We start from the raw sequence: 57671 nt of genomic DNA, 5'->3' as shown, positions 1-57671 counted from the left end.
ATCATTTTTTTCTCTTCTTTAGATAAATTCTCTTTTAACTTCATGCGAAAAAGTCCTCCTCTTCGATTTCTTTCGCGCTGCCTTCAACCGCAGAAGACGCCGCAGGTTTTCTTTTTAGAATGTCGCGAAATTCTACATCCCGTTGGGCACTCACGACACAAATTACTGTCCCGATGACCGCTACCGCAACGGCTGGTAATTGTAGGTACGCGGTTAAAACAAAGCCTAAAATGTAAAAGACGGCTAATTTATTATCCCATAACAGTTTCATTAACATAGCAAACCCAACGGCAGGTAAAAGTCCGCCAGCTGCGCTTAAGCCGTTCATCAAATTTTGTGGAATACTTTCAACAAACAGATTTACTGGCCCGCTTCCTGCTAAAATTCCGATAAATGAAATCGAAGCGATGATTAAATAATAAATAATCCACGTTCCGTAATGCAGTGTCACAACCATTTTTTGGTTGCCTTCACGTGCTGCTTTGTCAAGAGAAGGAGCAAAGATATTCATAAAGACATTTTTTAAAAACATCACCACGAAAGCGGCTAACATCCCAATTGGTACGGCTAACGTCATGGCGGCTTTTTGTTCGACATTTGAAATAATTGCAAACGTTGTGGCTAAAGTAGTCGCAGTTACAGGTTCCGCTGCGATAACACCACCGATATTAACATTTCCTAAGAAAATTGCTTCTAAAGAGGCCCCCATTAAGACCCCTGTTTTCATGTCGCCCATTAAAATTCCTGTGACTAATCCAACGACTAAGGGACGTTCCATCATACTTTGACCAGTTAAATAATTCCCAGCAAAACAGATAAATACAGCTAAGGCTGCCATTGTTGCATGCATAAGCATTGTTCATTTCCTCCTTTTAATTGACGGCTTGTTTTAGACTTAATTTTGAGTTGGTTGGCAGTACTTGGTTATAGCTTTCCACGTGAGTCAAACTGGCTAATTCTTTGGCAGCTTCTAACTCTTCAGGGTTTAATTGGACACTCGGGAAAACCATTGTTTTGGTGGCTGGATCTGATTTATCAAAGCGGCCAGCGTTGGCAACATTCACACTTTCAATATCTGTCACGTTTTTCGCAATTTTAGTAGCATCCGCTACACTGTTCACAATTACAAAAATTCGTTTGTCTTTACCACGAGGATCATTGAAGACATCAATCGCATCATCAACTGAGCGAATTAATAGTTTCATGCCATTAGGGACAGCCATTTTTAACGTCATTTGCATTACTTCGTTTTTGGCTGCTTCATCATTCGCTACAACTAATAAGGGGGCATTCAATTCTTTGGTCCAAACTACGGCTACTTGGCCGTGAATTAATCTGTCGTCTACTCGTACTTGTGTAATCATTTTAATTTCCTCCTAAAAAAAGTTTTCTTCTTCATTTGATGGGTTTAATTCAACGAATTGAATTTGTGCTTCAGCAATTGCTGCTTGAATATCTTCTTTGGTTAGCTTTTCGCCTTCTTTTAAGAAAATCAGAGATAAGGCAATGGCTAAGTTGGCATTGGAAATGATAAAAACATTGTCTGGTTTTGTCGTCATGACTTCTTGAACAATTTTTTGATTGACACTACCACCATATAAATCTGTTAAAATAATAGCTTGTTCTTCTGCGCCAAGGGACTGAAGAAACGTTTGAATAATTGGCGTGTAGTCCTCAGGAGTCACATAGGCATTGATGACCGCCAGCTCTTTTCCTTTGTCTGCGAGAATATCCAAGGAACTTTGGAAGCCTTTCGCTAAGTTTCCGTGACTAGCAATTAAAAATTTTCTTTTCATTCTTTTCACCTCACTTTTATATAAAGCAAGTTCTGTGCCAAAAAAAGAGAACTCTAAATCCTTGATTTGAAAGGAGTTTAACGTTCTTGAAACTGTTTAAACAGTTTTAAATCAAAATAAACACGTTAATCGTTGGCTAGTTTGTTGTTGAAAAATAACTAAGCAAGACTGTGAAATTTAATCAAAATAACCCCCGTTTTTATCGAGAAGTGTTACAATAATACTCATGAATATTTATACATTAAGGAGAGTTACGAATGACTGATGCTCTTGTGATACAAGATTTACGCAAAGTGTACGCTTCAGGTGTTGAAGCGTTGCGGGGGATTGATTTAACAGTCGAAGAAGGCGATTTTTATGCTCTTTTGGGACCGAATGGCGCAGGAAAATCAACGACGATTGGGATTGTGACCTCGTTAGTTAATAAGACTTCGGGGAAAGTCAAAATTTTTGGGTATGATTTAGATACGGAGATGGTGCGGGCGAAGCAACAGATTGGGTTAGTGCCGCAGGAGTTTAACTTCAATCCGTTTGAAACGGTCCAACAGATTGTGGTCAATCAAGCGGGCTATTATGGGGTGTCTCGTAAAGAAGCCATGAAACGGAGTGAAAAATATTTAAAACAATCCAACTTATGGGAAAAACGGAACGAGCGGGCGCGAATGCTTTCTGGCGGAATGAAACGTCGGTTAATGATTGCTCGCGCGCTGATGCATGAGCCGAAGTTATTGATTTTAGATGAACCAACTGCAGGTGTCGATATTGAATTGCGCCGTGAAATGTGGGCCTTTTTACAAGAGTTAAATGCGCAGGGAACCACGATTATTTTGACGACCCATTACTTAGAAGAAGCTGAGATGTTGTGTCGCAACATTGGGATTATTCAGTCTGGTGAATTGATTGAAAACACCAGCATGAAGCACTTGTTAGCAAAATTACAATTCGAAACGTTTATTTTTGATTTAGCACCTTATACGCAGGCGCCAGTTATTGAAGGCTATCAAAGCGTATTTGAGGACGAGTTAACGTTAGCGGTGGAAGTAGAACGAAACCAAGGAGTCAATCACTTGTTTGAACAGCTAAGTCAACAAGGAATCAAAGTATTGTCAATGCGGAATAAGTCCAACCGTTTGGAAGAGCTCTTCTTGAAGATTACCGAGGATACGTACCATAGGGAGGATCAACATGTTTAGTCTGTATTTTACTGCTTTAAAAAGTTTAGCTGTGAAGGAAACCAACCGTTATTTACGGATTTGGGTCCAAACACTGGTACCGCCAGTGATTACGACGTCCTTATATTTTGTGATTTTTGGGAAAATGATTGGCGGGCGAATTGGCGACATGGGCGGTTTTTCTTATATGGAATTTATCGTGCCAGGTTTAATTATGATGTCAGCCATTACAAGCTCGTACGCCAATGTTTCATCTTCCTTTTTCTCACAAAAATTCCAGAAAAATATCGAAGAAATTCTCGTGGCGCCAGTTCCAACTCATGTGATTATTTGGGGATTTGTGATTGGTGGCGTTGGTCGTAGTATTTTGGTCGGTGCGTTAGTCACCATCATTTCTCTATTTTTTGTCCCATTGCACGTTGTTTCTTGGCTGATGGTCATCATGACTTTATTGATGACAGCGATTCTTTTTTCTTTAGCTGGTTTGTTAAATGGTATTTTTGCGCAATCCTATGATGATGTATCGATTGTGCCGACCTTTGTGTTACAGCCTTTAACTTATTTGGGTGGGGTTTTCTATGCCATTTCCATGTTGCCGCCATTTTGGCAAGCTGTCTCAAAAGTTAATCCGATTGTTTACATGATTTCTGGGTTCCGCTACGGTTTCCTAGGGGTTCAAGATGTGCCAATTGGTATTTCTATGACCATTTTAATCTTATTTATTGTCGTTTTATATGGCATTTGTTGGTACCTTGTAGAAACAGGGCGTGGTTTACGTAGTTAAGCCGTAAAAAGATTAAACTGTCTGAATCACTCATTCTAGCGAGCAGATTCAGACAGTTTTCTTGTTTCTAAGTATGCTTTTTTGATTCTTCGTGCATTTCCCTGTATAATAGCAATGTTTCGCACCAGAATATGTCGACAATTGTCGTTGAAAATAAAGAAAAAATCAGAAACGGAGTATATGAAGATGAGCAAGAATTTTTGGGCAACATTGCCAAAGCCCTTTTTTGTTTTAGCACCGATGGAAGATGTCACTGATGTGGTCTTTCGTCATGTCGTGAAAGAAGCTGCAGCACCAGATGTGTTTTTTACAGAGTTTACTAATTCAGATAGTTATTGTCATCCTGAAGGGAAAGACAGTGTGCGCGGGCGCCTCGTTTTTACAGAAGATGAACAGCCGATGGTGGCACATATTTGGGGAGATAAACCGGAATTTTTCCGTGAAATGAGTATCGGCGTAGCGGAGATGGGCTTTCAAGGATTAGATATAAATATGGGCTGTCCTGTGCCCAACGTGGCTGAGCGTGGAAAAGGCAGCGGGCTAATTTTGCGCCCAGAAGTCGCGGCTGAATTGATTGACGCCGCCAAAGCAGGTGGCTTACCTGTTAGTGTCAAAACACGCATTGGGTTTACTGAAATGGCGGAAATGGAGGCGTGGATCACGCATTTATTAGAGCAAGACATTGCGAATCTATCCATTCATTTGCGAACACGAAAAGAGATGAGTAAAGTGGATGCCCATTGGGAGGTCATTCCGCAAATTATGGCTATTCGGGACCGTGTCGCACCGCAAACGACAATTACGATTAATGGGGATATTCCCGATCGTCAAAAGGGCCTAGAATTAGCAGAACAATATGGTGTAGATGGCATCATGATTGGTCGGGGGATTTTTAAAAATCCTTATGCCTTTGAAAAAGAACCCAAAACACATACGCCACAAGAATTGCTGGGCTTGCTACGTTTACAATTGGATTTTCAAGACAAATATGCGGAATTGGTGCCTCGCTCCATCGTTGGGTTGCATCGCTTCTTCAAAATTTATGTCAAAGGCTTTCCAGGTGCCAGTGATTTAAGAGCACAATTAATGAATACAAAATCAACGGATGAAGTGCGCCAGTTGTTAGCGACGTTTGAAGTAGAACATGGTGTGCTTGACTAAATAAAAAAAGAGAGGAGGCAGCATTTTAGCTAATGCTATCTCCTCTCTTTTGAATGCTTAATGCGCAATCATTTCTTGGGCAATTTCTTGTTTGCTTAAGTCGCTTGGATAATACGTTGGCCAGTTGTCCATTTCATTGAACAGACTTTCTTGGCTATCGCCGCCGAAGAAGATGTGGAAATGAGCGGCTTTCGTTGGTGCGATGTTGTGGTCGCTAAATTGGACGTATTTAAACCGCCCAGCATTGGCATCGTCTGTTTCAAAAAGGAAACGGACGCCACGGTTGCCTTTTGCATAGTTTAAAATTTTATAACCGGCTGCTTTATAGGTGAATTTTTGTGGTTTGCCATCGACCAGAAACTCGATGGTGGAATCAGTGATGTTGATGTGGTCGACATCGGTTTGATAGCCGGCATCATAGTAGGTTTTGTATTCGGCTGGTGTTTTATCTTTTTTCAGTTTCGCTTTGTAATCGAAGACTTGGTCTAATGTGCCATCTTTTAATAAAGGATAGACGGATTGCCAATTTCCAGCGTAATCTGTCAGTGTTCTCTCAGCCACCTCACTGTCTTTGAAATAGCCGTTAGCCACGGTTTTTTCTGTTTTTTCAGAGGTTTCTGGCTGAACCTCTTTCCCAGCTGTATCTGTTGTTTTTTTCAAAGCAGTTAAGTTTTCTTTCATTACAGAAAGATAATCTTCGCCATTGTCCATTTGTTTTTGTGTCAAACTTTCTAGCGGGTTTAGGACTTCCAATTGAACATTCGCTTCGTCAGCTAACGTTTTAGCAATTTTATCGTTGGCATTTTTTTCAAAATAAATATAGCGAATTTGGTTGTCTGTGACATATTTTTTCAACTCTGCCAAGCGCCCTGCTGTTGGCTCTTGTTCAGGTGTTAAACCAGCTATTGGCACTTGTTTTAAGCCGTAATCTAAGGCAAGATAACCAAATGCAGCATGTTGGGTAACAAAACTTTTTTGCTTAGCGTCTTTCAAAGCTGTTTGGAACTCTTTGTCTAATGCTGTTAATTTTGTTAAGTATTTTTCTGCGTTTGTTTCAAATGTTTTGGCTTTTTTAGGGTAAAGTTTGACTAATTGTTCTTTGATGTTTGTGACTTCTTGGATGGCACGATGGGGCGAAACCCAAGTATGCGGATCTAATTCATGGTGGTGGCCTTCTTCGCCATGTTCGTGGTCATGGTCGTGTCCGTCTTCGTCACTGCCAGGAAGTAAGACCATGTTTTCGGTACCTTTAATGACGTTCGGGGCTCCTTTTTTCCAGCCTTTAGCAGCTTTGGGTACCCAAGATTCCATATTTTCATTGTGGTAAACGAAAACATCCGCATCATGGATGGTAGCCATATCTTTGGCGGATGGTTCATAATCGTGTGGTTCAGAACCAGCAGGGATTAACAATTTGACGTCTCCTTCATCGCCTACAATATTTTTAGTGAAATCGTACATAGGATAAAAAGTCGTGACAATGGATAGTTTTTCTTTACCGTCAGCGGTTTTATCAGAGGTGTTTGTTTTGCCGCAAGCGCCGAAAAGGATTAGCGATAAGGCGGCTAACAGGGGAAGAGTAAATTTTTTCATAGGTGTGCTCCTTTAGTGAATTACGCAATTTTCTTTTGTTTATTGCGCTTATGTTCTTTAATGATTTTAAGTGCGCGTTTTCGTGTTTTGATGTTGGGACTTTTCAGTCGACGATAAGCGCTAGATAAGTCAGTTTTTTCCATTATATATAGGACCTCCATTTCGTAAAAAATAATTTACGGAGTAGCTATTTTGTTGAGGGTTTGAAAGGTTTCTTGAATTTTTTTTGTCTCTAATTCTTTGCCAATCAGAACAATTGTCGTTTCTTGAGGGGGTTGATTCGTCATTTGAAAGGCCACTTGCTGGTTGACGCCTTGCATGGCAATGGCCAAGTCATGCTCCTGTAAGGCGAGAATCCCTTTGAAACGGTATAACTTTTCCTGATGTGTATACATTAACCAATCAAGCCAACGAGTGAAAAGAGGTTCGTTGAGGGCTGAGGACGCCGTTAACGTAAGGGAGTGAAAGGTATGGTGATGATGCTCGTGGGCGTGCTCATGCGGGGAATGAGTCATTTCGTGTTCTGTAAGTGTTGCCGTAAACTTATTTAATTGAAAAAAGTCACTAGCCAAAAGAGGCTCGTTGGCTTGAAAGGATAAAATATCAGCAAAAGGATTAATGGTACGAAGGGTTTCTTGGAACGTTGGTAGCTGAGTGCTGTCTGCTGGTTCCTTGACAGAAAAAAAGAGGCGATCTGCTAAGGCCAGTTGTTTGATGGCTTCGGCTTCTTGAAGTTGCTGTTGCCAATGATGCCCATCAACGACCGTTAAGAGACTGTCTATATAGAAATGATTTTTGATGTGCGGGGTCGTTAAAATTGTTTGAATGATTGGTTGCGGATCAGCAATGCCCGTTGTTTCTAAAATGACTTGGGCAACGGTTTGTTGTTCTTCTTGGTACACTTCTAAGATTGCTGATAAAGAGGCAAGAAGATCTCCTCGTAAGCTGCAACACATGCAACCGTTATTTAATTGAATAATTCGTTCCGTGGTTTGTAAAAGTAATGCGTGGTCAACGCCTGTTTGACCAAATTCATTTTCAATAATAATAATTTCTTCTTTAGGAAACGGTGACTGCGCAAGCGCATGGTTAATTAAGGTTGTTTTTCCTGCGCCTAAAAAGCCAGAAACAATGGTGATTGGAATGCCCATCAAGTTTTCCTCCTGTTATTTGACTTCAGTGAAAAGTGCGCGGCGCCGTAGTTTTGGTGAATATTTTTTCAGCTGTAATTTTTCTGGTGTATTTCGTTTGTTTTTACTTGTTAAGTAAAGGCGCTCGCCAGTTTCAGCGCAAGCTAACGTAATGGTTTGGCGCATAGTACCGTCCTCCAATTTGATTTTTTTAATTGCGTATAAAAGATAAAGGGGGCTGCGAGGTCAGCCCAAATGCGACTGTCCTCGCTAGTTGTCTTTATCGAAATAATGAGTTACCAGCTTGCTTTTTTGACGCCAGGAATCAAGCCTTGGTGAGCCAATTCACGGAAACGAATCCGAGACATGCCAAATTTACGCATGTAGCCACGTGGGCGCCCATCTGTTTGATCGCGGAGTTTTAAGCGACTTGGATGAGCATCTTTTGGCAATTTGCTAAGACCTTCATAATCGCCAGCTTCTTTTAAGGCTTGGCGAATAGGCGCATATTTTGCAATCATTGCTTGTTGTTTTTTTGCTTTAGCAATTTTTGATTTTTTAGCCATAAGGCACTTCCTTTCTTTTTGGATTTATAAAATCTAAATCGTAATGGTTACGATTTGAACGGAAGTATATTATCAGGTGTTACGTTGTTTGTCAAGTGAGAATTTCGTTTTTTTTAGGACTTGCTAAGTTGAGAAGTTAGAAATGTTTGTTTTAGCGCTGTTTTGTAGTATCTTTTAAGAAAGAGTAAAAAGGAGTGAAGATGGCAATGGTAGAACGTTTGACGATTATTCGTGGTGTGGAAAAATTTGAATTACAAACGAAAACAGCGCGCTGGGTGTTAGCAAAAGAAGAGGGATATTCGCCGGTTCAAATGCTCGTTTCGGCAATTGGCGCTTGTGGGGGATACGTGTATCAATCCGTTTTGGAAAATTCGCACATTCCCTTTGAGTTTGAAAAAATAGAAGTCACGTATTCAAGAGAAGTAGAGAGACGCGCACAACCATTAAAACAGGTGACGATTCTCTTTTATGTGACTGTTCCAGAAGCCTTTCAAGAACGGGCGACACGGTGTTTGAAGCTTGTCTCCCCAAACTGTCCAGTGATTCAATCATTGGCTGAAAGAATTACTGTCGAAGAAACAGTTGTATTTAAAAAGTAAACCATTAGAGACATTATCGTTACGAGCGCTTTTCCCTTTTTGGATGCCTCGTTTCTGAGAATGTCTTTTTTTAGAGGAGCGTAGGGAAATAGCTGTAGAAACAGGAAATTTTTAATTCATTTGTACAAAATAATACAGACAAAAAACAGATAGTGTTTTTTTCACAAATAAAAAGGTTGCTTTTTTTTCTGTTTTAGTAGATGATGTAAGTAGTTACATCTCTGATATAACGCTGTTTTTCGAAACGTGTGTTATTTTTTAATTCGTAATAGTTTTTTTAAATCGTTTCACAGAATTACTTTAATTGTTATACAGTTTTTTTAGTTGTTATAGTTTGTTTGTCGGCCTTTAGGAGGTAATCATGATTGAGTTAGTGAATGTGTCGAAAGTCTATCAAGAGACACACGCGTTAAAAAATATTCACTTTTCTGTCCAACCAGGAGAAATCGTTGGGATTGTTGGGAAAAGTGGCTCTGGCAAGTCCACGTTGTTACGTTTGTTGAATTTAATGGAACAACCGAGTGAAGGGGAGATTCGTATTGATGGCAGAAATGTTCAAACCTTCTCTAAAAAAGAAGTTCGCCAGCAGCAACAACAAATGGGGATGGTGTTTCAGCATTACAATTTGTTAGAAAATTTGAAAATTTATGATAATGTTGCGTTGCCTTTGAAACTTTTAAAAGAGAAACAGCCTGAAAAAATTGAGCGTTTATTAACGTTTGTTGATATGGCCCATAAGGCAGAAGCGTATCCTGCTCAGCTTTCTGGTGGGGAAAAACAGCGTGTCTCTATTGCTCGAGCGTTGAGCCGTAATCCAAAATGGTTATTATGTGACGAGGCAACGAGTTCCTTAGATGAAGAAAATACAGAAAGTGTCGTTCGACTATTACATAAGACGCATCAGGAATTCCGACCGACTATTTTCTTTGTTAGTCACGAATTAGAAACCGTGAAGCGCTTATGTAATCGTATCTTAGTGATGGAAAAAGGTCAGTTAATTGGCGAATTTCTGAATAATCCTCAGCAATATGAGGAAGAACCGCTTTCCTATTTAGAAAAAGTGGAAAGGAGTTTGCGTCCATGACTTTTTCAGAAACCTTTGCCGAATATTGGCCATCTATGCTGATTGGTTTAAAAGAAACAGGGATTATGATGTCGATTTCGATGGCTATCTGTTTGCTTGTCGGCTTACCTTTAGGCTTAGGACTATTTTTGGCTAATCCGAAAGTCAAAGGGCATCAACCTTGGCTGTACTGGGTTTTAAATTTCATTGTAACTGTTATTCGCTCGTTTCCTTATTTATTATTTGTGATTGCGTTGATTCCAGTTACTCGTTCTGTTTTAGGAAAGGCGTTTGGCCCAATTCCTTCATCTGTGCCATTGAGTATTGTTGCGATCGCGATTTTTGCTCGCTTGGTTGAACAAGTGCTGTTGGATGTTCCAGAAGAAATTTATTTTTTAGCTAATTCGTTAGGTACCTCGAAAGTCCAATACATTTGGCACTTTTTATTGGTGGAAGCACGTAGCGGATTAGTCCTTGCTTACACAACCACGACAGTGAGTATGGTTTCATATTCCACGGTGATGGGTGTTGTTGGTGGCGGCGGGATTGGCGATTTTGCAGTTCGTGTCGGGTATCAACGGTATGAATACGGTATTATGTATGTTGCCATTGTGATTATGATTGCACTGGTCTTCATTTTACAAATGCTTGGGAACTTCATTGCCCAAAAACTAGACAAAAGAAAGTAGGAGGACAAAAGAATGAAGAAGTTTTATTTAGCAACATTCGCTGTTATTGCAACAGTTATTTTAGCTGCCTGTGGGGGAAATAAACAAGCAGACCAGAAAGAAGACAAGGAGATTACCGTTGCCGTGCAATTGGAATCTTCAAAAGATATCTTGGAGATTGCCAAGAAAGAAGCTGAGAAAAAAGGGTACAAAATTAACATTATGGAAGTGAGCGACAATGTTGCCTACAACGATGCCGTGCAACATGACGAAGCGGATGCTAATTTTGCGCAACATCAACCCTTCATGGAAATGTTTAACAAAGAGAAAAAAGCTGATTTAGTGGCTGTGCAACCGATTTATTATTTTGCTGGTGGTTTCTATTCAAAAGAATACCAAGATGCGAAAGATTTACCTGAAAATGCCAAAGTGGGGATTCCTAGCGATCCAACCAATGAAGGTCGTGCTTTAGCAATTTTAAATGCAAACGGCGTGATTAAATTAAAAGAAGGTGTCGGCTTTAACGGCACGGTGGCAGATGTCGTGGAAAATCCTAAAAACATCACTTTTGAAAGCATTGATTTACTGAATTTAGCTAAAGCCTATGATGAAAAAGACATCGCTATGGTGTTCTGCTACCCAGCCTACTTAGAACCTGCTGGTTTAACAACGAAAGATGCGATCTTGTTAGAAGATAAAGAAGCAAGTAAACATTACGCATTGCAAGTTGTGACACGCAAAGGCGAAAAAGATAGCGAAAAAATCAAGGTTTTAAAAGAAGCGATGACAACAAAAGAAGTTGCTGAATACATCAAGAAAAATTCTAAAGGCGCCAATATTCCTGCGTTTTAATGAATAGAAAAAATGAAGCCTCTTTTTTGAGAAGCTTCATTTTTTTCTTTTCTTTGATTTATAGTATAGTTAATAGGAAGGAGGTGCCGGTGTGGTCGAATTATTTATTTTAATGATGGAACGGGTGGGCTTAATTATTTTACTGGCCTTTCTTTTAGTGAATGTGCCTTATTTTAAGCGTGTTTTATTAAGTCGTGAAAAAATGTCTTCAAAAGTTCAGTTGATTTTGATTTTTGGTTTATTTGCTATTATTTCTAATTTTACAGGTATCGAAATCGCTAAGAATCAGATTGTTCCCAATAATTTACTAACCTATTTAAGCAGCAATGCTTCCATTGCGAATACGCGTACGTTAGTAATTGGCGTTTCTGGATTAGTGGGTGGTCCGATTGTCGGCAGTGCGGTTGGTTTAATTGCTGGCTTTCATCGGGTTATTCAAGGCGGGGGGCATAGTTTCTTTTATGTGCCTGCTTCTTTAATTGTTGGCTTAATTGCCGGTTTTTTAGGGAGCCGCATGGCAAAGCAAACTGTTTTTCCGTCTGCCGGCTTTTCTGCCATTGTCGGAGCGTGCATGGAAATGATTCAGATGATTTTTATTTTCTTTTTCAGCGGTGATCTATCGGATGGGGCCACGTTGGTTCGTTTTATTGCGCTGCCGATGATTTTGTTAAATAGCGTAGGAACGTTCATTTTTATGTCGATTCTAACGACGACATTGAAACAAGAAGAGCAGGCCAAAGCGGTTCAGACGCACGATGTTTTGGAATTAGCAGCGGAAACACTGCCATATTTTCGAGAAGGCCTCAATAAAAATTCCAGCAAAAAAGTTGCGGAGATTATTAAGCATTATACAAAAGTCAGTGCGATTAGCATGACAAACAGTCATCAAATTTTAGCTCATGTTGGCGCAGGAAGCGATCATCATATTCCAGAGCTAGAAGTCATTACGGAGCTTTCTCGGGAAGTGTTACGGACGGGCCGAATGACCATCGCGCATGCCAAAGAAGAAGTTGGTTGTTCGGACCCTAATTGTCCGTTGCAAGCGGCGATTGTGATTCCATTATTTTCCCATCAGCAAATTGTTGGCACCTTAAAAATGTACTTTACAGATCCAGCGCAGTTAACGCATGTCGAGGAGCAGTTAGCAGAAGGTCTTGGGACAATCTTTTCTTCACAAATTGAATTAGGGGAAGCGGAAGTACAATCAAAATTACTTAAAGAAGCTGAAATTAAATCCTTGCAAGCGCAAGTGAACCCGCATTTCTTCTTTAATGCCATCAATACTATTTCCGCATTAATGCGGAAAGACAGTGAAAAAGCGCGGAAACTATTGCTCCAATTAAGCAAATACTTTCGAGGCAACTTGCAGGGAGCCGTGCAAACGACGATCCCAGTTTCACAAGAACTAGAACAAGTAAAAGCCTATTTGTCATTAGAACAAGCACGGTTTCCGAATCGTTATCAAGTAACATTTGACGTAGAAGAAGCGGTTGCTTCAGAAAAAGTACCGCCGTATGCGATTCAGGTGTTAGTGGAAAATACCATCAAGCATGCATTTGGCAGCCGTAAAGAGAACAATCAAGTCCGGGTAGTGGTCAAAGCAAAACAACACAAATTACATGTGGATGTGTATGACAATGGGCAAGGGATTCCTGAAGAACGCCGCTTGCTATTAGGAAAGACAACAGTGACTTCGGAAAAAGGCACCGGCACGGCACTGGAAAACTTGTCCCGCAGAATGGCGAACCTTTATGGATCAGAAGGTTGTTTTTTAATTGAAAATTTAGAGACAGGCGGGAGCCATGTTCATTTAGAAATCCCGATGGAACAGGAGGAATTAGATGCACGTATTAATCGTTGATGATGAGCCCTTAGCACGAGAAGAATTGAGCTATCTTGTTTCCCAACATCCGCAAGTGACGAGCGTTGCAGAAGCGGATTCTGTGGCGGAGGCAATGGAAGAGATGATGGATCAAAAGCCAGATTTGTTATTTTTAGATATTCATTTGACCGATGAAAGCGGGTTTGATTTAGCGGAAAAATTAACCCATCTTAAAAAAGCGCCCTACTTGGTCTTTGCAACCGCCTATGATCAATATGCGTTAAAGGCCTTTCAAGTGAATGCAAAAGATTATATTTTGAAACCTTTTGAAGAAGAAAAAATAACACAAGTCATTGAAAAAGCATCGAAAGAAATGGCTCAAGCTGTCCCAGAAAACACTGCCGAAAAAGGACCAAAATCTGAAGCAATACCTATTCAAGGGGAAGACCGCATTTATCTTGTGGCGCCAGAAGATATTTACCTCGTTTCTGTCGAAGAACGGCAACTGAGCATTTTTGTAGATCAACAGGTCTACAAGATGACAGGGACCCTCAACAGTATCGAACAGAAATTACCTGCCACGCTCTTTATTAAAACGCATCGAAGTTTCATCTTGAATCGAACAAAAATTCAAGAAATTCAGCCGTGGTTTAATAACACGTTGCAAGTAATTTTAACCAACGGCTCAAAAGTACCTGTTAGCCGTTCATATGTCAAAGAATTTAAAGAAAAACTTGGCTTAAGTTAAAAAATCACCACTTGAAATGTCGAATGCATTTCAAGTGGTGATTTTTGCATTTGGTGAAGAAATTCTGGCATTTCATGAAAAAAAGCCCTTAAAAAAAACGTTTTCTTTATATACTTAACCCATAGAAAACAGACAAAAGGGAGCGAAGAAGAATGGAAAAGAAAGTATATTCATTTTTACAACAAGCAGCAGTTTTTGCCATTATTATGTTAATCGCCAACGGCTTGGCGTTCATTTCCCCAATACCAATGCCTGCTTCAGTAATTGGCATGGTGTTATTGTTCATTGGTTTATGTACAAAAGTTGTTAAATTGGAGCAAGTGGAAGGGCTAGGTAATAGCTTATCAACGGTTATTACATTTTTATTTGTTCCTTCAGGGATTTCCTTAGTTAATTCTTTAGGGATTATGCAACAATTTGGCGTTCAAATTGTTTTTGTTATTTTAGTAGCGACACTAGCGTTACTAGCAACAACTGGTTGGACGGGCGCCTTTTTATTGCATATGAAAGATGCTCGAAAAGAAAAAGAACCCGCAGCAACGAAGAAAGCGAAAGGAGAGGTTCGCGCATGAATCCGTATGTTGGCATTATTATTTCATTAGCTGTATTTGGCATAGGTACTTGGTTGTTTAAAAAAAGCAAAGGTTTCTTCTTATTTACGCCATTATTCGTTGCGATGATTTTAGGCGTTGTCGTTTTAAAAGTAACAGGAATTAGTTACGAGCAATACAATGAAGGTGGCAAATATATCAGCTTCTTTCTAGAGCCTGCGACAGTAGCGTTTGCGATTCCTTTATATAAAAAGAGAGACGTGTTGAAAAAATATTGGTTAGAAATTTTAACGGCGTTAACAATTGGTTCTTTTGGTTCGCTAGTGGCTGTTTATTTTGCAGGAAAAGTGATTGGCATGGATAATCATTTAGTGGCCTCAATCTTACCACAAGCAGCTACAACAGCGATTGCCGTACCTATTTCTCAAACTGTTGGCGGCATTGCTTCCATTACGGCGTTTACCGTAATCTTCAATGGTGTACTAACCTATGCCTTGGGTCGAATTGCATTGAAATGGTTTAAGATTAACAATCCAATCGCCAAAGGTTTAGCTTTAGGTGCGGCCGGACATGCCCTAGGTGTGGCAGTTGGCATAGAAATGGGTGAAACAGAGGCTGCTATGGCTAGTATTTCTGTCGTAGTGGTTGGTGTAGTTACTGTTTTAGTAGTTCCTTTCTTTGCAACGGTCATTGGTCTATAAAAAAGTGGGATTCCTCACTCTTTTATGAGTAGCTAATTTCTATCAGCTAGCAGTCTCTGCTTATTCTGTTCCCGCCGTTTATCAATTTTTAAGCCTGGGACAAAAATCCAAAGTGATTTTTGTCCCAGGCTCTTTTATGTTGTTTACACGATTTTTTGAGTATAGATAGGGCGCATGGAAGGATTGACCAGTCTTTTTATAGAATGGTTGCTCCTAAAGTTTGTTTAAAGTGGCGTAATGCCCATTCGTGTCCTTGTTCATCAAAACTAGCAACGGCGCGTTCAGGAATCATTAATTGATAGCCTAAATTATAGGCATCAACAGCCGTATGCAACACGCAAATATCTGTACAAACACCAGTTAAACAAAGCTCTGTAATTCCTCGTTCTCGTAACCGAATGTCCAAATCCGTGCCACTAAAAGCAGAATAGTGCCGTTTGTCCATCCAATAAACGGTTGCCTCATTTTTGTGAGCTTGATAAAAATCATCTAGCGAGCCAAACAGATTACGCCCGTCAGTTCCTAAGACATTGTGGGGCGGGAAAAGTTTATTTTCAGGATGATAGCGATCTAGAGGGTCATGCCCATCAATGGCAAAAACCACAAAATCGCCATTGTCAAAATAGTGCTTTGTTTGTTGAACAAGGGCCGTTTCAATGGCTTGTCCAGCGGCACCAGTGGTTAGTTTTCCGTCTGTGGCGACAAAATCATTCGTATAATCAATGGAAATCAGAGCTTTCATTTGGCAACCTCCTAAAGGTTAAAGTCATTTTGTTCATTTTACAGCTTTTAAGAGGGCATTTCAAATGATAAAAGTACATCAAATTCTAAAAAAGCTGTTTCAAAATAAACGCTTTGGCTAAAAAACATGCTATAATTTTGCTACAAATTAAAGCAGGTGAATAGAGTGAAAAGAAAAATCGTACGTTTTATCCTTTGGTTGTTAGGAATCATTGTGGTTATTTGCTTAGGTGTGTTTCTCGCCTTTCAATTATCCCCTAAGCCAGGCGCTTGGGTCATCAACCAGTTATTCGCAGGCGAAGTTGAAATAAAAGATTCAGCTTCCTATGATAAAGCATTACCCAATGTCCAATTGCAAGAAAATCAAACATACCCTTCTTCAAGAAAAAAGAATACCTTTGATTTGTATTATCCCCAAACGTCAAAACAAGCGGTACCAGTCGTTTTATGGGTCCATGGTGGTGGCTATGTGGGAGGAGATAAGTCTGGGATGAAAGAGTTTGCGACACGTTTAGTGGCTGATTCCTCAGTTGCCTTTATTTCAATGAATTATGAATTAGCACCAGATGCACCTTATCCAAGCCAGCTCCAGCAGGTCAATGAACTTGTTCAATTTTTATTAGAAAAGAAACAAGCGTATCCCATGTTAGATTTATCTAAGCTTTTTATTGGCGGGGACAGTGCGGGTGCACAGATTGCTCTACAATATGCAACAGTTCAAACCAATGCCAACTATGCCAAAGAACTAGGGATGACTGCAGCATTGCCGGCTAGCCATTTAAAAGGCACGCTCTCGTATTGTGGTCCGGTGGATTTGAAACAAATGGCCAACCAACAAAGTGATAATCGTTTTATGAAATTTTTCGTTAAAACAGTGGCTTGGTCCTTGCTCGGCACTAAAGACTGGCAGACGAGCGCGGAACTGCAAGAAGTGAGTTTAGTGGATAAAGTCACCAAAGAATTTCCCCCGACGTATCTAACAGATGGCAATAGTTTTTCATTCCAAGAGCAAGGACTAGCCTTGGTTCAGCGGTTAAAAACTTTAAATGTTCCAGTTTCAGCTCTCTTTTTCAAAGATAAGAAAGCAACGATCACCCATGAATATCAATTCGACTATCAAACAAAAGAAGCTAAACAATGTTACCAAGAAACAGTCCAGTTTGTGAATAAGTATAAATAAACAGAGGCCTTAGAAATATTTCTAAGGCCTCTGTTTATTTATTTTTGTCATTTTTTTAGCTGGGAAATATGTATAAATTAAACAAAAATGTTTATTTAATGATGTTTACATGAGAGAAAATCCGTGCTATACTACGAACTCGTTTGTTAATTTTAATGTTAAAAACAACGTTTTTGTTATTTTTGTGAACAAATTAACATTTTATCTTACAAAAAACAGCAAAAAATTCGTTTAGTTAACAAAAAGAAAATTAAAAAATAAATTTTTTTTTTGAAATTAAGAAAATATCTTTAAAAAAATCAGAAGAAAACTTCGTATACTTGAGCCATAGGTTGGTTGTGGAAAGTTTACTTCGAGGGAGGAGTGATGAAGTTAATGAAAAAGAAAATCGCTGTTTTATTGGCAACTTGTTTACTTGTACAACCATTTTTATCTGTTTCAGCGTGGGCGATTGAAGGGGAGCAACAAACAGAACGTACGCAGACACAGCCAAAAACAGCAGAAACCAGTACAAGTGAAGCAACAAAAGAAAGCAGCGCACATTCTATAGAACAGTCATCAATGACGGAATCTAGTGCTATCACAGAAAAAGTAACCACCTCTTCCACAGAAACAAAACCAAGCGAAGAGCAGAAGCAAATCACCTTGACCTTTGAAACAACGGATCAAGCTTTGTTTCTAAATGATACCAAAAGTTATCAAGTGGTAAAAGAAAAAAATCAGCCACTTCGGACAGAAGAATTACCAAAATGGGCGAATAGTGAGGAAAATACGACTTTCGTTGGCTGGTCTTACCAAGGAAAAACATATACAAATGAAGAACTTCTTCAATTAGAGTTTTCAGAAGATACACAACTTACAGCTGTCTTTAAACAGAAACGGACACGCATGGCCAGAGCTGTTTCAGTTGATCAGTCCATTGCGGACACAATTGCTCCTGCGGATAAAACAAAAGTGATTGTTGTGCCAAGTCCAGCAGGAGATGGAGCAGCGTACAAAGAATATGCATCGACAGAGGCTGGTTTGAAAGAAGCCTTGTTTGATTTGTATCAACAGGGGAACAATGGCGATTTCACTCTTTATATAGGAACTAATATTACAACGGGTACGGCAACCACCGCTAAAGTGATTCCTGACACCGTTACGGCAAGTAATATGACCTTTTACGCCTTGCAAGGCAAGGTCAATCATTTAGTGATTACTGGAAACAGTGCGGATCCGATTAGTATGGATACAACTTTACCTACAGGTTCCAAAACATTGGCACTAGGAATTGTTCACTTCGGTACAGATATTACTTTAAGAAATATTTCTTATACAGGATCACAAATGTATTTAAACGGTCATAGTTTGTCATTGAATGGTGGTTCTATCGGGAATGGTTTCTCTGTGTTTGGCGGAACGGATTCAGGCGATGTTACAGGAAATCCTGTGATTACAGTAAATAGTACTGGTTCAGGTACGTGGTATTTTTATGGCGGAAATAATAATGGTGGAACTTTAAAAGGAAACCCAACGTTGCTCATTAATAACACGGTCTCCGGAATCAATACGCTATCAGGCGGTGCAAATCTAGGTACAGTCGATGGGAATGTAACCGTTTCTGTTAAACGAATCAATGGTGCTCTTTCTAATTATTATGGTGCAGGAATTGGTACAGCAGCAAACCCAATTTCTGTGACCGGGAGTGTTTCCAATGAGTTAGACATTGCAGTAGAAGCAAATAGTTCTTTTAGGATGTCCACTTACTATGGTGGCGCACTTTATGGAAACATTAATGGTACTATTAAAAATTCATTATCTGGATATGGCGGTTGGAGTTCAAGAGGGCCGTATGTTGGTGGTTCAGGTCGTGGGAATATTGGAACAAATCGTGGAACAAATGCAATTTCCACAACCCTCGATGCAAGTAATTATACAACCTATGGACCAAGTATTATTGGAGCCAATCGTTATAACGGCACAATAACAGGAAATATTGAAAATACGGTTATTGGTGGAACAACAGATGCTCAAGGCGGTATAGGTAATTTTGATGGTGGTAGTGGAACGGAAGCTGATCGATTATCAAAAGCAGCACTAGGAGCTTCCAATGAAGGCACCTATGATGCTTATACATCAGAGCAACGAGCAAAATTAGCTTTTGATAGTGCAACTTATAAAATTTTAGGAAATATTCACTCACATCTTGTTAAAGGTTCATTTGGTAATGCGGATCTGTGGCGAACAACCGCAGCTGGTGTAGGTGGTTACGTAGAAGGTAAGGCAACTATAGAAGTTGGAACACAAACAGGCGATGGCACAGCTGGCGGCGATGGCTTGGTTTATAAAGGAAGTCGTCCAACTGACACGAATTATTCTTCTAGTAGAAATAATTTAGCGAATGCGAAAGATTTTGATATTGCTGGCGGTGGTCTTGTCATTGGCCGAGATGCTTGGACTATCTACATTCGCGGTGAGTCAAATACAGTAATTAATAATGCTGTAGCTCGACGAACATACGGTGGTTTATTTTCTGGCGTTGTTGAAGGGAACACCTCTAATACATTGAATGGAGGTATTGTCGATACCTTAGAAGGAAGTGGTTATGAAGGCGGTCGAGTTTATGGAAATGCCCAAGCAACTGTGAGGAATGGTCAAGTTGACTGGTTCTTATCTGGTGGTGGCTGGAATGATAAAAAAATTGTCGGGAATGTTGGAGTAACCGTTTATGATGGTGTCATTAATGCCTCAATGGGAGCATCTTATGGTGCTTCAAGTGATCATACTGTTACTGGAAATTCTAATAACATTGTTTACGGTGGCGACTTTTCTGGTACTCCTCGTGAAGGAACGAATGGTTTTTCTGGCGGAATAACAAATGTTGGCTCTTTGTTAGGAAACGCAAATTTGACCATTGATTTAAGAAACTACAATCGCGAGTTTAAATTGCCTTCGGGAACGTTTATTTCAGGAGGTGTTCCTTATAACGGAACAACTAATTTAGGAACAGATGCTTCTAATACAATCACGCTAAATATCTATACAAAACCAGGTTCAGATGTTTTGAATGGTGCAGCGATATACGGAGATGGCGCGCGGACGTCCTCATATACAAAAAGTGGCAAAATTATTATGAATATTCAAGCAACAGGTTCAAGTATTGGTAACTTATATGCAACAAATTATGGTAATGCCCCTACGACAGGGCTGTTACGTGATGTCGAGATAAATTTACAAGGTGCCAAAACAATCAATGGATTATCTGGTGGAAATGCAACAGATAGTTTCACCAATACCATTGTTTCTAAAAATGCTCAGAAAGTTGTCATTAACATTGGCGAGAACGTTGACGGCACCAATAACTATCAAACAGAACCACTAAATGCGACAGGCTTAGGCGTTGTCAACTTTACGGAATTAAATGTCACCAATGGCATTAAATTAATGGCTAATGGTGGGAACATCAAAAATGGCGTTTCTGCTACTGCCGCGAATCATAGTACGACTTACAATGAATTCGGATCAATTCATCTATCTAAAAATGCAGGAATTGGGATTACCAACACGGCCAATTTAATTTCAGCTAGCAAACTAACGGTTCAGGATCATGCAACATTAGAAACAATTCCTGGTACAGGTAAGGTAAACATTGCGGATTTTGAAGCTGTCGATCCAACAAAAGATGAACTTTTATGGATTAAACCAACGACAGATACAACTGCTTTGGTGGATAGCACAGGGACTTGGTTTGGAAATGTCAAAGCCTATCAGGTCTTGACGATTAATCCAACGGTCAATAATGCTACAAAACTTATGCCAACAACGTTTCATGGGATTGAAAAAGCGACTGGAAAAACATTTATTGGCGATAACGATGTGACAAAGGGCGCCAATGGCTATGGGATAGCAATTCCTGGTTCCATCATCGATTACGAAGTGGAAACGCCTGGAATTGTGGCAGGTGCAGGTACTATTTCTCATGATGTAAAAGAGGTCAAAGCCGGCAATGCGCCGTTAACCTTACAAGCGTGGGGCACCGAAGTAGCTGGACAAAAAGTTCAAAAAGGACGTTTGATGATTCCGACCTCAAGTGCTTTAACACCAACCCTAAGCTTCCTTCCTGACGAAGTAACAGGTTCTTGGTTGCACCAAGGAACGGTTAAATCTAGTGAAGTTGGGAGCGCGATAGAGCAAATTCCAGAGCAGAAAGATACCACCCCGCTTTCATGGAAAGCGACGAATATGAACTACAGTTATCAGGTGAAAGTTCAATTTTCAAATAAAGTGGAACTTTCGGGGCAATCGGTGATTGTCACAGAAGATGAGGCAGCGCAACTAACGACTGTCGATAAAGTAATAGAAATGCTTGGCGCAAAAGGTCGGCCGTTTTTCAAAACCTCATTAAAAGAGACGGATTTACCACAAATTCAAGCGCCGTTAGCAGAAAAAACTGTATCGCGGAAACATGATATTCAATTAGAAGCAGGGACGTCAGGGGATAATTTGCAAAACAAAACGGTTCATTTAGTTGTTGTGAAAAATGAAAGTGTCCTTGCCAAAGATCGTTCGTTTGCCTTGTATGCGACAAGTGCGCATTTGAAGTTAAAAGAAGCAAATGGCTTAACGAATTCAGACGAGTTGGCACAATGGACACAAGCAACGGTGATTTTCGCAGATGGTCGGGCCAATCAAACGCCAAGTCTTGATGCCGCAACCTTCCAAGCCATTCAACAAGCGAAACCAGAAGAATTAGCCAAAACGGTGCCAGCCAATTATCAATTTACAGAAGCTGGTGAAACGTTAAATAAAAAAGTCAATGTGTCTATTTCAGGTGAATTAACGTTAGAAAAAGTACCTAAAACAATTGATTTTGGCAAACAAAAAATTTCTGCCAAGCCAGAAGTTTACTGGCCAACTCTTTCAGATGATTTAGTCGTTCAAGACACACGCGGGACAGAAAGTACGCCTTGGAAACTGAATGTTCAGGTAACGAATCCCTTAACGAACGGCACAGATCAATTGGAAGATTTGTCATTGGTTACAGACAAAGGAGAATTTTTACTCAATAAAGGAGATACGGTTGTTACAGAAAATGAAGGCTCCGGTTCAGGTAGTTATACAATTAACCAAGGTTGGGGTGCGGCAAACCAACGGGGACTTAAACTATCTGTGCCAGTCGAGAAACAAAAAGTCGGTGAATTTAAAGGGACATTGTCATGGTCATTAGTCATGGCACCATAACAAGGAGGAGAGAAGTGAGATGAAAAAATACCTTTTGCTTAGTTGTTTTTTAGGTCTTTTCAGCTTCTGTCATTCAGACACTGCGTTTGGGGAAGCAGCTTATGAAAATAGTGGTGTTGTCTCCTTTTATGGAACGTATGAATATCCCACAGAAGAGTCGACAACAGCGACTAGTAATTCTTCCACAACGACCGAACCCACCAAGCCAGCTGACGGAGGCGCTTCATCCGTCCTTTCTTCTGGCGTATATGGGTCGCGACAAGGAAGATTACCAGCGACAGGTACCACCAATCAAGCACCATTTATTTATTTGGGAATCAGCCTTATCACTATAGGCATATTATTTATTAAAAGGAGAAGAGAAGATGAAAAAAACAGTATTAGCAGTAGTAGGGATTGTAGGATTTAGCGGTGTCCTAGCGACACAACAAGCATTTGCGGAAGACATTAACGTGAACTATACAAGTAATGGCGCCATTACATTTGAACCAGATACAGATCCAACGAAGCCAGTTAACCCAACCAATCCAGATGAAAAAGTTGAACCAGAAGATCCAACTGACCCAACTGGACCAAAACCAGGGACTGCAGGCCCCTTATCAATTGACTATGCTTCAAGCTTTCAATTTGGCGCCCAAAAAATCACTTCCGATACGAAAGATTATTACGCACAAATTCAAACATTTAAAGATGGAACAACAGGTCCCAACTATGTTCAGGTAACGGATAAACGTGGGACACAAGAAGGCTGGACGTTAAGCGCTGTACAAAATGGGCAATTCAAAACAGCCCAAAATGAAGAATTAGTTGGGGCCGCTTTATCGATTGCCAATGCAGGTGTGACATCGATTGTTGATGCTGCATACGCGCCAACACCAACAGCAGCACATACCTTTGTTCCTGGAACAGAAGTAGAATTAGTCAAAGCAGAAGATGGCAAAGGAATGGGGACTTGGGTCTATCGTTTTGGGAAAGATGCGACAGAAGGTGCTACTGCCGTGAAATTAAATGTCCCAGGTAAAGCGATTAAATTAGCAAAAGAATATCGTACGACCTTAACATGGACATTGAAATCTGTACCAACGAATGTTGGAGGCTAAGTAAATGAAAAAAACAGTCGTCTACTCCTTGTTATTCGGAACAATGTTGCTTGGCGCCACTGTTCCTGCTGAAGCGGCGACGGTCGTTTTTGATAGCGAACAGTCGATTGTTTTTACCCCAAGCACAGATGGGACGGATCCAGTAAATCCAGAAAATCCCGATCCAGAAAAACCAGTTCGACCAGTCGATCCAACGAATCCTGATGGACCTAATCCAGGCACACCTGGGCCACTTTCCATCGATTATGCCTCAAGTTTGGATTTTGGGAGTAATGAGATATCGAATAAGGATCAAACGTATTTTGCCAGAGCGCAAACCTATAAAAATCCAGATGGTTCAGCAAGTGAATTGGCAACTGCTAATTATGTACAAGTAAGTGATTTACGGGGAACCAATGCTGGCTGGGTTTTAAAAGTGAAACAAAATGGTCAATTTCGTAATGCAGAAACATTACACAAAGAATTAACAGGCGCCACCGTCGCCTTTACTGAGCCCAGTGTTCGCTCAAATGCGACGGACGTATTGCCGCCAACTGCTACCGCAAACATTCAATTAGATGCTGCGGGCGCAGAAACTGTTGTCATGCAAGCCCCAGAAAAGACCGGCGCCGGAACGTGGATCACGCTGTGGGGGCAAGCAGAAAAAGTGACCGAAAAAAATCAACAAGGACAGCAAGTAAATGCCACAATCACACGGGCAATCTCACTAACTGTTCCTGGGAAAACCCCTAAGGATGCAGTACAATATAAAACAACATTGACTTGGCTACTTTCAGATGTACCAGTAAATAATGGAGGGAAATAAATGAAAAAGACAAAAGTAATGACATTGATGGCAACCACAACTTTAGGCGCATTGGCACTTGTACCAATGAGTGCATTAGCGGTCGACGGTGGTGAATACCAAACAAACGGAGCGATTCAATTTGCACCAAATACGAACCCAACGAATCCAGTTGATCCGACGAATCCAGATCCGGATAAACCAATTACGCCAGTTGATCCAACTGATCCGACAGGACCTAAGCCAGGGACAGCAGGTCCGTTATCCATTGACTATGCATCTAGTTTATCTTTTGGGGAACAAACGATTACCTCAAAAAATATGACCTACTATGCAGAAACACAAAAATACAAAGATAACGCTGGTGCCGACCAAGAAGGCCCAAACTTTGTTCAAGTCTCAGATAATCGTGGGACTGAGACAGGTTGGACGCTAAAAGTAAAACAAAATGGTCAATTCAAAACTGAAGCCAACCAAGAACTAACAGCGGCCAAAGTAACTTTAAGCAACGGACGCGTGGTCTCAGCTTCACAATCTGCAAAACCAACGACAGCGCCAGCTACGATTGAATTAAACCCAACTGGGGCTGAATCAGTGGTCATGGCTGCTGGCGATAAAGAAGGTGCGGGTACGTACTTAATGAGCTGGGGCGATAGTGTAGATGCCGCTAAAACAAGTATTTCATTAGAAGTACCTGGTTCAACCACAAAATATGCGAAAAAATACACGACAACTTTTACTTGGACTTTGACAGATACACCTGCTAACGCAGGAAACTAAGAACGACAGCATACACGCAAGATCGGGATATAAGTCAAAAATTTTTGGCTTATCTTTCGGTCTTTTGGTGCTTATAATACAACAAAGAATGAAAGACATAGGAGAATGAATATGAACAGATGGAAAGTATATACAACGGTAATCGCTTGTATGTTATTTGGCTGGATTGGCGTGGAGGCGCACGCTTCTGAATTTAATTTTGCGGTCACACCAACAATTCCCGAAAATCAAGTGGATAAATCAAAAACCTACTTTGACTTAAAAATGGCGCCTGGTGCCAAACAAACCGTAGAAATTCAGTTACGCAATGATACAGATGAAGACATTACCATTGAAAATACGGTGAACTCAGCGACAACAAATTTAAATGGCGTAGTAGAATATGGCCAAAACGGGATCAAACCTGACAAAACTTTACGCTTTAACTTAAAAGATTATGTGGAAGCACCGAAAGAAATCATCTTGCCGAAGCATTCCCAAAAGACCTTACCTTTAACCATCACGATGCCTAAAGATTCTTTTGATGGCGTGATGGCTGGCGGCATAACACTCAAAGAGAAAAAGAAAGAAACCACGACTTCTGCGGATCAATCAAAAGGGTTAGCTATTAATAATGAATACTCCTATGTTGTGGCTATTATTCTTCAGCAAAATGAGACAAAGGTTCAACCAGATTTAAAATTACTAGGGGTTAAACCAGGCCAAGTCAACGCGCGAAACGTCATCAATGTTTCTTTACAAAACCCACAAGCGGCCTACTTAAACCAATTACATTTAATCAACACTGTTTCAAAAGGAGGCGAAACGCTTTACCAATCCGATACTGAGGATATGCAAGTGGCGCCAAACTCTAACTTTAGTTACCCAATTTCTTTAAAAGGGGAACGATTAACGCCAGGAAAATATGTCTTGAAATCAACGGCCTATGGTGTAAAAGATGAAAAGGGTACCTATCAAGTCAAAGGTGCCAATGGTGAAGAACGGTACCTGTACAAATGGGAATTTACAAAAGAATTTACTATTTCTGGGGACGTCGCTAAAGAATTAAATGAAAAAGACGTAACTATTAAAGGAACCAATTGGTGGTTGTATCTACTGATTGCATTAATCATTCTAGCGCTGCTCTTATTGATTTTCTTCTTGTATCGTAAAAAGAAAAAAGAGGAAGAACAACAATCTGAGTAATAAAAAGGGCTATCTATTGACAAAAAGGGTTTTCCTTGTAAAAGTAAAGGTACTTTTACAAGGAATTGCTTCCCATAAAGTAGAGGTAGAGAGAGTGAGAAGCCATGAGAAAAAAGTATCTTTTTTTATTTAGTTCTTTGCTAATTTTTACGGCTGTCGAAATAGAACCAATTCAAACATTGGCGACACCTATTTATAATCCCTTAGAACCAACGGAAGAAATTCAACCAAAACCAGAATCAATCACCCCTCAGGAAAAGTCAGAACCGGAACAACCTGCGCCAACCCCTCAGGAAGATCAAAAAACTACGGTTCCTTCTGAAGAAAAAAAGCCTTCACCCAAGAAAAAAGACAAACCTGTGGAGAAACCGGCAATGTCAAAAGAAAAAAAGAAACAAACAAAAGAAACAACGGCTCATCCCCTACAAGTGAATAAAGATTTTGTCTTTCCTAACGGACTTGGTGCAGGCGGCGATGAAGAATCTGAAAGCTATTTAGCAGCGGTTGGGTACTTTCTTTCAGGAAATGGATTGTATGGGAAAAAAATGGATGTGAGAGAAGTCTATGATATTGATGATGTTTTTAAATAAAGTGGATAAAAGAAAAATCGCCTTATTTCAGTTACTGGAAAATGCACCGATGTTAACAGAGTCAAAAGAAACCGTAATGCAGGAGTTAGAATTATCTGAATTTATCGTGAACAAAACGGTCGCTGAATTAAATGCCGATTTTATTGAATTTGGTTTATCAGAGGATTTTCAAATTGTGAGCGATGGTATTTTCTTAACTCTTAATGAATCAGGAACGGAAACTTCCGCTACTTTGATTGATTGCTATATTAAAGAGTCGTTACGTTTTGCTATGTTTCAAGATTTCTTTTTTCAGCGTTTTGATTCTGTGAATGAGTTTGCGTTAGAACACTTTGTTAGTCACACATTGGCTTATAAGGAGTTCAAGGAATTAAAGAAAATGCTGGAAAATTATCAAATTACAATTAATAAAGAATTTCACTTGGTGGGAAATGAAACCAATTTACGCGAAGTAACAACACTGGTTTTTTTACAATTATACCAACGTGATTTTTCATTGTACGGTAAAAAAGTTTTAGAGCAGATTCGGAACTTTGAGCTATTTTTTTCTGAGAAGGTTCATCTTAATCAGCGTGCGGGCTATGCACAAGCTAAATGTTTTCATTTTTTGGCGGTTTCTTTAGTACGAACGCAGCAACAGTTTTATGTAGAGAAAAAAGTAGATTCGCAAGTGTTAAAACAATTAGCCGGTGACAATCAGCAGAATGTTTTCAATTGGTTAGAGAGTCTTCAAATCCCAGAACCACAACGAACAAACGAAGGCAATTATTTACTCTTATTTTTAATTGCTGAAGAGTGGCTTCAAGTAGCTTCAGCAGCACTTTGCCAAAGATTTGCAGAAATTCAACAATTGAATCGTGACTTGTTAAGCTATTTAAAAATACAATTTCAGCTTTCCGAGGAAGTCCTGCAAGGTTTTGAACAAAAAGTAACAATCGTTCATTTTAAATTGTTTCATTTTCCAATAGAAGCAAACTATAGTTATCGTAAAATGGATATAACCTACTTTGCAGAAACGTATACAGAGTATTTTTCTGCTAGTCGACAATTTATTCAAGAACAAAAAACGAATCCCGCTGTTTGGGATGCCAGACGGTTTTTATTTTATCGGTATCTGTTGTTAATGGTGGATGCGTTACCATTGAAAAAAGTTTTGGCTCCGATTACATTGTGTGTCGACTTTTCCTTTGGTGAAGCCTATAATCGTATGATACAAAAAAATATTGAAAAAATTACGGAATGGAATATCATTTTCAAAGCACATGTAGATGAAAGTGTACAATTAATTTTATCGGATATTCATTTTGTCGATTGGCCTGAGATTACCCAAATTATTTGGCTAGCGCCACCACGTCCTGTTGATTGGTCGCATTTTATTAAAACGCTGAGTGCACTAAGACCGCACTCGGGAGAAGAGAAAAAGAAATCATCGTAGACTAGACGGTGATTTCTTTTTCTTTTAGAATATAAAAATTAAAAATAATAAAAAAGTTGAAACTTTTTATGCTTGTGATTCGTCTATATAAGTGTACAGGAAAGGAGGTTCCAGAAATCGATGGTTTTCGATGGTTGGAAAAGAAAAAAACAAATTCGCGCGTTAGAAACGCTTGTGGATACCAAATATGAAAAAATGTATCGCATTGCCTTTAACTATACACATTCGAAAGAAGATGCCTTGGATGTGATTCAAGAAAGCTTTGAAAAGGCACTGAAGGCCATCCAAAAAGGACCCGATATTAATGATTTTGACGCGTGGTTCTTTCGAATTCTGCTTTCTGTAGCGACAGATTATTGGCGTAAAAAGAAACGAGAAGCTGTTCATATTGAAAAAGATGAACATGTGTTAGCCCTTTTAAATAATCCCCAACGCAGTTTTTTAGAAATTGAAGAAATTATTAATCAATTAGATAGTCCCAATCGTGAAATTATTCTATTAAAATTTTTTGAAGGATTTACGCTAAAAGAAATCGCCTTGATCCTGGATATTAACGAAAACACGATTAAAACGAAGATGTACCGCAGTTTGAATGAACTCCGAAGTCTATTGAATTAGTAAAAGAAAGGAAGCGAAAAAATAATGGAAGATTTTGTAAAAAGTGTTGTTAAAAACTTTTCAAAAGAATACCGCCAACAACCGTTGCCAACGGATCTACAAGCGGAAGTCAAAGCGCGTTTTCATAAAGAGAAAAAGCGGTACACCTGGCTTCGTTTTAGAAACCGCTCACTGCAAAGTAGTCTAGTAGTGGCTTGTGGCTTTGTCTTATCAGTCAATTTGTTTCCAGGTTTTAGTGAAGCAGCCCGCAACATTCCTGTGTTAGATAAAATTGTTCAATTAGTCACCATCAAAACGTTGACAGCGAAAAAACAGGAAAGTGAAGTAAACATCGATGTCCCTAAAATCCAAACATCCCAAGAATCTTCAGTAGCCGACACGCTCAACAAAAAATACTTGAAAGAAGCCCAAACAGAATTTCAACAAGTCAAAGGGCAATTGTTTGATGGTTCTCGTGTTTCAGTCACTGGAGATTATGAAAAAGTCGTGGACGACCGTCGCTTCCTAGTGGTCAAACGAACCTTCACAGAAATTAAAGGCAGTTCTGCGACGACAACGAAATATGACACCATCGACAAACGAGCCAATGTTGTCGTTTCACTCCCCTTAATTTTTAAAAATGATTTTTACATTGATGTCATTAGTAGTGAAATTAAACAACAAATAGCAGACCAAATGAAGAACGATAGCAATAAAATATACTGGTCCGAAAAAGAGGATGCCCCCAGTGATGTTCAACCCTTCAAAAAAATTAAAAAGGACCAACCTTTCTATATCAATGAAAAACACCAATTAGTGATTGTGTTTCCTCAAGGAGAGATTGCGCCTTACTATATGGGCACCCCTGAATTTGTGATCCCTAATCAAGTCATTGAGAATGAATTGGCAGCGCCTAATTATTTAAAATAAACTCAGTAAAAAACACGCGACAGTTTTAAGAAATGTCGCGTGTTTTTTACTGACCTAACCAAGTCAGTTGCGGTTTTACTGAGAGAAGCGTACACTAGAATTAAGCATAACAAGAAAGGGCGAATGGCAATGGAAAAATCAGAAAAAATTAGTATTTTACAAGATGTGGTTAAAATTAAATCTGTAAATGGAAACGAAGAAGAAGTGGCAATCTATTTACAAAATCTTTTGAAGAAATATGAGATCCCTTCTGAACTTGTTTCTTATGCACCAAATCGTAGTAGTTTGGTTGCTTATTTAGGTGAAAACCGAGAAAAAGTCTTAGGGTTTAGTGGCCACATGGACGTGGTTTCTGAAGGGGACGAAAGTCAATGGACTTTCCCGCCATTTGCGGCCCATATTGAAGGAAATAAATTGTATGGCCGTGGCGCAACGGACATGAAAAGCGGCTTAGTCGCAATGGTTTTAGCAATGATTGAATTAAAAGAAAAGGAAGTTCCATTAAATGGAGCGGTTAAATTTTTAGGTACAGTTGGTGAAGAAGTCGGTGAGCTAGGTGCTGGCCAATTAACTGAAAAAGGCTATGCGGATGATTTAAGTGCCTTAGTCATTGGAGAACCAACCAATTATAACTTGATGTATGCGCACATGGGTTCAATTAACTATTCTGTTGTGTCACACGGAAAAGAAGCCCACAGTTCCATGCCAGAAGAAGGCATTAATGCAATTAATAATTTGAACGAATTTATTACAGAAGCAAACCAACAAATGGCGGAAGTCACAGCAAACTATGAAAATCCTGAATTAGGTCGAACGATTCACAATGTAACCGTCATTAAAGGTGGCACACAAGTGAACAGTATTCCAGGTCAAGCAGCCTTGCAAGGGAATATCCGTTCAATTCCAGAATTCAGCAACGACCAAGTCATTGCATTATTACAAAAAATTGTCGATGAATTGAACAAAAAAGAAAAACATCAGTTAGAATTAACGATTGATTACAATAAAATTCCTGTAAAAGCTGAGAAAGATTCTGCGTTAATTCAAGCCATTCAAGCCCAATTTGATCAACCATTACCATTAGTGACAAGCGCTGGGACCACAGACTTAGCTGAATTTACTAAATCAGACAATACATTTGATTGCGTTGTCTTTGGACCAGGTGTGACCACTACTGCACACCAAGTCGACGAATATGTCGAAATTGATAATTATTTAGATATGATTGACAAGTATCAAGCGATAGCAAAAAGTTATTTAAATTAAAAAAATGTCGCGCCTGAATCATAAAAATCAGGTGCGACATTTTTTATAAGGTTTATTCCACCACAGTCCATTCATTTAAGGTTTTGCCGTTCTCATCAACTAGCTCTAACCAGCTGTTTGTTCCAGCAAAATAGAGAAACAAGCCGACTTCATTAACGCTTTTTAAGACGATATCTTCCGTTGTGACAAAGTCTTTAAATTGGCCCTTGCGTTCATCACGAAGTTTTTCACCAAATCTAGCGGAGAAACCGACAGACCCGTCTTTATTTAAAGGGGCTTCTGGCATCATTGTCGCGCCAGCTTTAATAAGCATTTCATTGCGCTTTTGCCAAAAAACAGTTGCTTTGCTTTGTCGAGTATCAATATAAAAAGGAATTTGGCTGACTTCTTTTGTCCATTTGTGGCGTGCTTTGGCTGGTCTGGCTTTCTTCGGCGCCGGTTTTTTAAACAGAGAGTAGCCAAAACGTTCCAAGATAAAGGTGACTGTTTCTTTATAGTTAGTCACTGTCGCTACCGCACTTTTCGGAATTTTGACTGTCGTTGGGGTTGCTTCCAATGTTAAACCACTTTCTTTCGCATCATCTAGGAAAGCTTGCGCTAAATAGGCAAGTTCTGTGTCCCAAGTCGGTTTCAACAAAATCGAGTGATCAAAAGAAACTTCTTTATATGTAGCTTTTTCTTCAGCAAGTCCTAAAGCAACTAGTTGGTTATCTCTTAGCAAGAAAAGAATCGCTGCCTCTTTTTTTGGTAATTTAGTTGTTTGTTCAATGATTAAGTGGGCCTGATCGGCTAAGTCAATGAGTGTCTTTGTTTTTTTTAGATCAACGGTTAAATGTAAGTCCATGAAGTCTGCTCCTTTATCGTTAGTTTCTTCATTGTATCATGAAACAGCGTCTTCGTCTTTTAACGAGTCAGCAACCTTACAATATTGTTTGAAACAAAAAGAAGCTTTCGTGGTATACTTACTCACATACATAATTTTTAATGAGGAAAGTAGAGGAACAAGAATGAAAACACTTGGCAATATTTTATGGTTCATCTTTGGCGGCTTTTTTGGTGGCTTATCTTGGCTATTCGCAGGCGTGATTTGGTGCATTACAATCATTGGTATTCCGATTGGTTTACAATGTTTCAAATTAGCGGGATTGAGCTTTTGGCCGTTTAAAAAGCGAGTCGTGTATAGTGATAGTGGCGTATCTTTGGTGGTAAATATTATTTGGCTGATTATCAGTGGACTACCATTAGCAATTGGGCATTGTATTAGTGGCTTGTTGCTTTGTCTGACAATCATCGGTATTCCGTTTGGGCAACAATCCTTTAAATTGGCGAAATTAGCGTTAATGCCGTTTGGGGCCCGTGTTGTTTCAACAACTGATTTTTATTTTGAATAGTCAGAGGTTTCTCATTGACAAATAAAACGAAACAGCGTATTCTGTAAATGTAACAAATAACGTTACATTTAGTTTGGAGTGATTAGATATGGCCATGTCAACGAAATTAAGTGTTGCGATTCATATTTTAAGTTTGATTGAAACAGGTCCTCAAGAACAAGTGACTTCTGAATACATTGCTTCGAGCGTGAATACGAATCCAGTCGTTGTTCGACGACTAATGAGCCAGTTAAAAAAAGCCGGCTTGATTCATTCCATGCGTGGAGCCAATAAAAATACCTTATTAAAGAAACCAGAAGAGATCTCACTGTATGAAATTTATACAGCGGTTGAATTGGAACGAGAGATTTTCAATATCCATCAAAATCCTAATCCAAACTGTTCCGTTGGGGCAAATATCCAATCGGTACTAGAAACTGAATTTACTAAAGTGCAAAAAAAAATGGAAGAAGAATTGAAAAGCATCACCTTAGCAGATGTGATTCATGAAATAGAAGTTAAGAGAGATAAGTAATCTCTCTACTTTTAAAGTATTAAATGTAACTATTTTAGTTCTATTTGAAAATGAAAGGATGATTTACATGAAAGTAGCAGTATTAGGAGCAACAGGAAAAGAAGGACAATTACTTTTAGCAGAAGCTAAACGTCGCGGGATGGACGTGACAGCCATCGTTCGTAATGCCTCAAAAATAACAGATGGCACACCGACCATTGAAAAAGATGTTTATCAATTAACAACAGAAGATATTCAAGCGTTTGATGTATTAATTAGTGCCTTAGGATTCCCTGATGTGCAAGATTTCCCAAAATCTACCCAGCATTTGATTGAGATTTTAACCAATCAAAAAACGCGCTTGTTTGTCGTTGGGGGCGCTGGAACCTTGTATGTGGACCCAGAACACACAACTCAATTAAAAGATACACCATCATTTCCAGCAGAAATTCAGCCATTAGCTTCGGCGATGGGCGAAGCTTTAAACTTATTGAAAGAAGCTCAAAACATCCACTGGACCTATATTAGTCCTGCAGCCATGTTTGATGCTGAAGGTCCTGCGACAGGCCATTATGAAGTCGCTGGCGAAGAATTAACAACCAATAGTCAAGGTGACAGCTATATTAGTTACGCAGACTACGCCGTTGCCATGTTAGATGAAGTGGAAAGTAATGCACACCCAAATCAACGAATCAGTGTGTATCAATAAAAGAAAAAAATCATAAATAAAGAAAGAAGTGAGAGATAAAATGTTTTATCTCTCACTTCTTTCTTTATTTACACAAAAATTAATAACATTTAGAACAAGGTGTTAAGCCTCTTGCTTGGGCATCTGCCAACGTAGTTGCCGTATAGGTTCCATTTCCACATTTACGTGCATGGTATTTACTGCCAGTTGGTGTCACAAGAACAGTTGCGCTTGTTTCTGGACCAGCATTTGCAGCAGCCGTCTCGACTTCCGCCGGCGCCTGTGCGGCTTGTTGCGCCTCTGCTTCAGCTTGCGCTTTTGCTGCCGCTTCGGCTTGTTCTTTTTGCGCTTTTTCAGCGGCTAGTTTCTGAGCTTCTGCTTCTTTTCGTTGTTTTTCTTTGTGGGCATCTAATTGAGTTTTAACAACGGCTACCCGTTTTGTTAAAGCTTGATTTGGGGAGTTTAAAGCGTCAATTTGTTTGACCGCTTCATTATAGTAAGCTTCATTGGTTGGTTCTTGTTCAGCTTTTTCAACAGCGGCAGTTGCACTGGCGACTAATTGTTCATTTTTTTCTTTTTCAGCGATAGCGGTTTGAACAGTCGTTAATCGTTGTTGAAATCCTTCTTTGCCAACTGGGGCAGCAGCTACTAATTTTTCAGCTGCTTGATAATCGCTTTTACTTTTAGATTTTTCAGCAGTTGTAACTGCTTCATCAACAGGTACTGCTTCTTTGATTTTTTCAAGGCGATCATTGTATTCCTCGTATTCTTGACTTAATGAAGATACTAAGGTTGCGGCTTCATCATAGTTTTTCTGAGAAGGTTGTTTTTCAGCGTAAGCTAAGGCTTTTTCTGTTTTGACCAATTCTTGCTCAGAATCTGTGATGCTCGCAATAAATTCTTTTGACGGTGTGACTTCGACTGATTTTTCAACTTTGGTATCTTTCTTCTCAGCAACAAAGGTGATTTTTTGCGTTTTTTCATCGGACAGTTTTACTTTGTAAGCAAACGTTTTGTCTTTCGTTTTTACTTCCTTGCCATTGGCCGTTAGTTTGCTGTTGCCGTCGTATTCGCCTTTGATGGTGGCTGAGCCATTTGCATCGGTTTCAACACTCTCTGCATCAAGTGAAAGCGTTGGGGAAGAATCTGTCGTGGCAACCCCACCAATAAATAGAGCGGCACTTGCTAATGCGGCATAGCCATATTGTTTTTTCGGTTGTTTCTTAATTAATGCTTTGATAGTCAGTCCCCCGCTGACAAGTAACCCTAATAGACCCAAAAGTACTAATACTACACTCATTCATTTCTCTCCTTTCGATATAACGTTATTATACAATGTATTGTGAGAAAATGAACATTTTTTTCGTAATAATTAATAAATTTCCTGATAAAAAAATTATTTCCTGGAGCTCAAATTCTTTTGTAAAAATTTTGTTGTGCTAAAATGGAAAGTGAGTTTAACTACGTATGTTATTAGAGAAGGGGAAATCAATGAAAGCAGAAATCATTGCAGTCGGAACAGAGTTATTACTGGGACAAGTAGTGAATACCAACGCAACCTTTTTATCAGAAGAGTTAGCTGCGCTAGGCATCGATGTTTACTATCAGACCGTTGTTGGCGATAACGGCGGACGCTTAGAAACGCTACTAACAGAAGCAGAACAAAGAAGTGATTTAATTGTCCTATGTGGAGGGCTAGGACCTACAGAAGACGATTTAACCAAGCAAGTTGTCGCACAACATCTCCATAAATCATTAGTAGAAGATCAAGAAGGATTGAACCGCTTGCACCAGTTTTTCCAACAGTCTAAGCGGCCAATGACGGAAAATAATCTACGACAAGTGTTAGCCATTGAAGGTGGACAAGTTCTTCAAAACCCGACAGGATTAGCGGTTGGTTCTTTCGTAACAGAAGGCACAACAAGCTATTTGCTCTTACCAGGGCCGCCCAATGAATTAATTCCGATGTTCCAACAAGCGGCACGACCTTTATTGATTGATGCGTTTCCACAAGAAGAACAATTGATTTCAAGAGTCTTGCGTTTTTATGGGATTGGTGAATCACAGCTGGTGACCGAGATTCAATCGTTGATTGCGCACCAAACGAATCCAACCATTGCGCCTTATGCTAAGCCTAATGAAGTGACACTTCGTTTAACAGTTAAAACAAAAGACTTAGTAGCTGGCGAAGAATTATTAACAGCGACGGAAGAAAAGGTTTTAGCTAAAGTGGGAGACTATTTTTATGGGTATGGGGATGACAATAGTTTAGCCAAGGTAACAGTGGATTTGTTATTACAAAACGGACAAACCGTCACGGCTGCTGAGAGCCTCACCGCTGGCCTATTCCAAAGTACACTGGGGGAAATTGCGGGTGCTTCGAAGATTTTTAAGGGAGGCTTCGTGACGTATTCGCAAGAAACAAAAGAGAACTTTTTAGGAATTTCTCATGAACTTTTAGAAGAGCATGGCACGGTAAGTGAAGCGTGTGCCAAAGAAATGGCAGAGAAAGCGCGTCAGTTAGCTAAATCTAACTATGGTTTATCATTTACTGGGGTCGCTGGTGACCCAATCGAAGGTCAACCGACAGGCACTGTTTGGATTGGGCTGGCGGAAGAAGGCCAACCAACCGTTGCAGAATGTTTCCATTTTAACCGTGACCGAAATTATATTAGACAGAGTGCGGTTATGCGAGGGTTAGATCTTTTGCGGCGCCGAATCATTAATAAAAAATAAATATGCGAATGTTTGTTCGGTTTTTTCTTGCTTTTTTGGTACAAAAGAGATATGATAGACCTATTAACAGGAAATGAAAAATAAGTTTATATAAATTAAAGGAGGATTATCCATTGGCAGATGATCGTAAAGTGGCTTTAGATGCCGCACTGAAAAAAATTGAAAAGAACTTTGGGAAAGGTTCTATTATGAAATTAGGCGAAAAAGCTGATCAAAAAATTTCAACTATCCCTAGTGGTTCTTTAGCGTTAGATGTTGCATTGGGCGTAGGTGGGTATCCACGTGGCCGAATTATTGAAGTATATGGTCCTGAGAGTTCAGGTAAAACAACTGTTTCTTTACACGCAATTGCAGAAGTGCAACGAAATGGTGGAACAGCCGCTTTTATCGATGCTGAGCATGCATTGGATCCTCAATATGCGGAGAAACTAGGCGTTAACATCGATGAATTACTTTTATCTCAACCAGATACGGGCGAGCAAGGCTTAGAGATTGCCGATGCCTTAGTTTCAAGTGGTGCGATTGACATCGTTGTTATCGACTCGGTTGCTGCGTTAGTTCCTCGTGCAGAGATTGATGGTGAGATGGGAGCGAGCCATGTCGGCTTACAAGCTCGACTAATGTCTCAAGCACTACGTAAATTATCAGGCTCAATTAATAAGACAAAAACAATTGCTATTTTCATTAACCAAATTCGTGAAAAAGTTGGCGTGATGTTCGGAAATCCTGAAACAACTCCTGGTGGACGTGCATTGAAATTCTACGCAACGGTTCGTCTAGAAGTCCGTCGTGCAGAACAGTTAAAACAAGGAACAGACATCGTCGGTAACCGCACAAAAATTAAAGTCGTTAAAAACAAAGTGGCGCCACCATTTAAAGTGGCAGAAGTTGATATCATGTATGGCCAAGGGATTTCCCAAGAAGGCGAATTACTAGATATGGCTGTGGAAAAAGACCTTATCAGTAAAAGTGGTGCTTGGTATGGCTACAAAGAAGAACGAATTGGCCAAGGCCGTGAAAATGCCAAACAATACATGGCGGATCATCCTGAAATGATGGCAGAAGTGTCTAAATTGGTCCGTGATGCATACGGCATCGGTGACGGTTCAACCATTACAGAAGAAGCAGAAGGTCAAGAAGAATTACCCTTAGATGAATAGATAACGAGTGAATACGACTCGTTAAGAAGAAGGACAACACTTACTGAACAGGACAGGTGTTGTCTTTTTTTGTTTAGAACTAAATTGTTAAATAGACTGTTGTCCATGTCCGAACCCATCCACATCAAGCAGCTTAGTCAAACAGCAGACTATGCGGCGTTTGTTCTAAAATTTAAACAATTCGTGACGGCGGAAACCTAAAAATGTGACGTTGTCTAATATTTGCTGCCCTTTCCAAAAGAAAGGGCTTTTTTAAGTTGACACCTTTCGCGACAAACATTAGAATAAAATTGTGTGTATGCACAAATATGCAAGTAGGCATATTGATAATTGATTTTAGTTTATCAAAAAACTACAAGATATGAATTAACAAAAAGATAGTATGGAGGTGGAAATATGGTTTTAAATATTCTCCTCGCTATCGTCGGTTTGATTGTCGGTCTTGGTTTAGGATTTGTTATTGCAAAGTCACGTCATGATAAAGCAATAAATGGTGCAAAAATTTCAGCGTCGAGTATTCTCGAGAACGCTCGGAAAGAATCAGAAACACTGAAAAAAGAAGCATTGCTAGAAGCTAAGGAAGAGAACCAGAAGTATCGTTCAGAAATTGAAAGTGAGTTGAAAGAAAGCAGATTAGAACTTAAATCTCAAGAAAATCGTTTAATTCAACGGGAACAAACGTTGGATCGTAAAGATGACTCTCTTGAAAAACGTGAAGGCTCACTGGAAGAAAAAGAAGAGAAACTTGGTGCTAGACAGCAATTAATTGATGAGCGAGAAAAAGAAGTAGAAAACTTAATTAATCAGCAACATCAAGAATTAGAACGAATTGCTTCCCTTTCAAAAGAAGAAGCAAAATCGATTATTATGAAGTCAACAGAAGAAGAGTTGAATCATGAACTAACCTTGATGGTCAAGGAGTCAGAACAACGTGCCAAAGAAGAATCTGATCGCAAAGCGAAGAACTTGCTTTCCCTAGCAATTCAACGTTGCGCCGCCGATTCTGTTTCTGAAACAACTGTTTCCGTGGTCACTTTACCAAATGATGAGATGAAAGGTCGCATTATTGGTCGTGAAGGACGTAATATTCGTACATTGGAAACATTAACAGGGATTGACTTAATCATTGATGATACGCCAGAAGCGGTTGTGTTATCCGGATTTGATCCAATCAGACGAGAAATCGCTCGAATGACCTTGGAAAAATTAATCCAAGATGGTCGGATTCATCCCGCTCGTATCGAAGAAATGGTAGAAAAATCACGTAAAGAAATGGATGAACGGATTCGTGAATACGGAGAACAAGCAGCCTTTGAAGTAGGTGCTCATACGTTACATCCTGATTTAATTAAAATTTTAGGCCGTTTACGTTTCAGAACAAGTTATGGTCAAAATGTCTTGAACCACTCAATCGAAGTAGCAAAACTGGCTGGCGTTTTAGCCGCCGAATTAGGCGAAGATGTTCAATTAGCCAAACGTGCAGGTTTACTACATGATATTGGGAAAGCATTAGATCATGAAATTGAAGGTTCTCACGTTGAGATTGGCGCAGAATTAGCTGCGAAATATAAAGAAAATTCAGTAGTTATTAATGCCATTGCCTCGCATCATGGTGATGTGGAAGCAACCTCAGTTATTTCTGTTTTAGTGGCAGCCGCAGATGCGTTATCTGCAGCCCGTCCAGGTGCACGTAGTGAATCGTTAGAAAACTACATTCGCCGCTTAGAAAACTTAGAAAATATTTCTAATAGTTTTGAAGGCGTGGATTCAAGTTTTGCTGTTCAAGCAGGACGTGAAGTTCGTGTCATGGTGAAACCAGAAGAAATTTCTGATTTAGAATCTGTTCGTTTAGTTCGAGACATTCGGAAGAAAATTGAAGATGACTTGGATTATCCAGGACATATCAAAGTAACGGTTATCCGTGAAACACGTGCCGTTGACTATGCGAAATAAAATAAAAAGCGAATAAGTATCGCGTGTAGTGTCTCAACGAACAATTGCAAGGATTGTTCGTTGAGACACTTTTTTTAATCTTTTAAAACCAAAACTTTCTTTTCAAAGCGAAAACAACTATAATAAACAAGAGATGTTAAAAAGAGAAGAGGAACCTTTTTGCGTATATTATTTATAGGAGATGTTGTCGGTTCTTTAGGAAGAGAAGCCTTAGCAACGTATGTCCCTAAATTAAAGAAGAAATATCGTCCACAAGTGACCATTGCCAATGGTGAAAATGCGGCATCTGGTCGAGGAATTACTGGCAAGATTTATAAGAAATTTTTGCAAGATGGTGTCGATGTTGTTACGATGGGTAACCATACGTGGGACAACAAGGATATCTTTGAATTCATTGATGATGCGAAGAAAATGGTTCGTCCAGCGAACTTTCCAGAAGATGTGCCTGGTCAAGGAATGGTTTTTGTGAAAGTCAATCAATTGGAACTAGCGGTGATTAATTTACAGGCCCGCACATTTATGGTGCCATTGGAAGATCCTTTCAAGAAAGCCGCCGAGCTAGTGGCTATCGCTCGCAAACGGACACCGCTCATTTTTGTGGATTTTCATGGCGAAACGACGAGCGAAAAACAAGCCATGAGCTGGTTTTTAGATGGCCAAGTTTCAGCCGTTGTTGGAACACATACGCATGTTCAAACAAATGATGCTCGGATTTTACCGAAAGGGACAGCCTTCTTAAGTGATGTCGGTATGACTGGACCTTATGATGGGATTTTAGGAATGAAGCGTGAACCGATTATTGAGAAGTTTATGACAGCATTGCCGAAGCGCTTTGAGGTAGTCGAAACAGGGCGGACAATTTTATCTGCCTGTATTTTAGAGATTGATGACCAAACGGGCCAAGCGAAGATGATTGAGCCGATTCAGATTAGTGAAGATCGCCCGTTTCAAGAATAATAGAAGAAAAGTTAATCTCGGATCATTAAGAGGTTAACTTTTTCTGCTCTTATAGAAAAAGTGCCGGTGAAAGATGAAGGTGAAAAAAATGGAGCCGTTGAATTTAGATGCACAAAGTAATAAAGAATTAGAAAAATTGTTACATTTAATTGGACAAGATGAAGTCATTCAGCGCTACCAAGCGATTGAAGAAAAGGTAAAGAAAAACAAAAAGCTGACAGAATTAGTGGAAGAAATTAAAGCTGCGCAAAAAGATGCGGTTCAATTTGCTCACTATGGCAAACCAACTGCTGAAAAAGAAGCCATTCAACGAGCTGATGCGAAAACAAAAGAATTTGATGAGCACCCACTCGTTGTAGCCTACCGCGAACAACTGATCGAAGCCAATGACTTAGTCCAACATGTCACGGCGCTCATTCAATACCGCGTGAACGAAGAGCTAGAGAAGGAAGGGAATTAAATGCCACAAAAGACAAAAAATACACCCATGATGGAACAATATTTATCCATTAAGGCCCAATACAAGGATGCGTTTTTATTTTATCGCTTAGGTGATTTTTATGAATTATTTTATGAAGATGCTATCAATGCAGCGCAAATCTTAGAATTGACGTTAACCAGTCGTAACCGCAATGCGGATGATCCGATTCCTATGTGTGGCGTTCCTTATCATGCCGCGCAAGGCTATATTGATACGTTGATTGAGCAAGGCTATAAAGTAGCGATTTGTGAGCAAGTGGAAGATCCAAAGACTACCAAGGGCATGGTCAAACGAGAAGTGGTCCAGTTGGTAACGCCAGGAACGGTGATGAATAGTAAAGGCTTGGAAGCCAAAGACAATAATTACTTAACCGCTGTGCTAACAGATGGTAATCAGTTCGGTTTTGCCTATGTAGATTTGAGTACAGGCGAATTAAAAACAGCAGTCTTGGCTGATGAAGAGGGCGTTTTAAACGAAGCTTCTGCGTTGCAAACAAAAGAAATGGTCCTAGGTTCAGGGATTCCTGAATCGTTAAAAGAGAACTTAAGTTTACGTTTAAATATCATCTTTTCGACACAAGAAACGGTGGAAGAAAATGCCGAGTTTAGTTTTTTAACCAATGAACTGATTAATCCATTAGAAATTGAAATTACAGGCAAATTATTATCTTATTTATCCGTTACCCAAAAGCGGAGCTTGTCCCATATTCAGAAAGCTGTGGAATATCAGCCAGATCATTTCTTGAAAATGGATCATTATTCTAAATTCAATTTAGAATTGAGTCAGTCGATTCGAACAGGACAGAAAAAAGGGACTCTATTGTGGCTATTAGATGAAACGAAAACAGCTATGGGCGGCCGTTTGTTGAAACAATGGTTGGATCGTCCGCTGATTCAGGAACGTCAAATTAAGGCGCGTCAAGAAATGGTGCAATCCTTATTAAATGCCTATTTTGAACGCTTAGATTTGCAAGCAGCATTGACGAACGTTTATGATTTAGAGCGGTTAGCAGGACGCGTGGCATTCGGCAGTGTGAATGGGCGTGATTTAATTCAATTACGGACCTCTTTAGAACAAGTACCAACGATTCGACAGTTAATTGTCGGGATCAATCAAGGGGAATGGGATGATTTGTTAGTCGACTTAAACCCCGTTGAAGATTTAGTGGCATTGATTGCGACGGCGATTAATGAAGAAGCCCCTTTACAAATTACTGAAGGAAACGTTATTAAGGACGGCTATAACGACCAATTAGATGAATACCGTGATGCCATGCGCAATGGTAAGCAATGGTTAGCGGAGTTAGAAGCGAAAGAACGCCAAGAAACAGGGATTAAAAACTTGAAGATTGGCTACAATCGGGTCTTTGGTTATTTCATTGAAATCACTAAGTCAAATTTAGCGAATTTAGAAGAAGGAAAATACGAGCGTAAGCAAACATTAGCTAATGCGGAGCGCTTTATTACGCCCGAACTAAAAGAACTAGAACGTTTAATCTTAGAAGCTGAAGAAAAATCAGTTGAACTAGAATATCAATTGTTCTTGGCCGTGAGAGAACAAGTGAAAACGAACATTGATCGGTTGCAAACACTGGCTAAAACCATTAGTGCGGTTGATGTTTTACAATCTTTTGCAACAATTAGTGAACGGTATCAATACGTTCGACCAACGTTAAGAAGTAACACGAAAAATTTGGCGATTGTCGAAGGACGACACCCAGTCGTGGAAAAAGTTTTAGGGCATCAAGAATACATTCCAAACAGTATCCGCATGAACCCAGAAACAGATATTCTCTTGATTACTGGACCAAACATGTCAGGGAAAAGTACCTACATGCGTCAATTGGCTTTGACGGTGGTCATGGCGCAAATTGGCTGTTTTGTACCAGCGGAAAGTGCTGAAATGCCAATTTTCGATCAAATTTTTACACGGATTGGGGCCTCTGATGATCTAATTGCAGGGCAAAGTACCTTTATGGTAGAAATGATGGAAGCCAACCAAGCACTGCGGCACGCCACGCCTAACAGCCTAATTTTATTTGATGAATTAGGACGCGGCACGGCAACCTATGATGGAATGGCGCTAGCGCAAGCCATCATTGAATATATCCATCGTGAAGTACAAGCCAAAACGCTATTCTCTACACATTATCATGAACTAACTGTTCTAGATGAGACCTTAACAGGCTTGAAGAATATTCACGTGGGCGCTGTCGAAAAAGATGGCGAAGTGGTCTTTCTTCATAAAATGATGGAAGGACCTGCTGATAAGAGCTATGGGATACATGTTGCTAAAATCGCTGGTTTACCAAGCCCGCTTTTAGAACGAGCAGCCACCATTTTATCCGCTTTAGAAGCGGAAGAAACAACGATTCCAAGTTCAGTTCATCATGAAGAAGTTTCAGAAGTCCATGAAGAAACCGAGCAACTTTCATTATTTAAAGAAGTTTCAACAGAAGAATTAAGTGTCATTGACACATTGAAGAAAATGAATCTATTAGAAATGACACCACTAGATGCGTTAAACATGCTTCATCAATTGCAAAAACGTATCTAATTAGGAACCGAACCGGTTAGGAGGTCGTGAAATGGGGAAAATTCAAGAACTATCCGAACAACTAGCCAACCAGATTGCTGCTGGTGAAGTTGTTGAACGTCCCGCTTCTGTCGTCAAAGAATTGGTGGAAAATGCACTGGATGCAGGAAGCACCCAAATTGATATTTTTATTGAAGAAGCTGGCTTGAAAACCATTCAAATTATTGATAATGGTGAAGGAATTGCCAAAGAAGATGTACTGAATGCCTTCAAACGCCATGCCACAAGCAAAATTCATACAAGAGATGATTTGTTCCGAATTCGCAGCTTGGGGTTCCGAGGCGAAGCCTTACCAAGTATTGCCTCAGTTTCTGAAATGATTGTCGAAACTGCCACAGCTGAGGAAGAAGAAGGCAGCTATGTGATTCTAAAAGGGGGCAAGGTCGAAGAAAACCGACCAGCAGCCCTCCGTAAAGGCACAAAAATGACCGTTTCTAATTTATTTTATAATACGCCCGCTCGTTTGAAATACGTCAAAACGATCCAAACGGAATTGGCCAATATCGGTGACATTGTCAATCGTCTGGCGTTAAGTCACCCTAAAGTCGCTTTTCGCTTAGTTCATGACGGCCACAAAATGATGAGTACAACAGGCAATGGCGATTTAAAACAAACGATTGCGGGGATTTATGGCATTAGCACCGCAAAGAAAATGTTGAAAATTGAAGGAAAAGACCTTGATTTTACTTTGACAGGGTATGTCTCATTGCCAGAAGTCACACGGGCCAGCCGTAACTATTTATCAACGATTATCAATGGTCGTTATATTAAAAATTTCGCGTTAAATAAAGCAATTGTAGCCGGCTATGGTTCGAAACTAATGGTGGGGCGTTTTCCAATTGCTGTGTTAGAAATTGAAATGGATCCGCTATTAGTCGATGTCAATGTCCATCCTACTAAGCAAGAAGTTCGTTTAAGTAAAGAAAAAGATTTAATGGCATTAATTGAACAGGCGATTCAAGAAGTGTTGAGCCAAGAACAGTTGATTCCCAATGCGGCAGACAATTTGCGTTTTAAAAAGAAACTACCGCCAGAACCTAAAGCCGAACAAATGGAAATTCCTTTATCGACTGAACAACCTGCGGTAAAACAACGACCGGGCAGCTTAAGCTATAATCCCGCAACAGGCCGCTTCTATGCGGAACATGCGACAGACGAAACACCAGCCTCAAGCGCCCCTGAATCTGTCAACCAGACAGAAAGAGCAGTGGACCCAATGGACGATCCATTTGCGCCGCCAGTGCCAGAATCAACGAGTGTAGCGGAAGAAACGTCAGCTTACGAAACCTCTTCGGCAGCTGCTGATTCCGCAAATCATTGGGAAACAGCTAGTAATGAGCAACAGGTAATAGCCGAAGAAACGAAAATAACTGAAGTGCCTGATTCAGAACCTTCTCTGCGTTCATCAGAGGCTGCTGACGAGGTTTTCCAAGAAGAAATGAAACTTCACCCAGAATTCGATGCCAATAGCGCTGCGAGTCAAAGAGAACTGAAACAAGCCCTGAATAAGTTGGAAGAAGAACGACCAACAGAACGCTTTCCTGAGCTAGAATACTTCGGTCAAATGCACGGAACTTATTTATTCGCACAAAGCAAAGATGGCCTGTTTATTATCGACCAACACGCTGCCCAAGAACGAATTAAATACGAGTACTTCCGTGAAAAAATTGGCGAAGTCAGTGATGATTTACAAGAACTATTGGTACCAATCGTTATTGATTATCCAAATAGCGATGCCTTGAAAATTAAAGAGCAGAAAGAAACCCTTGCGGAAGTCGGCATCCATTTGGAAGACTTTGGACAAAATAGTTTCATTGTGCGGGCGCACCCAACTTGGTATCCTGCAGGCGAAGAGGAAAGCATTGTTCGCGAGATGATTGACATGTTGCTAACAACTGGCTCGGTCAGCGTGAAAAAATTCCGTGAAGCAACTGCCATTATGATGAGCTGTAAGCGATCCATCAAAGCCAATCATTACCTCAATGAGCAACAAGCACGCGTGCTATTAAAAGATTTAGCCTTGTGCGAAAATCCGTTTAATTGTCCGCATGGACGTCCGGTGCTGATTCATTTTACGAATTCAGATATGGAACGAATGTTTAAACGCATTCAAGACCCCCATTAAAAAGAAACGAGGCGTCATCATTTTATGCAAATTATTTTAGCATCCCAATCTCCTCGCCGTCAGGAGTTATTAAAGCGTGTGGTTCCAACTTTTACGATTGCACCAGCCGATATCGATGAAACTGTTGGCAAAGACGGCTTACCAGCAGAATATGTGGCGCAAATGGCTGCCCAAAAAGCAGCGGCTATAGCAGAACAATCCCCCGAAGCACTAGTCATTGGCTGCGATACAATTGTGGCATTGGCGGGAGAAATCCTCGGCAAACCGACTTCTCGGGAAGACGGTTATCGCATGTTGCGCCTCCTAAGTGGCAAAACACATGACGTGTATACAAGTGTGACGTTGAAACAAGGGGAAAAAGAGCGCTCCGCGACAGTTCATTCAACCGTGACGTTTTATCCACTGACAGACACGGAAATCCATGCTTACTTAGACACCGCAGAATATGCCGACAAAGCAGGCGCTTATGGTATCCAAGGACAAGGAGCATTACTAATTGAAGCAATCGCCGGCGATTATTACGCCATTATGGGTTTACCAATTGCCAAAGTAGCCCGACTACTAAAAGAATTCAACTAATAAAAGACAGTCCTTTTCATTCGTCAAAAAGAGAAAGGACTGTCTTTTACTATGCAAACTATTAGGTGCCTGTTTGGCAAACGTGGTATCATTGAACCCAATAAATTGAACAGAAGAAAAGGAGTGGACAGAATGACAAAACCAACAGAAGAAGAATTAAAACAAACCTTGACGGATCTTCAATATGCCGTCACACAAGAAAACGCAACAGAGCGCCCTTTTTCAGGAGAATATGATGACTTTTACCAAGACGGAATCTATGTAGACATTGTTAGTGGCGAGCCGTTGTTTAGCTCCTTGGACAAATACGATGCTGGTTGTGGCTGGCCATCCTTTACCAAACCAATTGAAAAACGTGGCGTCAAAGAAAAAGCTGATTTTAGTCACGGCATGCACCGAGTAGAAGTTCGCAGTCAAGAAGCGGATTCACATTTAGGGCATGTTTTCACTGATGGCCCACTCCAAGAAGGTGGCTTACGTTATTGCATTAATGCGGCAGCTTTGAGATTTGTGCCAGTGGCAGATTTAGAAAAAGAAGGCTATGGCGAGTACCTTTCTTTATTCAAATAATCCTCATTTTTTAGACAAATACGATAAAATAGTTAGAAGAAAGCGACTTTTGATGAATATCTTGTATGAAATACAGAAAATCTCTTGATTTATTTGGCTAGGACTACTATTATTTTAGAAGGAAAGTATTGTTCAGTTTTAACGAATTGGCTGAAATAGAAAGTGGAGGTTCTAATGTCGAAACATTATTTTGATCCAAGATTGAAAATCTTTTCTTTGAACTCTAATCGTCCCTTAGCAGAAAAAATTGCGGATGCTGTGGGTGTGGAGCTAGGAAAGTGCTCTGTAACACAATTTAGTGATGGCGAAATTCAAGTGAATATTGAAGAAAGTATTCGTGGTGCACATGTTTACGTCATTCAATCAACAAGTAGCCCTGTTAACGATAACTTAATGGAACTATTAATCATGATTGATGCGTTAAAACGTGCGAGTGCTAAAACAATTAACGTGGTTATGCCTTATTATGGGTATGCACGTCAAGACCGTAAAGCACGTGCCCGGGAACCAATCACTGCTAAACTTGTTGCAAACATGATTGAAAAAGCTGGTGCAACAAGAATGTTGACATTGGACTTACATGCGGTCCAAATTCAAGGATTCTTTGATATTCCAGTGGATCATTTGATGGGTGCACCATTAATTGCCGATTACTTCATCGAACACGGCATTCAAGGCGATGACGTCGTTGTTGTTTCCCCTGACCATGGTGGTGTAACGCGTGCGCGTAAATTGGCAGAATTCTTAAAAGCACCAATTGCGATCATTGACAAACGTCGTCCAAAAGCGAACGTAGCAGAAGTAATGAATATCATTGGTCATGTGGAAGGCAAAACATGTGTCTTAATTGATGACATGATTGACACAGCGGGGACAATTTCTCTTGCTGCAAACGCATTGAAAGAAGCCGGAGCAAAAGACGTTTACGCTTCTTGTACACATCCCGTTTTATCAGGACCAGCCTTACAACGTATTGAAGATTCAGCAATTGAACGCTTAGTTGTAACAGACTCTATTTACCTATCTGATGATCGTAAAATTGCTAAAATTGACGAAGTCAGCGTTGGTGAATTAATCGGAGATGCGATTAAACGTATCCACGAAAACAAACCAGTTAGTCCGTTATTTGAAACAAAAAATAAATAATTATAAAAACCGCCCACATCATTTTTCTGATGTGGGCGGGTTTTTTCTCTAAATCATTTTATCTAAAAATATATTGTAACCTGAATATTTATTAGGCATTCATGATATACGATAAGTGTAGAGAAGTTAAGGCGGAGGCAAGCGCAAAGGAACATGCGCTTTGCGACGAGCATCGCAACAAAGTGAGAAGCGTAGGAGCAGAGACTTTCCCCTTTCGGTGAGGTGGTGCGTATGAGCGTACTTCCAAAATTTACAGAAAGGAGAGGCCTGTTGTCAGCATATGAAACAATTCAGACGATCCTAGGGTTTGGTATGTTTAGCATTGCTTTGATTGCACTGATTGTGAAATTGCTTAAAAATGACAATAAAAAATAACCGTCTACTTTGACCAGTACGGTTATTTTTAAATAATACAATCGGTCACCGTCTTAAACGGCTCTGCATCAGAGAGGTATGTTGAAGCATATCTCTCTTTTCATTTTCATTATAGCACATTTCCCTAAAAAAATATATTTAAAACTAATTATTTTTTAGTTTCACATGGTATAATCTAAGTGTAGAGAAGTTAAGGCGGAGGCAAGCGCAAAGGAACATGCGCTTTGCGACGAGCATCGCAACAAAGTGAGAAGCGTAGGAGCAGAGACTTTCCTCTTTCGGTGAGGTGGTGCGTATGAGCGTACTTCCAAAATTTACAGAAAGGAGAGGCCTTTTGTCAGCATATGAAACAATTCAGACGATCCTAGGGTTTGGTATGTTTACCATTGCTTTGATTGCGCTGATTGTGAAATTGCTTAAAAATGACAATAAAAAATAACCGTCTACTTTGACTGGTACGGTTATTTTTTATAACTAAATCGGTCACCGTCTTAAACGGCTCTACATCAGAGAGGTATGTTGACGCATATCTCTCTTTTCGTTTTCATTATAGCACATTTTCCCGAAAAGTACGAATAAATTTAGCGTTAATCCGTGAAATCCTAAAAGCTGTTAAAAATGACAATAAAAAATAACCGTCTACTTTGACCAGTACGGTTATTTTTAAATAATACAATCGGTCACCGTCTCAAACGGCTCTACACTAGAGAGGTATGTTGACGCATCTCTCTCTTTTCATCTACATTCTAGCATAGATACAATGTAGATGAAAAGAGGTGCCTGCTGCTAAAGGTTCTTGTCCTTCTTTAGCGATTGAGCAGTGCATCAACGTTTAGTTCAGTCATTTCAGAGACTTGTATGTCGGCTCCGAGTAAGGATTGGTTGGCCGACAAGCCGACGGCATAGATGCCTGCGGCTTTCAAGCCGTCAATGCCTGATTGTGCATCTTCAAAGCCAATGGCGTTTTGCGGTAGCACGCCAATACTGTCAGCGGCGGCTAAAAAGATTTCAGGATCAGGTTTGCCTTTGCTTAATGAGTCGGGATCGACAATTGTGGCGAAGTACGCGCGCACGCCTAATTTTTCCAAAATCAGGGGCGCGTTTTTTGAAGCCGAAGCCACGGCACAGGGAATGTGACGTGCTTGGGCTTGCTGTAGCAATGGCACGACACCAGGTAAAACATCTTCTGTTGTTAAATGTTCTAATAATTGAACGTAGTGATCATTTTTTTGCTGAGCTAAGGCTTCTTTTTCTGCTGGAGTAAACGCATTTTCACGGTGGCCATGGGCTAAAATGCGGTCCAAGGAATCCATCCGACTAATGCCTTTTAATGTTTCGTTGAAGGTTTCGTCAATGGGAATACCTAGCGAATCGGCCAACGCTTTCCAAGCTTGATAATGAAATTTGGCGGTGTCAGTAATGACACCATCCAAATCAAAAATAAATCCAATCGTCATTGTGGTTCGCTCCTTTATTGATAATGTACTTCTTTTGGTCGTTCGGCGGTTAACGGAATCAACGCGCCCTGAACCAATAATTGTGTGTCTTTATCTGCTGTAATCGTGACACTGGTTTGTGTTAATGAAAATTGGTACGTCACGCCTTGATGAATAAACTGGAAGGCCAGCGATTGCCAATGTTCAGGTAAGTTTGGACAAATTGATAACTCGTTCTGGCGCGTGTCAACGCCTGCATACGTCGCTAAAGTAACGTGGATCGTCGCAGCCATGACCCCTGTATGAATCCCTTCAGCGGTCGTGCCACCTTGAATGTCACGATAATCGGAATACAACGCTTCTTGATAAAGTTGCCAAGATAGCTCATGGAATTGCGCCATTTCTGCCAATTGGGCATGAACAATTCGTGACAAAGTCGAACCATGAGACGTCCGTTTTAGATAATACAAAAGATTTTTTTCCAAATAATCCGCAGGCAATTGATACCCTAAATCTTCTAAAATTTGATCCACCCGAGTTTTGTCTAAGTTGTAGAACAACATTAACGTGTCGGCTTGTTTCGCCACTTTGTAATCATCGGGAGATTCTCCTTCGGCTTTTAAAATTCGATCCATGCGGTAAATATTGCCGTATTTCTCTTTCATCGCCGCCCAGTCAATCTCTTTTAAGCCGAAATACCCTTCATATTGCGCAATAATGCCGTCAGAATTAACTTCAATTTCCAGTGAATTTTGAATTTGCTGCATGCGGGCTAGATCAGCCGAAGAGGTCTGAGTTTTGGCAAAAAGTTGTGCCTGTTCTTCCTCAGAGAAAAGTGCCAAAATGTTGGTTAATTCTTCGAATAGCCAAACCACCATCAAATTCGTATAGGCGTTGTTTTTCAAGCCGCTTTCCGCTTGGTCTGGATAGCCCTCGTGAAACTCATCAGGTCCCATCACTTTATCAATAAAGAACCGTCCTGTTGCGTCATCTAACGTCGCAGCGCTGTTCCAAAATTGAGCGATTTCTAACAACATTTCGCCGCCATATTGTTTCATAAATTCATGATCCTGTGTACTATGCCAATACAACCAAGCATTGTAAGCAATCGCCAAGGAAACATGCCGTTGCAGAATACTATGATCCTCGCCCCAATGTCCATTCAACGGATTTAAGTGAAGTTTTTGCGTGGTTTCACGCCCATCACGCCCTGATTGCCACGGATACATTGCGCCACGATACTGGCTGGCCGCCGCATTTTCCTTCGCCTTCTCTAATCGGTGGTAGCGATACAGCAACAATTGTTTCGCTGTGTCAGGATAATGTTGAATATAAAAAGGTAAAATAAAAATTTCATCCCAGAAAATATGTCCACGATACGCTTCACCATGCAAGCCTCGGGCGGTAATCGAGACGTCCAATGCTTGCGCTTGGTTACTAAAAGGCGAAGCCGAAGCCAGCAAGTGATAACTGTGAATCCGTAAAAGTTTTTGAGACATCAAATCGCCTGTCACGGTAATGTTGGCTTGTTGCCAAAGGGTTTGCCAAGCGCGGGCGCTTTCCTGAGCGGCGGCCGCAAAAGAGTCCTTCGGCGTAAACGGCACCTGCCAACTTTGTTCGGCGTGGCTGGCTTGCACAAAGACTTGCTTTTCTAGCGTATAGCGCGTTCCTTGGTGCGCCATCACGGTCACCACTTGGGCGATTTTCTCCGCTTCTTCTTGAATCGTAATGGCTTCTTTTTCAAAAAAATCACCAGTTATCAAGGCCGTTTCTCGGACGCTCAAGTTGGATTGATTGGTACAAACCTCAATCACGGTTTTGTTTTCCTGCGCGCTTAATGCTGTCACCTGAAAATGTTTCGCTGTTAAGTTACGATACCGCGCCACGTTATAGTTGTAGACACTGCCATCCGTGACGGTTTTCAAAGTAATCGGGGCTGAAAAGTTTAACGGCTCAAACGTATATTGCAGATGATAGTCATTCGGCTGTGCCATATTGGCGATTTTTTTCGTCGTTAATTTAATTTGCTGATTGTCCGCATCTTTCAAAATCATTTCTGCGACAAACAATCCCGTTTTCAAGTTCAATTGACGGTGTAATTGTTGTAGCGTGTCTGGGGAAATCGTTAACCAGTCAGTGGCATCGCCAATTTTTAAAGCGATGTGTTGGTTGTCAGGAGCATTGACGAAATCTTCATTTTCCACTACTTGACCCGCAACTTCCGAAGCCGCTGTATTATAAAGTCCCGCAATGTAGGTCGCTGGATAATGATCATCAGAAATCGTCATCTCAGGTGTCGTGCCGCGCAAGCCTAAAAAGCCATTGCCGACAGTTAACAGGGACTCCACCGCATATTCATTTTTCCCAGGCACGTAGCCATAATAGTCCAAATGCCAAGCCAGATACTGCCGTTTTTCTTCAAATGCTTCTAGCAGATTCGGTGCCGCCGCTTGTTCGGCTGCCGTTAAAAGTGGCGTGTTCAACTGTTCCGCGAATGCTTGAATCACCGCTTGCGGAACCAGCGCCAACGTTTCCTCTGGCGAAAAGAAGTCCGCTGGGAAATCAGCCACAATCCCCCCCAGAATCGGTGCCGCCTCTGCCAAAATCAATTGGCACAGTTCAGGAACCGTTTCTTCGATAGTCAAGGCTTCAAAAGGGAATGTTTTTTGGTGAAGCGGTTCCAATTTATGGTTAAAAAAAGTCGTCGTTAGTTGGTTCGTTGCGAATGTTAATTCTAAAATGGTCATGTTTGGCGCCTCCTTGTGAACTTGTATAGACATGTTTCATTTGACTACAGTATAGTATGAACGAATCAGAATTACAAGGATTTTCCCCAGATTCTTGGGAAAAGTTTTCCAGAAGGGGCCTGTAACAGACTGCGCTGGGTCCGAAAAAAAGGCGGTCAAGCAGTGGTTTGGCTGGGGGAGTAAGTGGCGTAAGCAAGGCAGAAAGTGCGGGGGATTTTTCTGACCAGCTCTAGGTTTTTCGGAGGGAATATGCTATGCTTTTAGAAAAGAAATTGTTGGTAGAGGAGGATCGGCATGAACAAGTTTCATGACATATTTTTAGAATTAGAACAACAAATTGTCCAAGGCGACTATCAGCCAGGCGATTTATTACCTAGTGAAAATCAATTAGTGGAAACTTACAATGTTTCCCGTGAAACAATTCGGAAAGCCTTGAATTTACTGATTAACGCTGGCTACATTCAGAAAAAACAAGGCAAAGGCTCGATTGTGCTCAACTTTAAAAAGTTTAATTTTCCTATTTCAGGGGTGACCAGTTACAAGGAGTTACAACAAACGCAACATATTGAAAGTCATACTCATGTGGTTTCCTTAGAAGAAATTCCTGTGGAGCGCAACTTGGCTCAGTTGACTGGTTGGACGGAAGGGGCCCCTGTGTGGCGCTTAGTTCGGCAACGGGAGATTGAAGGGGAAGTCGATATTTTAGATATTGATTACTTGATTAAAGAGATTGTCCCAGAACTGCCGAAGCACCGTGCCGAAGATTCGATTTTCGATTATCTGGAAAACGACCTTGGCTTGGCGATTAGTTATGCCCAGAAAGAGATTACCGTGGAACCGCTCACAGAGATGGACAAGCAGCTGATTGGTGAAGTCGAAGGCAATCATGTCGTCGTGGTCCGTAGTATCATGAACTTGGAAGATACCCGCTGTTTTGGCTATACGGAATCTCGTCACCGCTTAAACAAATTTAAGTTTGTGGAATTCGCTCGTCGCCGTAAATTGTAAGTCTTCGTGACGAACAAATACAAAAACGGCTGTCATTAAATGAAAATTGACGGTTTTTTCGCAAGAACCGCCGGTAAATGTATAAGATTTTAGGAGAAAACGTCAAAAAGTAGAGGTACAACTCTTACTTTTTGACGTTTTCTCCTTGTTTTTTAAACGAATTTGACGAAAAAATCATTAAATAACATTTATAAATATCAAAAAGTGCTGAAATTAAAGCTTGAAATCAAGAGAAACGCTTGGTTTTAAAGGAATCATCAGTTTTTACGAATGGCTGTTAAATATTTAAAATTACGAAGAGGGCAGATTCTTGTATAATAAGGCTATAGCTTCGGAAGCGCAGAAAAAAGAACCGCGCGCTCTGGAAATTCATACAGTAAAAGGAGACGTACATATTATGATGAAAAAGAAAATGATGGCAAGTTTATTGGTTGGTAGCGCAGTGGTGGGCGCAAGTTTAGCACCCCTTTCGGCACAGGCGACTACGACAGGGAATACGCCAGTGCAGGTAGAGTTTGGTGGAGGGGTGTTGCCAGATCATGAGGATAATACGGGTGAAAATGTCGCCCCTGATCCGACGAAGCCAAATACAGATTTTGATTTACTAGTTATACCTAGAAACTTTAATTTTTCTCCTGTTAAAATTGGAGAGGATATCTCAGCTATCAAACTTGCGAGTAGTCTCACTAAAACTATCTATGTTGGAGATGTACGAGGCACCAAAGAAGGTTGGCATGTAACTGGTGAGATAACAGAAATGAAAAATGCTGAAGACTCATTATCCGGTGAAATTAATTTTGGGTTAACTCCTTATTATGCTCAGTATGATAGTACACTTCAAGGTTATACAGCAACTTCAACTTTGAACGGTGTGAATATTGTTGATGAGCCGACAGAGCCTATCTTTAGTGGAACAAACATGAAAATTGGTGGTGGTGCTGCTACCTTAATAACTGCTTCTGTTGGTAATGGACAAGGAACTTGGGCTAGTGGGTTTAATAATGTTTCATTAAACGTCACAACCCCAATGCAACAAATCAAAGCAGGTGCCTACACAGGCAACATCACCTGGAACCTCGTCGCAGGACCATCTATCTAAGCACAAGCAACAAAAAACAGAGGACGGACCATCAGCGGATAACTGCTGCTGGTCTGCCCTCTAATAATCATTCAATCGTAAAGGAGAAGAACACAAATGAAAAAGAAAATGATGGCAAGTTTATTAGTTGGTAGCGCAGTGGTTGGTGCTAGTTTAGCCCCACTTTCGGCACAGGCGACTACGACAGGGAATACGCCAGTCACAGCAACATTTGAAGGCGGCACGTTGCCAGACGGCAACGGCGATGCCAATACCGTTGATCCAGACCCGAATGGCTCAAACAGTAACTTTGATTTACTGTTTATTCCTCGCGAATTTAATTTTGGGAAATTATCAATTTCTGATGATTTAACGAAACCAATTCTTAACCAAAGAGACCCAGAAGCCGTCAACGGCCATACAGAAATGATTGGTGTCGGTGACGTACGCGGCGGCAAAGAAGGCTGGCATTTAACGGCCCAATCTAATGGCCTAAAATTAGGCACTGAAAGCTTACAAGGCAACATTAAAGTGGCGCTGATTACTCAACTTGATTTGGAATACGAGGCAACAAACAATAGCTATGTAGCTCTGACGACAGCCGTCTCTGCGCCAGAAGTCAGACCACAACTGGCTGCTCCGCAAAATTGGACCCTTGATTTAGGCGGGGAAGCCCAATTAATGGCTAACGCAGCAGCTGGTCAAGGCCAAGGATTATGGCAATTTTCACTGTTTAATACAGCTTTAAACATCACAACACCAGCCAACAATATTAAAGCAGGGGCCTACACAGGCAGTATCACGTGGAACCTCGTCGCCGGACCATCTGTGTAAGTCCAAACAAAAAAGTCATCCCCTTAGGATGACTTTTTGCTTATTTCTCTGTGAAAGTGCTGTCTGTTTTGACAGTTTCAGCAGGCGGTGTTTGCGCCGCTAATAAGTCGCGAATTTCTTTTAAGTAATCTTCGCTTGTTGGTACCACTTCTTCTGCCGCTTCTTCTTTTTTGCCGCGGTTTTTCATTTTGTTGGCCGCTTTGACAATCAAGAAGAGGACGAAGGCCGTAATTAAAAATGTAATAAGTGCACTAATCACGCTACCAATATTGAATTCAACGCCTTCGACTTTATAGACAAGGGCACCCAATGCATCGTCGGCGCTCTTTTTCCCAGTCGTCAAGACAAAAATCAGACTAATTAACGGGGTAATCAAGCCTTCCACCACTTGTGTCACAATCGCTGTAAACGCACTACCAATGACAACACCAACGGCTAGGTCTAAGACACTCCCGCGCATGATAAACTCTTTAAATTCTTTAATCATTCTTTTTTCCCTCCTCACTTTAAAAACAGTATACCGAATCTTCTTGAAAATTTGAACTGAAAAACTCTTATCATTCAGAAAGCACCTGAAGCTGTGTTATAATGGAGCTATTGGAAAAAACATTAAAAAATGCTTTAGAATTTACGCGATACATATATTTCACAGCATTCTTTAGGTAAGATGAAGCAAATGAAGGAGCGATGCGGCAATGTCTGTTCAATTAGTTAAAGGCGTGAATTTACACGTCATTCCTACAGAAAAATATAAAACGGTGCGTCTTTTAGTCCGCTTTAATACACGATTAAATCATGAAACCATTACAAAAAGAACGCTGTTGTCCAGTTTGATGGAAACCAACAGCTTGAATTACCCGAATCAAGTCAAGTTAAGTGAGCGTTTGGCGGAACTTTACGGCGCCAGCTTCGGGATTGGCGTTTCCAAAAAAGGCAATCAACATTGGTTTAATGTTTCTATGAACATTGTCAATGATCGTTATTTACAGGATAGTCAGGTTCTCGCCGAAGCGGTGGACTTTTTGAAGGAAATTATTTTTGCCCCTAATATTCAAGCGGGCCAATTCGAGGCGGAAACCTTCCAACGGGAGAAAGAGAACTTGAAAGCGTACTTGGAAAGTATTGTGGAGGATAAGCAAACCTATGCTTCTTTGGCGCTTCAAAGTGTCTATTTTAATCAATCGGAGGATCAAAAAATCCCTAGTTTCGGGACCGTTGCGGCGTTAGCTGAGGAAACTGCGGCGTCATTAGCGGCATATTATCAAAAAATGCTGGCGGAAGATCAAGTGGATATTTTTGTTTTAGGCGATGTCAATGAGGCGGAGTTAGTGCCATTATTCAAGCAATTACCGTTTACGCCTCGTGAAGAAGGCAAAGCCGCGATTTTCTACAATCAACCGATTCGCAACGTGATTGAAGAGCGGACCGAGCGTGAGGTGTTAGCCCAATCGAAATTAAACTTGGCTTACAACACGGATATTTATTATGGCGATAGCTATTATTTTGCGTTGCAAGTGTTTAATGGGATTTTTGGCGGTTTCCCGCATTCTAAATTATTTATGAATGTCCGTGAAAAAGAGCATTTAGCGTATTATGCTTCTAGTAGTATCGACACCTTCCGTGGCTTCATGACGGTTCAAACAGGAATCGATGGCAAAAATCGGAATCAGGTCTTGCGTTTGATTTCGACAGAATTGGAAAATATTCGCTTAGGTAAGATTAGCGAATTAGAAATTGAACAAACGAAAGCAATGCTAAAAAATCAGTATATCTTAGCGTTAGATAATGCAGGCGCGTGGCTGGAAAAAGAATACTTGAACCAATTAATGCCACAGACGATGCTGACGGCGGAGGAATGGATTGCGCGGATCAATGCCGTGACCATTTCAGAAATCCAAGAAGTGGCCAAACGCTTGGAACTTCAAGCGATCTTCTTTTTGGAAGGAGAAACGGAAAATGATTAAAAAAGACTATGCACAAATTAAAGAAACATTGTATACAGAAACACTGGCGAATGGTTTAAAAGTTTACCTATTACCGAAAAATGATTTCCAAAAAACGTATGGCTTGTTTACGACCGATTATGGTTCCATTGACAATACGTTCGTGCCAATTGGTCAAGAGGAAATGATTGAAGTACCTGACGGAATCGCCCACTTTTTAGAACATAAAATGTTTGAAAAAGAAGATGGCGATGTCTTCCAAAAATTTGGGCAACAAGGGGCTTCAGCGAATGCCTTTACCAGTTTTACGAAGACGAGTTATTTGTTTTCAACGACGGATCAAGTGACACAAAATCTAG

At 40.4% G+C, this 57671-nt stretch carries 58 protein-coding genes (2 of these 58 running past the window's edge); 43 read left to right on the top strand and 15 right to left on the bottom strand.

Going from position 1 to position 57671, the window contains the following annotated elements; genetic code table 11:
* The 4 genes in view from IGK54_RS12545 to IGK54_RS12530 are tightly spaced (at most 16 nt apart) and all read right to left on the bottom strand, a layout consistent with a single transcriptional unit that may run on beyond the window.
* Positions 1 to 44: the beginning of a PTS system mannose/fructose/sorbose family transporter subunit IID gene (locus IGK54_RS12545; RefSeq protein ID WP_002354796.1), read on the bottom strand. Its footprint begins 784 nt before the window's first position; only the first 44 of its 828 coding nucleotides appear in the window; it begins with the start codon at positions 42 to 44; its stop codon lies off the left edge, out of view.
* Complete coding sequence (locus IGK54_RS12540; protein WP_002365419.1) at positions 41 to 856, bottom strand: PTS mannose/fructose/sorbose/N-acetylgalactosamine transporter subunit IIC; 816 nt, start codon at positions 854 to 856, stop codon at positions 41 to 43. The genes IGK54_RS12545 and IGK54_RS12540 overlap by 4 nt, the downstream gene beginning before the upstream one ends.
* Before the next feature lie 16 nt (positions 857 to 872).
* On the bottom strand, positions 873 to 1364 hold the full coding sequence (locus IGK54_RS12535) for a PTS system mannose/fructose/N-acetylgalactosamine-transporter subunit IIB (RefSeq protein WP_002354800.1): 492 nt from the start codon (positions 1362 to 1364) through the stop codon (positions 873 to 875).
* 12 nt (positions 1365 to 1376) lie between these two features.
* Positions 1377 to 1796: a PTS sugar transporter subunit IIA gene (locus tag IGK54_RS12530; protein WP_002354802.1), complete on the bottom strand. Its 420-nt coding sequence runs from the start codon at positions 1794 to 1796 to the stop codon at positions 1377 to 1379.
* A 257-nt stretch (positions 1797 to 2053) separates the two neighbouring features.
* Here IGK54_RS12530 and IGK54_RS12525 point away from each other — a divergent pair, with 257 nt between their 5' ends.
* The 3 genes from IGK54_RS12525 (at position 2054) to IGK54_RS12515 (ending at position 4913) form a co-directional block, all read left to right on the top strand.
* A complete protein-coding gene (locus tag IGK54_RS12525) occupies positions 2054 to 2989 on the top strand; it encodes an ABC transporter ATP-binding protein (protein WP_002368489.1) in 936 nt (311 codons plus the stop codon).
* A complete protein-coding gene (locus IGK54_RS12520; protein ID WP_002354811.1) occupies positions 2982 to 3752 on the top strand; it encodes an ABC transporter permease in 771 nt (256 codons plus the stop codon). The genes IGK54_RS12525 and IGK54_RS12520 overlap by 8 nt, the downstream gene beginning before the upstream one ends.
* A gap of 186 nt (positions 3753 to 3938) precedes the next feature.
* Entirely contained in the window at positions 3939 to 4913 is a 975-nt protein-coding gene (locus IGK54_RS12515; protein WP_033594244.1) for a tRNA dihydrouridine synthase, read from the top strand.
* Between the two features lie 57 nt (positions 4914 to 4970).
* On the opposite strand, the gene IGK54_RS12510 is transcribed toward IGK54_RS12515, so the two are convergent.
* From IGK54_RS12510 to rpsN, 5 genes are all read right to left on the bottom strand, one after another.
* Entirely contained in the window at positions 4971 to 6506 is a 1536-nt protein-coding gene (locus tag IGK54_RS12510) for a zinc ABC transporter substrate-binding protein AdcA (RefSeq protein ID WP_016616437.1), read from the bottom strand.
* Between the two features lie 20 nt (positions 6507 to 6526).
* Complete coding sequence (locus tag IGK54_RS12505; protein ID WP_002383181.1) at positions 6527 to 6649, bottom strand: putative metal homeostasis protein; 123 nt, start codon at positions 6647 to 6649, stop codon at positions 6527 to 6529.
* A 33-nt stretch (positions 6650 to 6682) separates the two neighbouring features.
* Positions 6683 to 7657 carry a CobW family GTP-binding protein gene (locus tag IGK54_RS12500; RefSeq protein ID WP_002368487.1) on the bottom strand — a complete coding sequence of 325 codons (975 nt, stop codon included), beginning with the start codon at positions 7655 to 7657 and terminating at the stop codon, positions 6683 to 6685.
* Between the two features lie 15 nt (positions 7658 to 7672).
* Positions 7673 to 7822: a 50S ribosomal protein L33 gene (gene rpmG, locus IGK54_RS12495; protein ID WP_002354818.1), complete on the bottom strand. Its 150-nt coding sequence runs from the start codon at positions 7820 to 7822 to the stop codon at positions 7673 to 7675.
* Between the two features lie 110 nt (positions 7823 to 7932).
* A complete protein-coding gene (gene rpsN, locus IGK54_RS12490; protein ID WP_002354822.1) occupies positions 7933 to 8202 on the bottom strand; it encodes a 30S ribosomal protein S14 in 270 nt (89 codons plus the stop codon).
* 200 nt (positions 8203 to 8402) lie between these two features.
* On the opposite strand from rpsN, the gene IGK54_RS12485 reads away from it, so the two are divergent.
* The 8 genes from IGK54_RS12485 (at position 8403) to lrgB (ending at position 15206) form a co-directional block, all read left to right on the top strand.
* On the top strand, positions 8403 to 8801 hold the full coding sequence (locus IGK54_RS12485; protein WP_002386234.1) for an OsmC family protein: 399 nt from the start codon (positions 8403 to 8405) through the stop codon (positions 8799 to 8801).
* Between the two features lie 361 nt (positions 8802 to 9162).
* Positions 9163 to 9885, top strand: a complete 723-nt coding sequence (locus IGK54_RS12480) for a methionine ABC transporter ATP-binding protein (RefSeq protein ID WP_002354824.1) — start codon at positions 9163 to 9165, stop codon at positions 9883 to 9885.
* Complete coding sequence (locus IGK54_RS12475; RefSeq protein WP_002354825.1) at positions 9882 to 10553, top strand: methionine ABC transporter permease; 672 nt, start codon at positions 9882 to 9884, stop codon at positions 10551 to 10553. Before IGK54_RS12480 ends, IGK54_RS12475 begins: the two co-directional genes overlap by 4 nt.
* A gap of 12 nt (positions 10554 to 10565) precedes the next feature.
* Positions 10566 to 11384, top strand: a complete 819-nt coding sequence (locus IGK54_RS12470; protein ID WP_002387408.1) for a MetQ/NlpA family ABC transporter substrate-binding protein — start codon at positions 10566 to 10568, stop codon at positions 11382 to 11384.
* A 91-nt stretch (positions 11385 to 11475) separates the two neighbouring features.
* Positions 11476 to 13245: a sensor histidine kinase gene (locus tag IGK54_RS12465; RefSeq protein ID WP_002354827.1), complete on the top strand. Its 1770-nt coding sequence runs from the start codon at positions 11476 to 11478 to the stop codon at positions 13243 to 13245.
* Positions 13226 to 13954 carry a LytR/AlgR family response regulator transcription factor gene (locus tag IGK54_RS12460; protein WP_002354828.1) on the top strand — a complete coding sequence of 243 codons (729 nt, stop codon included), beginning with the start codon at positions 13226 to 13228 and terminating at the stop codon, positions 13952 to 13954. The genes IGK54_RS12465 and IGK54_RS12460 overlap by 20 nt, the downstream gene beginning before the upstream one ends.
* 152 nt (positions 13955 to 14106) lie before the next feature.
* Complete coding sequence (gene lrgA / locus IGK54_RS12455; RefSeq protein WP_002354829.1) at positions 14107 to 14526, top strand: antiholin-like murein hydrolase modulator LrgA; 420 nt, start codon at positions 14107 to 14109, stop codon at positions 14524 to 14526.
* On the top strand, positions 14523 to 15206 hold the full coding sequence (gene lrgB / locus IGK54_RS12450; protein WP_002365411.1) for an antiholin-like protein LrgB: 684 nt from the start codon (positions 14523 to 14525) through the stop codon (positions 15204 to 15206). The genes lrgA and lrgB overlap by 4 nt, the downstream gene beginning before the upstream one ends.
* A 196-nt stretch (positions 15207 to 15402) precedes the next feature.
* Here the strand turns inward: lrgB and IGK54_RS12445 are convergent, their stop codons facing one another.
* The gene (locus IGK54_RS12445; protein ID WP_010820339.1) at positions 15403 to 15948 is read right to left on the bottom strand and encodes a cysteine hydrolase family protein; all 546 of its coding nucleotides are present in this window, start codon (positions 15946 to 15948) and stop codon (positions 15403 to 15405) included.
* A gap of 165 nt (positions 15949 to 16113) precedes the next feature.
* On the opposite strand from IGK54_RS12445, the gene IGK54_RS12440 reads away from it, so the two are divergent.
* The 12 genes from IGK54_RS12440 to IGK54_RS12385 all read left to right on the top strand — a co-directional run bounded on the left by IGK54_RS12440 (position 16114) and on the right by IGK54_RS12385 (position 31017).
* Complete coding sequence (locus tag IGK54_RS12440; RefSeq protein WP_010823295.1) at positions 16114 to 17127, top strand: alpha/beta hydrolase; 1014 nt, start codon at positions 16114 to 16116, stop codon at positions 17125 to 17127.
* Between the two features lie 366 nt (positions 17128 to 17493).
* Entirely contained in the window at positions 17494 to 22350 is a 4857-nt protein-coding gene (locus IGK54_RS12435) for a hypothetical protein (RefSeq protein ID WP_033594249.1), read from the top strand.
* A 19-nt stretch (positions 22351 to 22369) separates the two neighbouring features.
* Positions 22370 to 22759 (top strand): LPXTG cell wall anchor domain-containing protein, encoded by a 390-nt coding sequence (locus tag IGK54_RS12430; RefSeq protein WP_002354835.1) that lies wholly within the window; start codon positions 22370 to 22372, stop codon positions 22757 to 22759.
* Entirely contained in the window at positions 22716 to 23450 is a 735-nt protein-coding gene (locus IGK54_RS12425; protein WP_002365407.1) for a WxL domain-containing protein, read from the top strand. The genes IGK54_RS12430 and IGK54_RS12425 overlap by 44 nt, the downstream gene beginning before the upstream one ends.
* Before the next feature lie 4 nt (positions 23451 to 23454).
* Positions 23455 to 24255 (top strand): WxL domain-containing protein, encoded by an 801-nt coding sequence (locus IGK54_RS12420; protein ID WP_002385162.1) that lies wholly within the window; start codon positions 23455 to 23457, stop codon positions 24253 to 24255.
* The gene (locus IGK54_RS12415) at positions 24256 to 25014 is read left to right on the top strand and encodes a WxL domain-containing protein (protein WP_002413931.1); all 759 of its coding nucleotides are present in this window, start codon (positions 24256 to 24258) and stop codon (positions 25012 to 25014) included.
* A gap of 105 nt (positions 25015 to 25119) precedes the next feature.
* Positions 25120 to 26199: a DUF916 and DUF3324 domain-containing protein gene (locus IGK54_RS12410; protein WP_014525057.1), complete on the top strand. Its 1080-nt coding sequence runs from the start codon at positions 25120 to 25122 to the stop codon at positions 26197 to 26199.
* Between the two features lie 104 nt (positions 26200 to 26303).
* Positions 26304 to 26789: a hypothetical protein gene (locus IGK54_RS12405; protein WP_002372750.1), complete on the top strand. Its 486-nt coding sequence runs from the start codon at positions 26304 to 26306 to the stop codon at positions 26787 to 26789.
* On the top strand, positions 26764 to 28224 hold the full coding sequence (locus IGK54_RS12400) for a helix-turn-helix domain-containing protein (protein ID WP_430603060.1): 1461 nt from the start codon (positions 26764 to 26766) through the stop codon (positions 28222 to 28224). The genes IGK54_RS12405 and IGK54_RS12400 overlap by 26 nt, the downstream gene beginning before the upstream one ends.
* A 120-nt stretch (positions 28225 to 28344) precedes the next feature.
* The gene (locus IGK54_RS12395; RefSeq protein ID WP_002372752.1) at positions 28345 to 28842 is read left to right on the top strand and encodes an RNA polymerase sigma factor; all 498 of its coding nucleotides are present in this window, start codon (positions 28345 to 28347) and stop codon (positions 28840 to 28842) included.
* Positions 28843 to 28866: 24 nt separating this feature from the next.
* The gene (locus tag IGK54_RS12390) at positions 28867 to 29751 is read left to right on the top strand and encodes an RsiV family protein (RefSeq protein ID WP_002365402.1); all 885 of its coding nucleotides are present in this window, start codon (positions 28867 to 28869) and stop codon (positions 29749 to 29751) included.
* Positions 29752 to 29880: 129 nt separating this feature from the next.
* A complete protein-coding gene (locus tag IGK54_RS12385; RefSeq protein ID WP_002367472.1) occupies positions 29881 to 31017 on the top strand; it encodes an ArgE/DapE family deacylase in 1137 nt (378 codons plus the stop codon).
* A 52-nt stretch (positions 31018 to 31069) separates the two neighbouring features.
* On the opposite strand, the gene IGK54_RS12380 is transcribed toward IGK54_RS12385, so the two are convergent.
* Positions 31070 to 31861, bottom strand: a complete 792-nt coding sequence (locus tag IGK54_RS12380) for a hypothetical protein (RefSeq protein ID WP_002367471.1) — start codon at positions 31859 to 31861, stop codon at positions 31070 to 31072.
* 163 nt (positions 31862 to 32024) lie between these two features.
* On the opposite strand from IGK54_RS12380, the gene IGK54_RS12375 reads away from it, so the two are divergent.
* From IGK54_RS12375 to IGK54_RS12365, 3 genes are all read left to right on the top strand, one after another.
* Positions 32025 to 32408, top strand: a complete 384-nt coding sequence (locus IGK54_RS12375; RefSeq protein WP_002354850.1) for a YccF domain-containing protein — start codon at positions 32025 to 32027, stop codon at positions 32406 to 32408.
* An 88-nt stretch (positions 32409 to 32496) separates the two neighbouring features.
* Positions 32497 to 32922, top strand: coding sequence for an Rrf2 family transcriptional regulator (locus IGK54_RS12370; protein ID WP_142957078.1), 426 nt, complete (start codon positions 32497 to 32499; stop codon positions 32920 to 32922).
* A 58-nt stretch (positions 32923 to 32980) separates the two neighbouring features.
* A complete protein-coding gene (locus IGK54_RS12365; RefSeq protein ID WP_002354854.1) occupies positions 32981 to 33610 on the top strand; it encodes an NAD(P)-dependent oxidoreductase in 630 nt (209 codons plus the stop codon).
* 79 nt (positions 33611 to 33689) lie between these two features.
* On the opposite strand, the gene IGK54_RS12360 is transcribed toward IGK54_RS12365, so the two are convergent.
* Positions 33690 to 34889, bottom strand: coding sequence for a hypothetical protein (locus tag IGK54_RS12360; protein ID WP_241408254.1), 1200 nt, complete (start codon positions 34887 to 34889; stop codon positions 33690 to 33692).
* A gap of 191 nt (positions 34890 to 35080) precedes the next feature.
* Here IGK54_RS12360 and IGK54_RS12355 point away from each other — a divergent pair, with 191 nt between their 5' ends.
* The 12 genes from IGK54_RS12355 to pepG1 (IGK54_RS12300) all read left to right on the top strand — a co-directional run bounded on the left by IGK54_RS12355 (position 35081) and on the right by pepG1 (IGK54_RS12300) (position 48705).
* Positions 35081 to 36325 (top strand): competence/damage-inducible protein A, encoded by a 1245-nt coding sequence (locus tag IGK54_RS12355; protein ID WP_010710870.1) that lies wholly within the window; start codon positions 35081 to 35083, stop codon positions 36323 to 36325.
* Between the two features lie 113 nt (positions 36326 to 36438).
* Positions 36439 to 37485: a recombinase RecA gene (gene recA / locus IGK54_RS12350; RefSeq protein ID WP_002354860.1), complete on the top strand. Its 1047-nt coding sequence runs from the start codon at positions 36439 to 36441 to the stop codon at positions 37483 to 37485.
* A 396-nt stretch (positions 37486 to 37881) separates the two neighbouring features.
* Positions 37882 to 39438 (top strand): ribonuclease Y, encoded by a 1557-nt coding sequence (gene rny, locus IGK54_RS12345; RefSeq protein ID WP_002354863.1) that lies wholly within the window; start codon positions 37882 to 37884, stop codon positions 39436 to 39438.
* A gap of 159 nt (positions 39439 to 39597) precedes the next feature.
* On the top strand, positions 39598 to 40395 hold the full coding sequence (locus IGK54_RS12340) for a TIGR00282 family metallophosphoesterase (RefSeq protein WP_002354864.1): 798 nt from the start codon (positions 39598 to 39600) through the stop codon (positions 40393 to 40395).
* Between the two features lie 73 nt (positions 40396 to 40468).
* Positions 40469 to 40855 (top strand): RicAFT regulatory complex protein RicA family protein, encoded by a 387-nt coding sequence (locus IGK54_RS12335; RefSeq protein WP_002359008.1) that lies wholly within the window; start codon positions 40469 to 40471, stop codon positions 40853 to 40855.
* Positions 40856 to 43432 carry a DNA mismatch repair protein MutS gene (gene mutS / locus IGK54_RS12330; protein WP_131639181.1) on the top strand — a complete coding sequence of 859 codons (2577 nt, stop codon included), beginning with the start codon at positions 40856 to 40858 and terminating at the stop codon, positions 43430 to 43432.
* Between the two features lie 31 nt (positions 43433 to 43463).
* Positions 43464 to 45596, top strand: coding sequence for a DNA mismatch repair endonuclease MutL (gene mutL / locus IGK54_RS12325; RefSeq protein WP_142957075.1), 2133 nt, complete (start codon positions 43464 to 43466; stop codon positions 45594 to 45596).
* A 24-nt stretch (positions 45597 to 45620) separates the two neighbouring features.
* Positions 45621 to 46175 carry a Maf family protein gene (locus tag IGK54_RS12320; protein WP_002354869.1) on the top strand — a complete coding sequence of 185 codons (555 nt, stop codon included), beginning with the start codon at positions 45621 to 45623 and terminating at the stop codon, positions 46173 to 46175.
* A 132-nt stretch (positions 46176 to 46307) separates the two neighbouring features.
* Complete coding sequence (msrB, locus tag IGK54_RS12315; RefSeq protein ID WP_002354871.1) at positions 46308 to 46745, top strand: peptide-methionine (R)-S-oxide reductase MsrB; 438 nt, start codon at positions 46308 to 46310, stop codon at positions 46743 to 46745.
* Positions 46746 to 46919: 174 nt separating this feature from the next.
* Positions 46920 to 47891: a ribose-phosphate diphosphokinase gene (locus IGK54_RS12310; protein WP_002381060.1), complete on the top strand. Its 972-nt coding sequence runs from the start codon at positions 46920 to 46922 to the stop codon at positions 47889 to 47891.
* A gap of 231 nt (positions 47892 to 48122) precedes the next feature.
* Positions 48123 to 48266, top strand: a complete 144-nt coding sequence (gene pepG1, locus IGK54_RS12305; RefSeq protein WP_202497224.1) for a type I toxin-antitoxin system toxin PepG1 — start codon at positions 48123 to 48125, stop codon at positions 48264 to 48266.
* Positions 48267 to 48561: 295 nt separating this feature from the next.
* Entirely contained in the window at positions 48562 to 48705 is a 144-nt protein-coding gene (pepG1, locus tag IGK54_RS12300; RefSeq protein WP_002392696.1) for a type I toxin-antitoxin system toxin PepG1, read from the top strand.
* Between the two features lie 367 nt (positions 48706 to 49072).
* Here pepG1 (IGK54_RS12300) and pgmB read toward each other — a convergent pair whose 3' ends face one another.
* Both pgmB and IGK54_RS12290 read right to left on the bottom strand, forming a co-directional pair.
* Positions 49073 to 49723: a beta-phosphoglucomutase gene (gene pgmB, locus IGK54_RS12295; protein WP_430603056.1), complete on the bottom strand. Its 651-nt coding sequence runs from the start codon at positions 49721 to 49723 to the stop codon at positions 49073 to 49075.
* Between the two features lie 14 nt (positions 49724 to 49737).
* A complete protein-coding gene (locus IGK54_RS12290) occupies positions 49738 to 52482 on the bottom strand; it encodes a glycoside hydrolase family 65 protein (RefSeq protein WP_430603054.1) in 2745 nt (914 codons plus the stop codon).
* A gap of 261 nt (positions 52483 to 52743) precedes the next feature.
* On the opposite strand from IGK54_RS12290, the gene treR reads away from it, so the two are divergent.
* From treR to IGK54_RS12275, 3 genes are all read left to right on the top strand, one after another.
* Positions 52744 to 53457 carry a trehalose operon repressor gene (treR, locus tag IGK54_RS12285; protein WP_002354877.1) on the top strand — a complete coding sequence of 238 codons (714 nt, stop codon included), beginning with the start codon at positions 52744 to 52746 and terminating at the stop codon, positions 53455 to 53457.
* A gap of 400 nt (positions 53458 to 53857) precedes the next feature.
* Entirely contained in the window at positions 53858 to 54556 is a 699-nt protein-coding gene (locus IGK54_RS12280) for a WxL domain-containing protein (RefSeq protein ID WP_430603375.1), read from the top strand.
* 96 nt (positions 54557 to 54652) lie between these two features.
* Positions 54653 to 55369, top strand: a complete 717-nt coding sequence (locus tag IGK54_RS12275) for a WxL domain-containing protein (RefSeq protein WP_430603052.1) — start codon at positions 54653 to 54655, stop codon at positions 55367 to 55369.
* A gap of 40 nt (positions 55370 to 55409) precedes the next feature.
* Here IGK54_RS12275 and mscL read toward each other — a convergent pair whose 3' ends face one another.
* Complete coding sequence (gene mscL, locus IGK54_RS12270; protein ID WP_033919012.1) at positions 55410 to 55856, bottom strand: large conductance mechanosensitive channel protein MscL; 447 nt, start codon at positions 55854 to 55856, stop codon at positions 55410 to 55412.
* A 208-nt stretch (positions 55857 to 56064) separates the two neighbouring features.
* On the opposite strand from mscL, the gene yfmF reads away from it, so the two are divergent.
* Positions 56065 to 57333, top strand: coding sequence for an EF-P 5-aminopentanol modification-associated protein YfmF (gene yfmF, locus IGK54_RS12265; protein ID WP_002378983.1), 1269 nt, complete (start codon positions 56065 to 56067; stop codon positions 57331 to 57333).
* On the top strand, positions 57326 to 57671 hold the 5' portion of the coding sequence (yfmH, locus tag IGK54_RS12260; protein WP_002380969.1) for an EF-P 5-aminopentanol modification-associated protein YfmH. The gene runs 959 nt beyond the window's last position; 346 of the gene's 1305 nt are visible here — the first part of the coding sequence; its start codon is at positions 57326 to 57328; the stop codon falls past the right edge of the window. Before yfmF ends, yfmH begins: the two co-directional genes overlap by 8 nt.

Source organism: Enterococcus sp. DIV2384, assembly GCF_050534975.1.
GTDB lineage: Bacteria > Bacillota > Bacilli > Lactobacillales > Enterococcaceae > Enterococcus > Enterococcus faecalis.
Note: the sequence above shows the minus strand (reverse complement) of the source record. Positions and strands in the feature narration are given on the sequence as shown.

Coding starts and splice junctions, on each gene's coding strand:
- IGK54_RS12410 (WP_014525057.1), top strand. CDS start 25,120: ATGAATATGAACAGATGGAAAGTATATACAACGGTAATCGCTTGTATG.
- rny (WP_002354863.1), top strand. CDS start 37,882: ATGGTTTTAAATATTCTCCTCGCTATCGTCGGTTTGATTGTCGGTCTT.
- IGK54_RS12275 (WP_430603052.1), top strand. CDS start 54,653: ATGAAAAAGAAAATGATGGCAAGTTTATTAGTTGGTAGCGCAGTGGTT.
- IGK54_RS12425 (WP_002365407.1), top strand. CDS start 22,716: ATGAAAAAAACAGTATTAGCAGTAGTAGGGATTGTAGGATTTAGCGGT.
- IGK54_RS12475 (WP_002354825.1), top strand. CDS start 9,882: ATGACTTTTTCAGAAACCTTTGCCGAATATTGGCCATCTATGCTGATT.
- IGK54_RS12395 (WP_002372752.1), top strand. CDS start 28,345: ATGGTTTTCGATGGTTGGAAAAGAAAAAAACAAATTCGCGCGTTAGAA.
- rpmG (WP_002354818.1), bottom strand. CDS start 7,822: ATGCGCCAAACCATTACGTTAGCTTGCGCTGAAACTGGCGAGCGCCTT.
- IGK54_RS12310 (WP_002381060.1), top strand. CDS start 46,920: ATGTCGAAACATTATTTTGATCCAAGATTGAAAATCTTTTCTTTGAAC.
- rpsN (WP_002354822.1), bottom strand. CDS start 8,202: ATGGCTAAAAAATCAAAAATTGCTAAAGCAAAAAAACAACAAGCAATG.
- IGK54_RS12380 (WP_002367471.1), bottom strand. CDS start 31,861: ATGGACTTACATTTAACCGTTGATCTAAAAAAAACAAAGACACTCATT.
- IGK54_RS12280 (WP_430603375.1), top strand. CDS start 53,858: ATGAAAAAGAAAATGATGGCAAGTTTATTGGTTGGTAGCGCAGTGGTG.
- mutL (WP_142957075.1), top strand. CDS start 43,464: ATGGGGAAAATTCAAGAACTATCCGAACAACTAGCCAACCAGATTGCT.
- IGK54_RS12390 (WP_002365402.1), top strand. CDS start 28,867: ATGGAAGATTTTGTAAAAAGTGTTGTTAAAAACTTTTCAAAAGAATAC.
- IGK54_RS12290 (WP_430603054.1), bottom strand. CDS start 52,482: ATGTCTATACAAGTTCACAAGGAGGCGCCAAACATGACCATTTTAGAA.
- IGK54_RS12400 (WP_430603060.1), top strand. CDS start 26,764: ATGATATTGATGATGTTTTTAAATAAAGTGGATAAAAGAAAAATCGCC.
- msrB (WP_002354871.1), top strand. CDS start 46,308: ATGACAAAACCAACAGAAGAAGAATTAAAACAAACCTTGACGGATCTT.
- IGK54_RS12530 (WP_002354802.1), bottom strand. CDS start 1,796: ATGAAAAGAAAATTTTTAATTGCTAGTCACGGAAACTTAGCGAAAGGC.
- treR (WP_002354877.1), top strand. CDS start 52,744: ATGAACAAGTTTCATGACATATTTTTAGAATTAGAACAACAAATTGTC.
- IGK54_RS12445 (WP_010820339.1), bottom strand. CDS start 15,948: ATGAAAGCTCTGATTTCCATTGATTATACGAATGATTTTGTCGCCACA.
- IGK54_RS12335 (WP_002359008.1), top strand. CDS start 40,469: ATGAAGGTGAAAAAAATGGAGCCGTTGAATTTAGATGCACAAAGTAAT.
- IGK54_RS12510 (WP_016616437.1), bottom strand. CDS start 6,506: ATGAAAAAATTTACTCTTCCCCTGTTAGCCGCCTTATCGCTAATCCTT.
- IGK54_RS12500 (WP_002368487.1), bottom strand. CDS start 7,657: ATGGGCATTCCAATCACCATTGTTTCTGGCTTTTTAGGCGCAGGAAAA.
- pepG1 (WP_202497224.1), top strand. CDS start 48,123: ATGAGCGTACTTCCAAAATTTACAGAAAGGAGAGGCCTGTTGTCAGCA.
- yfmF (WP_002378983.1), top strand. CDS start 56,065: ATGTCTGTTCAATTAGTTAAAGGCGTGAATTTACACGTCATTCCTACA.
- IGK54_RS12515 (WP_033594244.1), top strand. CDS start 3,939: ATGAGCAAGAATTTTTGGGCAACATTGCCAAAGCCCTTTTTTGTTTTA.
- IGK54_RS12320 (WP_002354869.1), top strand. CDS start 45,621: ATGCAAATTATTTTAGCATCCCAATCTCCTCGCCGTCAGGAGTTATTA.
- IGK54_RS12480 (WP_002354824.1), top strand. CDS start 9,163: ATGATTGAGTTAGTGAATGTGTCGAAAGTCTATCAAGAGACACACGCG.
- IGK54_RS12520 (WP_002354811.1), top strand. CDS start 2,982: ATGTTTAGTCTGTATTTTACTGCTTTAAAAAGTTTAGCTGTGAAGGAA.
- IGK54_RS12405 (WP_002372750.1), top strand. CDS start 26,304: ATGAGAAAAAAGTATCTTTTTTTATTTAGTTCTTTGCTAATTTTTACG.
- IGK54_RS12360 (WP_241408254.1), bottom strand. CDS start 34,889: ATGAGTGTAGTATTAGTACTTTTGGGTCTATTAGGGTTACTTGTCAGC.
- IGK54_RS12370 (WP_142957078.1), top strand. CDS start 32,497: ATGGCCATGTCAACGAAATTAAGTGTTGCGATTCATATTTTAAGTTTG.
- IGK54_RS12385 (WP_002367472.1), top strand. CDS start 29,881: ATGGAAAAATCAGAAAAAATTAGTATTTTACAAGATGTGGTTAAAATT.
- mscL (WP_033919012.1), bottom strand. CDS start 55,856: ATGATTAAAGAATTTAAAGAGTTTATCATGCGCGGGAGTGTCTTAGAC.
- IGK54_RS12355 (WP_010710870.1), top strand. CDS start 35,081: ATGAAAGCAGAAATCATTGCAGTCGGAACAGAGTTATTACTGGGACAA.
- IGK54_RS12460 (WP_002354828.1), top strand. CDS start 13,226: ATGCACGTATTAATCGTTGATGATGAGCCCTTAGCACGAGAAGAATTG.
- IGK54_RS12420 (WP_002385162.1), top strand. CDS start 23,455: ATGAAAAAAACAGTCGTCTACTCCTTGTTATTCGGAACAATGTTGCTT.
- IGK54_RS12470 (WP_002387408.1), top strand. CDS start 10,566: ATGAAGAAGTTTTATTTAGCAACATTCGCTGTTATTGCAACAGTTATT.
- IGK54_RS12365 (WP_002354854.1), top strand. CDS start 32,981: ATGATTTACATGAAAGTAGCAGTATTAGGAGCAACAGGAAAAGAAGGA.
- IGK54_RS12485 (WP_002386234.1), top strand. CDS start 8,403: ATGGCAATGGTAGAACGTTTGACGATTATTCGTGGTGTGGAAAAATTT.
- pepG1 (WP_002392696.1), top strand. CDS start 48,562: ATGAGCGTACTTCCAAAATTTACAGAAAGGAGAGGCCTTTTGTCAGCA.
- IGK54_RS12435 (WP_033594249.1), top strand. CDS start 17,494: ATGAAGTTAATGAAAAAGAAAATCGCTGTTTTATTGGCAACTTGTTTA.
- IGK54_RS12375 (WP_002354850.1), top strand. CDS start 32,025: ATGAAAACACTTGGCAATATTTTATGGTTCATCTTTGGCGGCTTTTTT.
- IGK54_RS12540 (WP_002365419.1), bottom strand. CDS start 856: ATGCTTATGCATGCAACAATGGCAGCCTTAGCTGTATTTATCTGTTTT.
- IGK54_RS12415 (WP_002413931.1), top strand. CDS start 24,256: ATGAAAAAGACAAAAGTAATGACATTGATGGCAACCACAACTTTAGGC.
- pgmB (WP_430603056.1), bottom strand. CDS start 49,723: ATGACGATTGGATTTATTTTTGATTTGGATGGTGTCATTACTGACACC.
- mutS (WP_131639181.1), top strand. CDS start 40,856: ATGCCACAAAAGACAAAAAATACACCCATGATGGAACAATATTTATCC.
- IGK54_RS12525 (WP_002368489.1), top strand. CDS start 2,054: ATGACTGATGCTCTTGTGATACAAGATTTACGCAAAGTGTACGCTTCA.
- IGK54_RS12505 (WP_002383181.1), bottom strand. CDS start 6,649: ATGGAAAAAACTGACTTATCTAGCGCTTATCGTCGACTGAAAAGTCCC.
- lrgB (WP_002365411.1), top strand. CDS start 14,523: ATGAATCCGTATGTTGGCATTATTATTTCATTAGCTGTATTTGGCATA.
- lrgA (WP_002354829.1), top strand. CDS start 14,107: ATGGAAAAGAAAGTATATTCATTTTTACAACAAGCAGCAGTTTTTGCC.
- IGK54_RS12430 (WP_002354835.1), top strand. CDS start 22,370: ATGAAAAAATACCTTTTGCTTAGTTGTTTTTTAGGTCTTTTCAGCTTC.
- IGK54_RS12535 (WP_002354800.1), bottom strand. CDS start 1,364: ATGATTACACAAGTACGAGTAGACGACAGATTAATTCACGGCCAAGTA.